Here is a 56504-nt window from a genome sequence, read left to right on the forward strand (position 1 = left end):
GCGGGCAGGGGCGGCGGGCGGTTGGCCGGGCTCATCGGAAAAAGACAACCCGTGAGCGCACTCGGGCGAGCAGCGACGAATGAAAGGTCGGGGCCGGACACACAGTCCGGCAAGCACCAGCGAGACCCGCCATGTCTTCATTGAGTTGCCGTGTCGCCACAGCGCAGCGAGAACTGGATGACGCGCTCCGCGTCCGTTACCGGGTGTTTGGCGAGGAGATGCGGATGCTGGGGCCCAAGCGGCCCCGGGCTCCGCGCGAAGCGGACTGCTTCGACACGCTGCGCACCACGGCGCACGTCGTCGTCTACGCGGACGCGGAGCCCGTGGCGACCGCGCGGCTCCTGATGCCCAACGCGGAGGTGGCCGCCTTCGCGGACACGGTGGTGGGGCTGGACATCGAGAAGAAGCTCGACCTGTCGGAGGTCGTCGCGCCGGGCCGCGTGCTCGCGGAGACCACGCGCTACTGCGTCACCCGGAGCTACCGCAACTCGGCGGTGCTGCGGCTCCAGGCGGGCCTGTACCGCGAGAGCCGCCGGCGCGGTGTCACCCATTGGATCGCCGCGGCCAACATGGAGACGGACAGCCAGGAGGAGGCGGACCTCTACTTCCAGGCCGCCGAGCGCCGGGGCTGGGTGAGCGACCGCTTCCGCGTGCGGACCCGGGAGTTTCCCTCGCCGCCCGAAAAGCCCCTGGCGCCCCGCCTCAGCGAGGAGCAGCGCGCCCGGGCCCGCCAGGGCCACCTGGATGACCTGCGCCTGCCGCCCGTGCTGTCGCTGTTCGCGGACAAGATGGGCGCGCGCTTCATCGCGCCGCCGCACTTCGATCCCGCCTTCAACCGCTTCACCGTGCCGCTCGTCGCCGCGCTGGATGCCATTCCCGAGCGGACGCTGAACCTCTTCGACTCGCTGGACGCCGACGCCGCCTGAGTCCAGGCCGGCGCGCTCCTTCCTTCCCCCTTCACCCTCAACGCAGCACCCACCGGGCCTCTCCAAGGGCCCCTGTCAGGAGACGTGTATGTGCAAGCAGCCCAAGCATGAGCAGACGAAGACGGACTGGCTGGAGTCCCTGCGGCACGAGGCGCGGATGCTCGTGCACGAACTGGACGTGACGCCGGGCGTGCGGCGCCTCTTCGAGGGGCGCATCCGCCAGGACGACTACGTCTACTACCTCATCCAGACGTACCAGTACGTGCGCTGGAGCGAGGGGTTCTTCACCGGGTCCGGCGAGCGCACGAAGCGCGAGGGCGGCGACCCGGTGCTCGCGGACCTGCTGTTCCAGAAGGCGCGCGAGGAGAAGGGCCATGAGCAGTGGTTGCTCAAGGACCTGAAGGCCCTGGGCTGGACGCAGGAGCGCGTGGAGCGCGCGCCCATCTGCCCCGCCGTGCGCGCCTACGTGGAGTGGAACCGCTTCACGACGCAGTCAGGCGTGCCCACCGCGTTCCTGGGCACGGCCTACGTGCTGGAGTACCTCTCCGTGAACCGTGCGCCGGGCTCCGTGGACCGGCTCGTCGCGGAGAGCGGCATCCCGAACATCGACAAGGCGGTCCTCTTCCTGCGTGGCCATGGCGCCGCCGACGGCGACCACGTGGCGGACCTGGAGTCGGAGCTGCGCAAGGTCACGTCGGCGGAGGAGCAGGCCGCGCTGTTGCTCTCCGCCCGCACCACGCGCACCCTGTTCCCGAAGTTCTTCCGGGAGCCCTAACCCGGCTTCTGCCTCCAGGCGGCCTGGTAGAGGAGGTCCGTGCGGCTCTCGATGCCCAGCTTGGGGAAGATGTTGCGCAGGTGCGTCTTCACCGTGTTGAGCGTCAGGCCCAGGTCCTCGGCGATGGTCTCGTTCGTCCAGTTGCTGAGGACCCCCTGGACCACCTCCGCTTCCCGTGCGGAGAGCTTCTTGCGCCAGGGCTCCGGCATGGGGATGGCCCGCGAGCACTCCTGCAGCACCAGCACCCAGGGGCGGCTGCCGCGCTGTCCGGGCAGCTGCACGAACGTGACCTTCAGGTCCTGTTTCCCGCCGGAGCGCGTCCACGTGTCCATGCCCACGGCCTGCTTCGTCCCCAGCGCCTGGAGGCGTTCCAGGTGGTCGCGCAGCTCCTGGGGCAGGGACTTCTGCTCCTCCGGGTACCAGCGCCGCAGGAGCTCCGTCGCTCCTGGCGTGCGCAGCCGCTCGTGCTCCGGGGGATCCATCACGATGCACTCGGCGCCCTGGTGGTGGAAGAGGGCGTCCAGCAGGTCGCCCCGCGTGGCCTCGTGCGCGAACAGCCGGCAGTTGCGCACCGTGTTCGCCAGGTAGGGCGTCAGGTCCTCCAGCAGCGCCTGCTCCCGTTCGGTGAAGGGCAGGGCGTGCTCGCGGTACAGCGTGAAGCCGCCGTGCCAGTCCTGCCGCAGGTCCAGCAGCACCGCCAGCACCTGCTCCAGCGGAAGCCCCATCTCGCGGCAGCGGAGGTACAGCAGGCTGCGCTTCAATTCCTTGCGCGAACGCGGGTCCGGAGCGCGCGGCGCCTGTGGCTCGGGGCCGAACTCCACCGCGGCCAGTTCTGGATAATGGGTCAGGAGGATGCCCGGCGCCCCCAATCCCAGCCACTCGTAGTCTCCGGGACGCTCCGGCCTGGAGACGCACAGCGCCGCGTAGTCACAGGGCAGGAGCTGCGTGAGGATTCCCTGGGAGCGCGCCAGGACCTCCGTCAGGTCCAGGGAGCTGGAGAGCGCCTGGGTCAGTTCCAGCAAGAGCGCCTGTTCGCGCGAGGTGAGGTTCATCCGCCAGGCCTCCGTCCAACCGGTCCATGCAAGGACTTACCGGTTGTGTGGCCAGGAGATCTCTCACCCAGAGTGGGTATGGACGGGCCCCGCGCATCCGGAGCCCGTCCACGTCAATGATTGCTATGTCTGCCCAAACCGGGCGGAGGCGCTAGTTGCCCGCGCTGCCTTCCACCGGCGGGGTGCCCGTGGTGGGGCTCGCGGAGCTGCCCATCTTCTTGTTCTGATCCCAGGCCGGAGGCGTCACCTCCATCTGCGCGCCCTTGTTGCCCGGGGTGCCCGAGTTCGGCGCGCCCGGCTCCGCAGAGGACGAGTGGTCGCTCGTGCTGTTGCTCCCCTGCTCGGTCGAGCCGGAGCCGCCCACGCCCTCGTCGATGCTGCTGGGGGCCACGGCGTTGTCGTCGGCCTCATCCGCCGGCTTGAGGTCCTCGGAGTCAGTGTCGGAGACCGAGCCCGAGCCGCCCGTGCCCGTGGCCTTGTCCCAGCGCTCCGCGCTGTCCTGGGGCGCGTCCGTGGACGGGTCCTGCATGGGGGGTGTCTCGTGGTCGGTGTGGCTCTGCGCGAACGCCTGACCGGAGAAGGTGAGTGCCGCCAGTGCTGCCATCAGGGGGAGCTTCATCGGTGTCTCTCCTTCGAAGAACGTGTGTGCTTCGAAGGTGGAGACCGTTGGGTGGGAAACAAGCGCTTGACGCACACCCGGCCCCAAGCCGCGTCCCAGCCCGCAGGGCAGCCAGGCGGACGTCAGCCCGCCAGCGCGCGCGGCGGCACCGTGCCCACGGCCCAGGCGGTGAGCTTGCGCAGCAGCTCCGCGCGGTCCGCCGGCACGGAGAAGAGATGGTCCGCGCGGGGATAGAAGGCGTACGTGACGCGGCCCTCCAGCTTCAGCGGGGAGAGCATCTCGAAGAACTGGCCCTCGTGGTTGAAGGACAGCCCCATGCCTCCGGAGAACACGAAGCACAGGCTGACGCCGCGCTCCAGCAGCTGCTTGTAGTCCTGCGTCAGCTGCTCTCGCTCCGGGTACTCGCGCGTGTAGACCTCGTCGGCCTCGCCGGCCTCGCGCAGTTGGGCGGGCAGCTTGCGCTTGCGCAGGAAGCGCGTCCACCGGCGGGGGCTCAGGTAGCGCAGGTGGAAGCGCAGGTGGTAGCCCAGCGTGCGGTACGTGTACCCGTCAATGAAGGCCGCGCCCACCACGCGCGGATCCGCCACCGTCACCGCGTGCGCGCTGTCCACGCCGGAGCACAGGCCGATGAGCACGAAGCGCTTCTGGCCCTTCTTCTGCTCCAGGTAGTCCAGCGCCGCGCGCGTCTCCTCGCGAGCGCGCTGGAACTCGTCGGCGCCACCCTCGCGGCGGGGACGGCTGTCTCCCAGGCCGGACAAATCGAAGCGCAGCGTGGTGAAGCCTCGCCCCGCCAGCTGCCGCGCCAGCTCCACCCACAACCGGTACGGGCCCACGTGGTGGTTGAGGCCCACGTTGGACAGCACCACCACGGGGGCCTCCGGCAGGGCCTTCGCCGGATCGGGCTCCGTGAGGATGCCCACGAGGCTCTGCTCGGGGCCGAAGGTACAGATGCGCTCGCGCATCACGCGGCCTCCTTCAGGAGCGTGGTGATGGTCTGCAGGATGCGGTTGGACAGGAGCGCGGACTCCTGGCCTCCCGCGCCCTCCTCGGGCACCAGGTGGTGCTGGAAGGGCAGGCCCGTCGTCTCCAGGTGCGCCTGGAGGCGCTGGTACTCGGGCTTGGCGGCGGCGGCCACCAGGTGGGTGCGCGTCGAGGGCCACGACGGCTGCGCGGCCAGGTTCAACGCGAGGATGTCGTCGCGCAGGGCGCGGGGGAACGCGAAGCCCAGCAGCTCCTCGCGCACCTCCAGCGGGCTCTCGGGCCGAGGGAAGAGGGTGCGTGTGTCCCGGCGCTGCTGGAGCAGCTCCAGCTCCTGGAGCCAGGCCTCTCCCTCCACCAGCGGCTCCCAGAGCACGAGCGAGGCGGTGGACAGCCCCTCCAGGGCCGCGCGCACCGCGAGCGCCGCGCCCAGCCGGAAGCCCACGAGCGCCACGCGCTGCACGCCCGTGACGTCCTGCAACTCATTGGCGGCCTGGCGGATGTCCTGGACCCACGTGGCCACTCGGCCCTCGTGGACCTCTCCGGCCGAGTCCCCCGTGCCGTAGTAGTCGAAGCGGAAGACGTGGAAGCCCTCGCGCGCGAGCATCCCGGCCAGCTTGCGGAAGGCCCAGTGCGTCAGCATGTACTCCTGGGCGGCGGGGTAGCAGAGCACCACCCCGGTGGCGCGCTCGGCGCCCTGCGCGGGGTGGTGGATGCCGAAGAGCTGGCGTTCGGCGGAGCCGAAGAAGCAGGGCGTCACGGTCTGACCATTCTCCTCAGGGGGACGCTCAGTCCGAGCGCCCCGGCAGTTTCCCCTTCAGCTTATTGAACAAGCGTTGCGCCAGGGGAACAGAAGTCTCCTGAGCGGCAGGCCTCGGGGGTGTGACGGGCTGCGTCCTGGCGGCTGTTTGCGCCGGAGCCTGCGCCGCGGGCGCGAGCTGCGAGGCCACCTGCTCCAGCGTGTTGAGCAAGAGCGTGCGCGGGTGCAACTCCTGGTGGAGCTCCTTCTTCACGCGCATCACCACCTGGAAGGACAGGAGCGAGTGCCCGCCGATGTTGAAGAAGTTGTCGTGCACGCCCACCTGCGCGATGCCCAGCACCTCCCGCCAGATACGCGCCAGGTGCTGCTCCGTCGGAGTGCGCGGCGCGACGAAGGCATCCTCGACGGGGCGCGCGGTGCCGGCCGGAGGCGGCAGGGCCTTGCGGTCCACCTTGCCGTTCGGCGTGAGCGGCAGCGCCTCCAGCTCCACGAAGTGCTGCGGCACCATGTACTGCGGCAGCTGCGAGCGCAGGTGCTTGCGCAGCTCCGTGTCCGTGTACGCCTGCCCCGGCTTCGTCACGAGGTACGCGACGAGGCGGCGGTCCCCAGGACGATCCTCGCGAACGAGGGCCACGGCCTGGGCCAGCGACGGGTGCGAGGCGAGCGCCGCTTCGACTTCACCCAGCTCGATGCGGAAGCCACGCAGCTTCACCTGCGAGTCGTTGCGACCCAGGTACTCGACGGTGCCGTCGGCGAGCCACCGGGCGAGGTCGCCCGTGCGGTACATGCGCTCGCCGGTGCGGAAGGGATTGGGCAGGAAGCGCTCCTGCGTCAGCTCCGGGCGGTGCAGGTAGCCCAGCGTCACGCCGTCGCCGCCGATGTACAGCTCGCCCGCGACGCCCACCGGCACGGGGGCCAGGTGCGCGTCCAGGAGGTAGAGCTGCGTATTGGCAATGGGCCGGCCGATGCGGATGGAGGAGAGCGGCGGCTGCACGCGCCACGTGGTGGACCAGACGGTGGTCTCCGTGGGGCCGTACATGTTCCAGAGGCTGCCAACGCGGGCGAGCAGGGCTTCGGCCAGCTCGCGGGGAAGGGCCTCGCCACCAACGAGGGCCTTGAAACCCGGGCGCGGCTGCCAGCCGGCCTCCAGCAAGAGGCGCCAGGTGGAGGGCGTCGCCTGCATGGTGGTGACGGCGTTGGCCTCCAGCGCCGCCTTGAGCAGCGCACCGTCGGAGGCGGTGTCGCGCGAGGCGAGCACCACCTGGGCACCGGTGGTGAGCGGCAGCAGCAGCTCAAGCACGGCGATGTCGAACGAGAGCGTCGTGACGGCCAGCAGGACATCCTGAGGAGAAAGGCTGGGGGCCTCCTGCATGGTGCCCAGGAAGTTCACCACCGCGCGGTGCGGTACGCGCACGCCCTTGGGCTTGCCCGTCGAACCCGACGTGTAGATGACGTACGCCACGGCTTCGGGCGTGACTCCGGGAGCCTCGGGAGCCGTGTCCGCCTGCGACGTGGTGTCCTCGACGAAGAGGGCCTTCGCCGTGGTGGAGGGCAGGGTGCTCTGGAGCGCGCGCTGGGTGAGCACGAGCGAGAGCTTCGCGTCCTCGACCATGAAGGCCAGACGCTCCGGCGGGAACCCGGGGTCGAGCGGGACGTAACCCGCGCCGGCCTCCAGGATGCCCAGCAGGCCCACCACCATGTCCGGGCCACGCTCGGTGAAGAGGCCCACGAGGCCTCCCGGCGTGACGCCCTCGTGCTTGAGCGCGTTCGCCACCTGGTGGCTGCGCTGCAGGAGCTGACGGTAGGTGAGCGTCACGGCACCCGAGCGCAGCGCGACCGCATCCGGCGTGGCCTGGGCCTGCGCGGCGACGAGCGTGTGGACGAAGGCGCTCCGGTCGAACGGCTTCCCGGTCGCGTTCCAGTCCACCAGCACGCGCTGCTTCTCCGACTCGGGGAGCAGCGGCAGGCGCGACACCGGCACCTCCGCGTCGGACACCGCGGCGCGCAGCAACGTGCGGATCTGCTCCAGCATGCGGACGACGGTGTCCCGCTCGAACAGGTCGGTGTTGTAGTCCATGCCGCCGACGATGCCGTTCGCCGTCTCCTTCACCCAGAAGCTCAGGTCCAGCGGCGTCGCGTGCGCGTGCACGTGCACCTGGCCGTAGGTGAGGTCTCCCAGCTTGGAGCCGCGGTTGCGCACGTCCTGGAAGGTGAAGAACGTCTGGAACAGCGGCGTGCGGCTCAAGTCACGCTGCACGCCCAGTTGCTGCATCAGCAGCTCGATGGGCATGTCCTGGTGGCCGAACGCCTCCATGCACGTGGTGCGCACGCGCTCCAGCAGCTGCCGGAACGTCAGCTCCGGCGACAGCTGCGTGCGCAGGACGAGCGTGTTGACGAAGAAGCCCAGCAGGTCCTCGACCTCCGGATGCGAGCGGCCCCGGATGGGCGTGCCCACGACCAGGTCCTCCTGGCCGCTGTAGCGGTGCAGCAGCGTCTTGAACGCCGTGAGCAGCACCATGTACAGCGTGGCGTTGGACTCGCGCCCCAGCTTCGTGAGGGCGTCCACCTCCGCGCCGGTGAGGACGAACGGCTCCGTGCCGCCCTGGAGGCTCATCTGCGCGGGGCGCGGCTTGTCCGTGGGCAGCTCCAGCGCGGGCAGGTTCCCGGAGAGCTTGCCCTTCCAGTAGCGCGCCTGCCGCTCCAGCTCCTCGCCCTGGAGCCAGTCGCGGTGCCACTCGGTGAAGTCCGCGTACTGGATGGGCAGGGCGGGGAGCTTGGGCTCCTGGCCCCGGGTGAGCGCGGAGTAGATGACGTCCAGCTCGCGCAGGAACACGTCGAACGACCACCCATCCCAGATGAGGTGATGGGGCATGAAGAAGAGGACGTGCTCGTGGGCGCCCAGCCGGAACAGCGTCAGGCGGAACAGCGGCGCGGCGGTGATGGGGATGGACGCGTCCGCCAGCGCCTGGAGGCGGCGCAGCAGGTCCTCCTCGCGCGTGTTCGCGGGGACGGACTCCAGGTCCACCGGGTCCAGCTCCACCGTCAGGGACGGGGCCACGTGCTGCACCGGCGTGCCATCATCCCACCGCACGAAGGTGCGCAGGGACGACTGGCGCTCCAGCAGCTTGTTGAAGCTGAAGCGCAGCGCGCCCACGTCCAGCGCGCCGTGCAGGCGGAACGCGGAGGGCAGGTTGTAGACGGCGGTGCCCGGGTTGAGCTGCTCCAGGAACCACAGCCGCTGCTGCATGAGCGACAGCGGCGCGGGCGCGGTGCCCGCACGGGGCGAGATGCGCTGCGCGGGGCTCGCGGCCCCGTCGTCGCCGCGCACCAGCCGGGCCAGCTTCTCCACGGTGGGCGCTTCGAACATGCGGCGCAGCGTGAGGCTCACGTCCAGGTCACGGCTCGCGCGCGTGAGGGCCTGCGACGCCAGCAGTGAGTGGCCGCCCAGCCGGAAGAAGTCCGCCGTGACGCTCACCCGGCGCAGCCCCAGCACGTCCGCGAAGATGGCGGCGAGCTTCTGCTCCGTCTCGTCGCGAGGCGCGACGTAGGCGTCCTCCTGCGACTCCACCTGCGGCGACGGCAGGGCCTTGCGGTCCACCTTGCCGTTCGGCGTGAGCGGCAGCGCGGGCAGGGCCACGAAGTGCTGCGGGACCATGTACTCGGGGAGCCCCTGCTTGAGGTGCGCGCGCAGGGCTTCATCCGCCGGAATCGTCTGGCCGGGCCGGGCGATGAGGTACGCGACAAGGCGCCTGTCGCCAGGACGATCCTCGCGAACAAGGGCGACGGCCTGGGCCAGCGACGGGTGCAAGGCGAGCGCCGCTTCGACTTCGCCCAGCTCGATGCGGAAGCCACGCAGCTTCACCTGCGAGTCGTTGCGACCCAGGTACTCGACGGTGCCGTCGGCGAGCCACCGGGCGAGGTCGCCCGTGCGGTACATGCGCTCGCCGGTGCGGAAGGGATTGGGCAGGAAGCGCTCCTGCGTCAGCTCCGGGCGGTGCAGGTAGCCCAGCGTCACGCCGTCGCCGCCGATGTACAGCTCGCCCGCGACGCCCACCGGCACGGGGGCCAGGTGCGCGTCCAGGAGGTAGAGCTGCGTATTGGCAATGGGCCGGCCGATGCGGATGGAGGAGAGCGGCGGCTGCACGCGCCACGTGGTGGACCAGACGGTGGTCTCCGTGGGGCCGTACATGTTCCAGAGGCTGCCAACGCGGGCGAGCAGGGCTTCGGCCAGCTCGCGGGGAAGGGCCTCGCCACCAACGAGGGCCTTGAAACCCGGGCGCGGCTGCCAGCCGGCCTCCAGCAGGAGGCGCCAGGTGGACGGCGTGGCCTGCATGGTGGTGACGGCGTTGGACTCCAGCGCTGCCTTGAGCAGCGAACCGTCGGAGGCGGTGTCACGCGAGGCGAGCACCACCTGGGCACCGGTGGTGAGCGGCAGCAGCAGCTCCAGCACGGCGATGTCGAAGGAGAGCGTGGTGACGGCCAGCAGCACGTCCTGCGCCCCCAGGCCCGGAGCCTCCTGCATGGTGCTCAGGAAGTTCACCACCGCGCGGTGCGGCACGCGCACGCCCTTGGGCTTGCCCGTCGAACCCGACGTGTAGATGACGTACGCCACCGCCTCCGGAGAGACGTCCTGCGCCGGGAGCGCGGACTCGGGCTGCGAGGCCGTGTCCTCGATGAGCAGGGGCTTCACGCTGGTGGACGGCAGCGACGCCACCAGGGCCTGCTGCGTGAGGATGGTGGAGAGCTTCGCGTCCTCGACCATGAAGGCCAGACGCTCCGGCGGGAACCCGGGGTCGAGCGGCACGTAGCCCGCTCCCGCCTCCAGGATGCCCAGCAGGCCCACGACCATGTCCGCGCCGCGGTTCGTGAAGAGACCCACGAGGCTGCCGGCCGTGACACCCTGCTGCTTCAATCCATGCGCCACCTGATGGGCGCGCTGGAGCAGTTGCTGGTACGTGAGCGTCACGTCGCCCGAGCGCAACGCGACCGCATCCGGCGTGGCCTGGGCCTGCGCGGCCACGAGCGTGTGGACGAAGGCCTGACGGTCGAACGGCTTCTGGGTCGCGTTCCAGTCCACCAGGACGCGCTGCTTCTCCGCCTCGGGCAGCAGCGGCAGCCGCGACACGGGCGTCTCCGCGTTGGCGACCACGCCCCGCAGCAGTTCTTCGTAACACGCCATCCAGCGGCGGACCGTGGAGCCGTCGAAGAGGTCGGTGTTGTACTGGCACTCCAGCACCACGCGGCCATGGGCCTCGGCCGCGTTGATGAAGAGGTCGAAGTTCTCGAAGTGGCGCGGGTTGCTCGCCAGGGTGCAGGTGAGGCCCTGGAATCCCAGCTGCTCACCCGTGACGGCCTGGTCCACGTTGAACAGCACGTTGACCAGCGGCAGGCGGCTGGGGTCGCGCGGCAGCGCCAGCTGCTTGAGCAGCGTGCCGAACGTGTACTCCTGGTGCTCGTACGCATCGAGCATCGTGGTGCGCAGCTGCTTGAGCACCTGCGTGAAGGGCGCCTCCGCCGCGACGTTGCTGCGCAGGGGCAGCGCGTTCACGCAGTGGCCCACCAGGTCCTTCAAGCCCGCCACGGACTGGCCCGCGGCGGGGATGGCCACCACCACGTCCTCCAGGCCCGTCAGCCGGTGCAAGAGCGCCTTGAAGCCCGCCAGCAGCGTGGTGAAGAAGCTGCCGCCATGGCGCGCGCCCACGCGCTTGAGCTGCTCCACGAGCGCGGGCTCCAGGACACAGTCCTCACGCCGCGAGCTGTACGTCTTGGACGGCGGACGGCGCCGGTCCAGCGGCAGCTCCAGCACCGGCAGCGTGCCGGAGAACTGCTTGAGCCAGTAGCGCTCGTGCTCGGCGTACTCCGGCGTCGTGGCCAGCTGGGCCTGCGCGCGGGCGTAGTCGCTGAACGTGGGCGCCGGCGGCAGCGTGTACGGCGTGCGCCGCGCGTGCGCCGAATAGAACGTCGCCAGGTCGCGCAGCATCACCGCCATGGACCAGCCGTCACACACGATGTGGTGCGCGGTCATCGTCAGCAGGTGCTCCTGCGCGGAGAGGCGGGCCAGGCGCGGACGCAAGAGCGGCCCTGACTCCAGGGACAGCGGCGTCTCCACCTCGTGGGCCACGAGCTCCCGGACGCGGGCGTCGCGCTCGGAGGGCGGCAGCGCGTCCAGCGCCAGCACCTCCAGCGGGAAGGGCGTGGCGGCGGCCACGCACAGCGTGAGGCCATCCGCGCTGAACGTGGTGCGCAGCGCTTCGTGCCGCTCGCTCAGGTCCTGGAGCGCGGCGCGCAGGCACTCGACGTCCAGCGGGCCGTGCAGCCGCACGGACATGGACTCGTTGAAGGCGCACGACGCGTCCGGGCCCATCTGCACGCCGGTCCACACCTCGCGCTGGGGCTCGGTGGACGGCGCGGTGAGCAGCAGCGCGGGCCCGGCGAACGGATCGAAGTCGTCGGGGATGTCCTGCATGGGGGTCGCGGAGGTCTTCATCGGGTCTCGCTCAGCTTGACGAACTTGCCGGGCACCGTGGGGTGCGGGACGAACCAGGCGGGGTTGCCCTGCGGATCACGCCCCAGGCGCGCGCCGGGGACGGGGGGCTGGTTGGAATCGAAGGCGGCGGGGGCCTGCGGCTGGGGACGGGCCGTGCCGGGCAGGAAGCCCGCGTCCTGCAGCTCCGTGACGCTGTCCTGGAACGCGGTGATGAGGCGCTGCACGTCCGCGTCCGAGTGCGCCGTGGTGAAGAAGCACGGGAAGCCATCCCAGATGTGGATGCCCTTGTCGCGCAGCAGGCAGAACAGCAGGTCCGCGTTCGCGACGTCCGACGTGACGAACGTCTTCCACAGCGACCCGAAGTGCTTGATGCGCAGCGGGGCGCCCACCTCGTCGAAGAACGCGTTGAGCGTGGTGGCAAGCCGGTCCGCCTTGGCGCTCACGCCGCGCTGCAGCTCCGGGCCCGCGGCCTTCATGTGCTCCAGCGCGGCCTTCGCGGCGGCGAGCGCCAGCGGGTGGCGCACGAACGTGCCGGCGAAGTACGTCACGCCCACCGTGGGCACGGAGTCGTCGCCGAACTGCCAGTGGCCGCCGTCCAGCGCGTCCATGAACGGGCGCTTGCCCGCGATGACGCCAATGGGCATGCCGCCGCCCACGACCTTGCCGTAGGTGGCCACGTCCGCCTGCACGCCGAAGAGGGCCTGGGCGCCGCCCGGGTGCATGCGGAAGCCGGTGATGACCTCGTCGAAGATGTAGACGGAGCCGGACTTCTGGGTGAGGTCGCGCAGCTGGTGCAGGAACTCGCGCGGCTGGAAGTCCGGGCGGCGGCTCTGCACGGGCTCCACCATGATGGCGGCCAGCGAGTCCGCGCGGGCGCGGAGGATTTCGAGCGACTCCGGCGTGCCGTAGTCCAGCACCAGCACGTCCTGCACCGCGCCCGCCATGATGCCCGGGGCGGCCGGCACGGTGCGCAGGCTCTTGGTGCCGCGCACCAGCACCTCGTCGAAGATGCCGTGGTAGCTGCCGGAGAAGATGGCGATGGTGCTGCGGCCGGTGACGGTGCGGGCGATGCGCATCGCGCCCATCACCGCCTCGGAGCCGGTGTTGCAGAGCGCCGCGCGGTCCGCGCCGGTGAACTCACAGACGAGCTTCGCGACCTCGCCGGCCAGCGGGTGCATGGGCCCCAGCTCGTAGCCGTCGTCCACCTGCTGGTGCACGGCCTGGGTGATGAAGTCCGGCGCGTGGCCGAACATCACGGAGCCGAAGCCGTTGAGCGCGTCCAGGTACTCGTTGCCGTCCACGTCCCAGAGCTTGGAGCCCTTGGAGCGGTTCACGTTGAGCGGGTAGATGAGCTCCTTGAGCAGCGGGCGGAAGCCCGTCACCACGCGCGGATCCGACAGCTGGCTGCGGTGCTCCTGGGCGTAGCGCTTGGAGCCCTGCGTCTTCGTGTTGTAGCGGCGGGTGAAGTCCTCCAGGAACGTCTGCTGGCGGGGCGTGAGCGCGTCCTTCGGCGCCAGGCTGATGCGCGCGATGGCGCCGAAGGCCTTCTTCACGTCGTACTTCACCGGGCCCTTGAGTTCGGCCTCATCGGGGGCCGCGGCCGGAGCCGGGGCGGCCTGCGGCCGCGGGGCGGGGACCTGCTCGGCCTGAGGCTGGGCCTGCACGGCGGGAGCCTGCGGGGCCATGGCCTGCGCGGGCTGGCCGGACAGGAGCGCGAGCTGCTGGGTCATCAACCAGAGCTGCTGCGCGACCACCGCCTGGAGGCTCCCAGCGGGCGCGGCCATCGCCTGGGCCTGGAACGCGGCACCGGCGGCGGCGAACGGCGCGGCCTGGACCGGGACGGCAGGCACCTGCGGCTGTCCGAGGATGTTCGCGGTGAGCTGCGCGGTGGGCGCGGCGGCCACGGGGGCGGGCGCGGCCTCCGCGGGCATGCGGCCATCGAGGTACGCGGCGAGCTGCCCCAGCGACGGGACCTCCTCCAGGAGCTGCCGGAACGTCACCTTCACGCCGAACTGCTTCTGCACCGCGAGCGCCGCCTGCGTGAGCACCAGCGAATCCAGCCCCAGCTCCAGGAAGCTCGCGCCCGGATCCGCGCCGGCCAGCTCCAGGCCGCTCAGCTCCTCGAACAGGGTGCGCAGGGAGGGGACGAGACGCTCGGCACGGGGAACAGGGGCGGGACTCACGACGACTCCGGTGGATGGGGTGGGGGCGGGCACGGACGCCCGCTCGAGGTCGATCCAGTGGCGCTGCCGCTGGAAGGGATACGTGGGAAGGGTGACGCGCTGGCGCTGCTCGTCGGCGTGGAAGGCCCGCCAGTCCAGGGCCACGCCCCGGCGCCACAGCTGGCCCGCGGCGCTCAAGAGGGCGGTCCAGTCCGAGGCATCGCCGGTGGACTCGCCCAGGGAGGCGAACACCCGCGAGCGCTGATCAGCGGTGGCCTGCTGCCGCGCCAGCGTGGCCAGCGTCACGCGCGGGCCCACTTCCAGGAGCAGGTGCTCGCCCTGGTCCCAGAGCGTGCGCAGCGCGGGGGAGAAGCGGACCGTGTCGCGCAGGTGCCGCGCCCAGTACTCGGGCGAAGTCGCCTCGGAGGCCTTCAGCCACGTGCCCGTCGCGGTGGAGACAATGGGGATGCGCGGCTCGGACAGTCGCACGCCCTTCAGCGTCTCCAGGAAGGGCGCCACCGCGGCGTCCATCATCGGCGAGTGGAACGCGTGCGACGTCTGGAGCAGCCGGCACGCGGTGCCCTCCGCCTCCAGCGCGGCCTGGAGCCGCTGCACGGCCTCCGTGGGCCCGGACACCACGCACAGGCGCGGACCGTTGTCCGACGCGATGGCCAGCCCGTCCGTCAGCCGGGGCGCCATGGCCTCCGCGGGCAGGCGCACCGACAGCATGCTGCCCGGCGCCTGCGCCTGCATCAGCTGGCCGCGCTTCGCCACCAGGTGCAGCGCGTCCTCCAGCGTGAAGACGCCCGCGAGGCACGCGGCGACGAACTCGCCCACGCTGTGGCCCACGAGCGCGCCCGGCCGCACGCCCCAGCTCCACCAGAGCTGCGCGAGCGCGTACTCCACCGTGAACAGCGCGGCTTGCGCGAACGACGTCTGGCGCAGCGCCTCCGCGGCCTCGGGAGACTCCGGGTCCTTCGGGAAGAGCACCTCGCGCAGGTCGCGCCCGAGCAGCGGCTTGAGCACCTCCGCGCACGCATCCACCGTGGCGCGGAACGCCGGCGCGTGGCGGTACAGCCCGTGCGCCATGTCCGGATGCTGCGAGCCCTGGCCCGGGAAGAGGAACGCGACGGGCGGCGTGGACTCCAGGCCGGACGCCTCCGGTTCGGCCGCCGTCAGCGCCCGCACGGCCTCTTCATGCGAGCCCGCCACCACGGCGCGGCGGAACGGGAACGCCTTGCGCCCCGTGGCCAGCGTGTGCGCCACGTCCGCGAGCGAGTCCTCCGGATGCGCCTGGAGGTGCGCGGCCAGCCGCAGCGCCGCCTGCGACAGGGCCGCGGGCGTCTTCGCCGACAGCGTCAACAGTTGGCGCGGCTTCGACGGACCGGACGCCGGACGCTCCGGCGCCTCCTCCACCACCACGTGCGCGTTGGTGCCGCCCACGCCAAACGAGCTCACTCCCGCGCGCAGCGGACCCGTGCCCTCCGGCCACGCGGAGCGCCGGGTCTGCACGAAGAAGGGGCTGCGCGGGAAGTCGATTTTGGGGTTCGGCGTCTGGAAGTGCAGCGTCGGCGGCAATTCGCGGTGCTTCAGCGAGAGCACCGTCTTCAACAGGCCCGCCACGCCCGCCGCGGCGGTGAGGTGGCCGAAGTTGCTCTTCACCGAGCCGATGGCGCAGAAGCCCGTGTCGGACGTGTGCGCGCGGAAGGCCTGCGACAGCGCCTCCACCTCGATGGGGTCGCCCAGCGGCGTCGCCGTGCCGTGCGCCTCCACGTAGCGGATGGTGCGCGGGTCGATGCCCGCGTTCGCGTGCGCCGTGGCGATGGCGGTGGCCTGGCCCTCCACGCCCGGCGCCGCGAAGCTCACCTTGGCCGCGCCGTCGTTGTTGATGCCCACGCCGCGCAGCACCGCGTGGATGACGTCGCCGTCCGCCTGTGCGTCCGACAGGCGCTTGAGCACCACCGCGCCCAGGCCGTCGCTGAAGAGGGTGCCGGTGGCCTTCGCGTCGAACGGGCGGCAGTGCCCGTCCTGGGAGAGCATGCCGCCCTCCAGGTACAGGTGGCCGGACTTCTGCGGCACCGTCACGGACGCGCCGCCCGCCAGGGCCACGTCGCACTGGTGCGTCTGGAGCGCCCAGAACGCCTGCGCGACCGCGACCAGCGACGTGGAGCATGCCGTATTGAGCGACAGCGCGGGCCCGCGCAGGTCCAGCTTGTGCGCGACGCGGGTGGCCACGTAGTCCTTCTCGTTGGCCACCATCGCCTGGAAGGCGCCCACCCGGCCCACGATGTCCTGCCGGGGCATCACGTGCAGCGGCCCGTAGCTGTTGTTGTGCGTGCCCGCGAAGACGCCGATGAGGCCGGGGTACGCCTCCGGCACCACGCCCGCGGACTCCAGCGCCTCCCAGGCCGTCTCCAGGAACAGGCGCTGCTGCGGATCCATCACCTGCGCCTCCTTCGGCGTGATGCCGAAGAAGGCCGCGTCGAACAGCTCCACGCCGTCCAGGATGCCGCGCGACCGCACGTACTCGGGGGCGTCGCGCTCGGCGGCGGGCACGGACGCGTCCACCTCCTCGCGCGTGAAGGTGGTGACGGACTCCACGCCGCCCACCAGGTTCTTCCAGAAGGATTCGATGTCGGGAGCGCCCGGGAAGCGGCCCGCCATGCCGATGATGGCCACCGGCTCCGCGCCGCCGCCCGGCTGCTGCCGCTTCGCCTGCCGCGCCTCCACCTGCTGCCGCAGCGACGGGCGGGACGCATCCCCCGTCAGCACCGCCGCCAGCTGCGCCACCGTGGGGGACTGGAACAGCTGGACGATGGGGATCTCCAGCCCGTGCGCCTGCCGCAGCCGCGCCACGCACTGGAGCGCGAGCAGCGAGTTGCCGCCCAGCTCGAAGAAGCTGTCGTGCACGCCCACCCGGTCGATGCGGAGCAACTGCGCCCACGCGTCCGCGAGCGTGCGCTCCAGCGGCGAGCGCGGCGCCACGAACGCCTGCTGCAGCTCCGGCCGCGTGGGCAGCGGGGCGGGCAGGCCGCGGCGGTCAATCTTCCCGCTGGGCGTGCGGGGCAGGGCGTCCATCACCACGAACGCGGAGGGCACCATGTAGTCCGGCACCCGCGTGGACAGGTGGCGCCGCAGCGCCCCGGCCGCGTGCTCCAGCTTTCCGTCCGGGACGACGTAGGCGACCAGCCGCTTGTCGCCGGGCACGTCCTCGCGCGCCACCACCGCCACCTGCTTCACCGCCGGGTGGCTGCCCAGCGCGACCTCAATCTCGCCCAATTCGATGCGGTAGCCGCGCACCTTCACCTGGCCGTCGATGCGGCCCAGGAACTCCACGTTGCCGTCCGGCAGCACGCGCGCCAGGTCGCCCGTCTTGTACGCGCGCTCGCCGGTGCCGGGCTTGAGCGGGTGCGGCACGAAGCGCTCCGCCGTCAGCGCTTCACGGTGCAGGTATCCACGCGCCAGACACACACCCGCGAGGAACAGCTCGCCGGACTCGCCCTGGGGCACGGGCTTCTTCTGCTCGTCCAGCACCAGCAGCTCGCAGCCGTCCACCGCCTTGCCAATGGGCGGCAGCGCGGGCCATGCGTCGGGTGAGCCCGTGAGCACGTAGCTGGAGACGACGTGCGTCTCCGACGGGCCGTAGTGGTTGTGCAGCGCGCAGCCCGGCAGCGCGGAGAAGAACGCGCGCAGGTGGTGCGTCACCTGGAGTTGCTCGCCCGCGGTGACGACTTCGCGAAGACCGGGCGGCACCTTCTGGTGCGAGGTGGCGATCTCGGAAAGGTTCTGCAGCGCGATGAAGGGCAGGAACAGCCGCTCCACGCGCTCGTCCGCCAGGAGCTGCAACAGCAGCACGGCATCCAGCCGCAGCGCGTCCCGCACCAGCACCAGCGTCCCGCCGGAGCACCAGGTGCCGAACAGCTCCTGGAACGACACGTCGAAGGACAGCGGAGAGAACTGGAGCGTGCGCGTGCCCGGCCCCGCGATGGACTGCCCCAGCTGCCACGCGATGAGGTTGGCGAGCGGCCGGTGCCCCATGGCCACGCCCTTGGGCGTGCCCGTGGAGCCGGACGTGTAGATGGCGTAGGCCAGCCCCTCCAGGCTCGACGCGTCCACCGGCGAGGCCGGGGCGTCCGAGGCGAAGAGGGCAGGGGACTCATCCAGGCACAGCACCGGCCCCGCGAAGGCGGGCAGGCCCGCGCGCAGCTTCGCCTGGGTGAGCAGCACCGGCGCCTTCGCGTCCTCCAGCATGAACGCCAGGCGCGGCGCGGGATAGGCCGGGTCCAATGGCAGATACGCGCCGCCGGCCTTGAGCACGGCCAGCACCGCCACCACCATCTCCACCGAGCGCTCCAGGCACACGCCGACGAGCACGTCCGTGGTGACGCCCAGCCCCCGCAGGTGGTGCGCCAGCTGGTTGGAGCGGCGGTCCAGCGCCGCGTACGTCAGCCCCGCGCCCTCGAAGCGGACCGCCTCGGCGTCGGGCGTCCGGGACGCTTGCGCGGTGAAACGCGCCACCACTGTCTGCATGAGCGCTGCGTCCACGGAGCTATCCCCCAGAGGCATCAGACCGTCAGGTTCCGAGCGTTTGAGATTGAAGAGGCTGGAAAAGACGGCGAACCCGGCCGCGCAGCATGCCATGCCTGGATTGGAATGATCGCGTCTGGGTAGATTCCTTACATCTGGCCGACCCCTCGGCCGCTCCCCAACCGCCACATTCAGAGAAAGCGCGAGAAGAACGCCACCACCCTGCGTGGATATTCTTCCGGGGACGCCTGGAGGTAGCTCTCGTGCCCCGCCCCCGGCACGCGCCACTTCTCCCAGGGGCCCTGTCCCTGGCGCAGCAGGTCCTCCAGCGCGGCGTCCGGCACCCACGGATCCGACTCGCCCGCCACCAGGAGGACGGGGCGGCCCGCGAGCGCGGCCATGTGCCGCGCGGGCTGCACGGCGTTCACGTCCACCCCCGCGCGCTTCATCACCCCCAGCGCCGGCCACAGCCCCAGCGGACCCCAGTGGCCCAGCTCGTCCTGGAGCGCCTGCGCGGGCGCCACGGCCGCGGCCTCCACCACCACGGCCTTGAGGCGCGGATCCTCGGCCGCCGCCTTCAGGACCGAATAGCCGCCCAGCGAGAAGCCAAGCGCGCCGATGCGCTTCGCGTCCACCTCCGGCTGGCGCGAGGCGAAGTCCACCGCCGCCCGCACCTGGCCGGCCTCGCGGTCGCCATAGGTGGACACCGTCCCGCCGCTCTCTCCGTGCGCGCCCAGGTCGAAGAGCACCAGCCCGTACCCGGCCTTCGCCAGGAACCGCGCCTCGGGCAGGAGCTGGGTGCGGTTGCCCGACAGCCCATGGACCAGGACGACGAGCGCCCCATCGCGCGGCGGCAGGTACCAGCCCTTGAGCTGCAAGCCCTCCGCGTCCTGGAACGCCACGTCCCGCAGGCCGGTGAGCTCCGCGTCCGCCGGAGGACTGCCCACCGGCTGCCGGGGCGGGTGCACCTCCTGGGAGATGTAGCGCGCGCTGCGCACCGCGACCCAGGCGGCCATCGCCAGCAGGGCCACGCCTCCCAGGAGCAGCCCCGCGACGAGCGGACGCTTCACGCGGACTCCCGCGCCACCCACGCGTCCACCTGGGCCTCCAGCACGTCCAGCGGCAGCGAGCCCGTCAGCAGCACCACGTCGTGGAAGGCCTTCACGTCGAAGCGTGCGCCCAGCGCGGCCTCGGCACGGTCACGCAGCGCGCGGATGCGCAGCTGGCCGACCTTGTACGCCAGCGCCTGGCCCGGCCACGCGATGTAGCGGTCCACCTCGTTGGTGATGTCCAGCTCCTGGCGCGGCGCGTTCTCCATGAAGAAGTCCAGCGCCTGCTTCCGCGTCCACCGCTTCGCGTGCAGGCCGGTGTCCACCACCAGCCGCACCGCGCGCCACATCTCGTAGGCCAGCTGCCCGAACTTGTCGTACGGGTCGTCGTACAGGCCCAGCTCATCGCCCAGCGACTCGGCGTAGAGGGCCCAGCCTTCGTCGAAGGCTGCGTAGGACGTGAAGCGGCGGAAGTCCGGCACGTCGGTCTGCTCGGAGGCCAGGGCCAGCGCGAGGTGGTGGCCGGGCATGGCCTCGTGCAGCGTCAGGGGGACCATCTCCCAGACGGGCCGCGTCTCCGGCCGGTAGAGGTTCACCTGGAAGGTGCCCGGGCGCGAGCCGTCCGCGGAGGCCGGGAAGTAGATGGCCGTCGTCACGTCCGGGGCCATGGCCTCCGGGATGGGTTCGACGACGTAGGGCTTCCTGGGCATCGTCCGGAACAGACGCGGCAGCAGCGGATCAATGCGCCGGGCCAGCGTCCGGTAGCGCGCGAGCAGCGCCTCACCCGTGGGCTCGTAGAAGCGCGGCTCCGTGCGCAGCATCTCGAAGAAGGCGGTACGCGTGCCGGTGAAGCCCGTGCGCGCCATCACTCCATCCAGCTCCGCGCGCAGCCGCTGCACCTCCGCGAGCCCCATCGCGTGGATCTCATCCGGCGTCAGCCGCGTCGTCGTGTGCCGGCGCGCGAGCACCGTGTACATCTCCTCGCCGTCCGGGAACTGCCACACGCCCACGGTCTCCGGGGCGGCGGGCAGGTACTCCGTGACGACGAAGTCCAGGGCGCGCTTGAGCGCGGGCACCACGGTGTTCGCGATGGCGTCCCGGCCCGCCTGCGTAAGCCGCCGTACATCCTCCGGCGCGAAGTCCTCCGGCATGCGCTTGAAGGGGCTGTAGAAGCCGCTCTCCGCCGGGTCCTTCACCACCTGCCGCTCCAGCTGCGGCGGGATGCGCTGGAGCACGATGCGCGGGTGGATGCGGTGCTGGCGCATGCCCTCGCGCATCAGCGCCACGATTTGATCCGCGTAGGTGCCGAAGCGCTCCAGCCGCTTCACCCAGTCCTCGTAGTCCCGCACCGTCTCGAAGCGCAGGGTGTCCGCCAGCTGGTACGCCGTCTGGAGCCCCGGAGGCATCTTCAGGCCCTCCGGCAGGCACCCCATCTGGTTGAGGGGCAGCAGGTGGGCCTTCACCCCGTACTCTTCAATCCAGGTCTCGTGCATCCGGCGGAAGAGGTCCAGGTGCAGCCGGTCCGCTTCGCTGTCCAGCGCGGCGCGGTCCACGTCCTGGAGCTGGCGCAGCACCGCGTGGCTGTGCTGGTGGTCCGCCTCCAGCCCCGCGAGGCTCAGGTCATCCCATTGATCATTCCAGCGCCTGTCCCCCAGGAGCGACGCGTAGGTGGGGTACTGCTGGAGCGAGTACTGCCACTCCGCGGCCAGCAGGGCATGCAGTGAGGCGGACGCGGCGCCGCGCTGGGGGACGGACTGGGATGACATGACGGACTCCGGGAAGGGAAACCGCGGCTAGACGAACAGCGAAGGATCGAACTCGTCCACGTTGACCGGCAGCAGCCGGGGCAGGGGGCGCTGGAAGACCCGGGCGTTGAGCTCCAGGTCGACGACCTTCAGGCCCATGGGGGTGAGCTCGCGGAACTTCTGGCTCACGTACTCACGCAGGCCCAGCACCGCGACCTGGCGCTTCTCTTCAAGCAGGGGCTTGAGGGCCTCCGCGAAGTCCGCGCCGTCGTGGCTGGCCAGGCCCACCGCCGCCTGCGGGCGCTGGGTGCGGATGTTCTCCAGCAGCTTGAGGATGCCCAGGTCCACGACCTTCTGATCCGGACGGCCGTGCAGGAGCGCGACCTCACAGCCCGCGGACTTCAGCGCGCGCACGAAGCCAATCATCGCGTCCGGCAGCTGCTCGCCGCGCGAGTTGAGCACCACCACGCAGCGTACGGGCTTGGGGAAGTACGTGTCGCAGAAGGCCACGAGCCGGTCGAACTGCACCCGGTCCTGGGGCTCGGGCTTGCGCCCGACGATGTTGGAGACGGCCCAATCGACGTTCTCGGCGTCAATGAGGACGTAGGATGCGGCGGCGGGACGGACGGATTGCATGGCGGGGACAATACGCGGGCTGGCACCCGTTGTGGGTTTTCATCGACCCAGGCGAATTCGTTGGAACTCCTCCTGCAACAGCTCGGACACGCGCCGGACGCGGGGGATGTCCAGGGCGGACTTCGCGCACACCAGGTGCGTCTGGCTCCGGGAGAAGGGGCCCAGGTCCAGGTCCAGGGGCACCAGCTGCGTGGGGCGCGTGAAGCGGTGGTTCAGGCGCGCCATCACCATGGCCCCCAGCCCGGCCTCCGCCGCCGCGAGCATCACCAGGTAGTTGTCCGCCGTGAAGGACGGGGCGAAGCCGGGGATCATCGACTCCAGCTGGGGGTTGGGTGGGACGGCCTCGAAGGGAGGCGCCCAGGCCACCCAGGGCAGCTGCTGGAGGGTGGCCTTCTTCGGCAGGCGGGCCTTGAGGGCCTTGGAGACGAAGACGGCGTTGGGGACCTCCAGCGTGTCCACGAGCTTCAGGTCCGCGCCCGTGGGAGGCCGGCCGCGAAGCGCGAGGTCCGCTTCGCCGCGCGCCAGGTCGAGGTATTGAATCTGTGACTGCACCTCCAGGCGCAGGCCCGGGTGCTTCTGGGCGACGAAGGCGGCGAAGGGGGCCACGAAGTCGAAGCTCATGAAGGGCGTGGCTGTCACGCGCACGATGCCCCGGGGTGAGCTGTCCGCGGACTCGGCCGCGCGGTGCAACTCGCCGGCCCACTCCGCCATCTTCTTCGCGGGGACGAGCAATCGCTCACCGGCCACCGTGAGCGCCGCGCCATCCACGCTGCGGCGGAACAGCGCCGCGCCCACCGCGTACTCCAGCGCGGCCAGCCGCCTGCTCACCGTGGGTTGTCCGATGCGCAGCCGCCGCGCGGCCCCGCTGAAGCTGCCCGTCTCCGCGATGGCGAGGAACAGCCGGGCGTCATCCCAGGAGATATCCATGAGTGGATGGCATCATGCCGTTTTCGCGGATTTCCATCCACGGGCGCATCCCTCATCTTGCCGCCTGTCCCGAACGCCCGGTGCCTCGCGCCGGAAGGAGTCCGCCATGAAGTCCGCCCTGCTAGCGCTCAGCCTCGCCGTCGCCGGTGTCACCACCGGCTGCGCCACGTCGTCCCATGCCGTGCAGAAGTCCGCGCTGGGGGTGACGCGACCGGCGGACGCGCTGCTCGCGGAGCTGGACGTGCCCGGGCCGGTGGAGCTGGAGACCGTCACCTCGTGCGACTGGGCGGTGGACCGCGGCGGCCTCATCAACCTGGACCACCCCACGGCGAAGGCGGCGCATCTGGAGGACGGGGATGAGCCGGTGCAGGTCTTCTTCCACGCGCTGCGCCACCCGGCGAAGGGGCTGTTCATCGTGGACACGGGCGTGGAGACGGCGCTGCGGGACGCGCCGGACCGCTCGGCGCTGGGCGGCATCATCACGAGCGCGATGCACATGGAGAAGATGAAGGTGCTGGCGCCGCTGGGCGAGTGGCTGGCGAAGCAGCCGCAGCCGCTGTCCGGCGTCTTCCTCACGCACCTGCATCCGGACCACATCAGCGGCATGGCGGACGCACCGGCGGGGACTCCCGTGTACACGGGCCCGGGTGAGACGGGCAGCCGCGCCTTCGTGAACCTGGTGGTGCAGGGCGCCACGGACCGCGCGCTGGCGGGCAAGCCGCCGCTGTCGGAGTGGAACTACACGGCGGATCCGAAGGGCCTCTTCGACGGCGCGGTGGACGTCTTCGGGGACGGCTCCGTGTGGGCGCTCTGGGTGCCGGGGCACACGCCGGGCAGCACGGCGTACCTGGTGCGCTCCACGAAGGGACCGGTGCTGCTGTTGGGGGACGCCAGCCACACGCGCTGGGGCTGGGAGCACGACGTGGAGCCGGGCTCCTTCACGCAGGACGGGCCGCGCGGCGTGGAGAGCTTCAAGAAGCTGCGCGCGTTCGTCGCGGCGCACCCGGAGGTGGAGGTGCGCTTCGGCCACCAGCACTGAGGCGCTGGCCTCCCCGGAACGCGCGGCGGTAGGCGAGGGGACTGGTGGTGACGAAGCGCTGGAAGTGTTCGCGGAAGGTGGTGGGCGAGCCGAACCCCACGGCCTCCGCGACGGCCTCCACGGACCGGCCGGTGGTCTCCAGCAGGTGCTGGGCGCGGCGCACGCGGGCGCGCAGGAGCCACTGGAGGGGCGTGGTGCCGGTCTGTTCGCGGAAGCGGCGGCTCAGGGTGCGCTCACTCATCGCCGCCTTCCGGGCCAGGGCCTGGAGCGTGAGTGGACGGTGCAGGTGGTCCTCCATCCAGCGCAGGAGCGGCTCCAGCGAAGCGCCCTCCGGTGAAGGAGGAGCGTGGGCGATGAACTGGGACTGGCCGCCGTCGCGCTCCAGGGGCATCACGGCCATCCGCGCCGCGTCCGCCGCCACCGAGGCGCCGTGATCCCTCCGCACCAGGTGCAGGCACAGGTCGAGCCCCGCCGCCGCGCCCGCGGAGGTGAGCAGCTGGCCGTTGTCGACGTAGAGCACGTCCGGGTCCACGTGGATGGCGGGGTGGCGCCGGGCCAGCTCCTCGGCGGCCAGCCAGTGCGTGGTGGCGCGCTGTCCGTCGAGCAGTCCGGTCGCGGCCAGGATGAAGGCGCCGGAGCAGATGGACGCGATGCGCGTGCCCCGGCGGGCCGCCGCTCGGAGCGCCTTGAGGAGCCGGGGAGGCACGGGCACGGAGACGTCCGAGGTGCCCGGCAGGACGATGGTGTCCGCGCGAGCCAGCGCGCCCAGGCCGTGGTGGGTCTTCACGCGGAAGGCGCCCGCGTGGACCTCCGGCGTCACGCCGCAGACGCGGACCTCGTAGCCCGCGCTGCCGTCCGGCAGACGCACGCGGCCGAAGACCTCGGTGGGGATGGACAGGTCGAAGGGCACCACTCCATCCAGCGCGACGATGGCCACGGTGTGCATGGCGGGAAGATGCCAGGACCGGGGTGTTCCCGCCAGATGGGCCCGTTGGCGGGAAGTCGTCGAAAGATGGCGTTTCCGCCACTCACGGAGAGGCAAGGGGCGTGGCATACGGGCGGGGTGTTGATCTACCGCTTGCTGCTCCTGCTGAAGTTCGTGGGCGTGGTTCTCTTCGGGGGAGGGCTGATTGCGGCGCTGGTCGCCACGACGTCGCGCGAACGCAAGCGCGCGGTGCACGGCGTCGCGTCATTGGGGCTGGTGGTGACGTGGACGGCGGGCTACCTGCTGACGCTCCAGCTCAACGTCGCGCTGACGGAGCCGTGGATTCTGGGTGGACTGTCGCTGTCGCTGGTGTCGCAGCTGACGCTGGTGGCCATGGCGACGCACGAGCGGCGCACGGTGGCGGGAGTGCTGCTGGCGGCCGTGCCGTTCTTCTGCGTCCTGGTGTTGATGATCTTCCGGCCGCGCTGGCCCGGGGTGGACCCATGAGTGCGTTGAGGCAGCTGAGGTGGGTGGCCTTCCTGGAGGGGATGTCCTTCCTGGGGCTGCTCTTCATCGCGATGCCGGTGAAGTACCTGCTGGACCAGCCCCTGGCGGTGCGAATCACCGGCGCGGTCCACGGACTGCTGTTCCTGCTCTTCGTGTCGTCGCTGTTCCGCGCGGCTTCGGAGCACGACTGGCCGGTGCGCCGTTCGCTCGCGGCGTTCGGAGCGTCCCTGGTCCCATTCGGGACCTTCGTGCTGGACCGCGCGCTGCGGCGGGAGGAGCAGGAACTCACTTCGGAGTGAGCTTCAGTCGCATGTCGACAGCGCCCTGCCGCGCTTTCTGCACGGCGATCAACCAGTCTGCCCAGACAGCAGGGTCCGCGGGGGTGCCGTCATCGAGCAGGGACATGCTGCCCAGCAGGCCACCCAGCTCGTCCGAAGGGGACACGCTGTGTAGCGCCTGGAGGTACTCGTACATCGCCGCATAGGCCTCTTGAATCGTGAGCACGTCTTTCATCGTGGCCTCAGGAACAGCGCAGGCATCCTGTCACCGAGCCACTCTGTCCCACGTCTCATTGACTCAAGCATCGCCTGCTCTCGAATCAATCGAAATAGACCAATGTGTCTCGGCTGCTGGTTTGCTTGCGGCGAGACGGGGCGGAATTGGTCTCGGAATTGCGCTAGTCTCTGTTCATACAGTGGTAGGCGATTGAGCTGGCGGTTTTAGGCTCCCCGGGGGAAATCCAATAGGGGCTTCGTTCTGTCTCTCGAATGCACCTCGTGATGCGCTGCTTCTCACTGTGGTCTAGGTAGCAAGATGTTGCGTAGAGGAGGGCAACAACCAGTGCGGCTCCAGTCATCGTGTGCCTTTCTTTGCGCCACCATCCCGCTTCTTGTGAAGGGTTGGGATCGCCAGCGAGACGCTTGGAGTAATAGATGGCTGTGATAAGCGCGAGGTAGATAAGGGCTTGAAATCCGAGGCCGCCAAACCCAGCAACCAAGATGCGTGCGAACCAGTTCTTCTCAGTTGATGTGGCAATGACTGTGATGGAGCCCACGATGCCAGGGAGGGCATAGACTAGGTTTTCTCGCCATGTGTCAGGTATGGCTTCTTGTGTGAACTCTGCGGGATCGGTTGGGCCGGGTGATGAGTTCATTGGGTTGGAATTGTGGCGCTGGTCGCAGTCATCTGGAATCTGAACGAGACTTTCCTGCTCCCGGAATGCACTACCGAAGCCGGAACGAACCCTCGGCGATGATCAGCAGCTCCACGCCGGGGGTGGCCTTGGCTCCGAAGGCCGTCAGGGTGGCCGTGGCGCCGCCTCGCACTGTGGCGTCATACGTGGTGAAGGCGCTGACCACCGCGTCCGCGAGCACCGTGGCGGAGGCCTTTCCGGACTGCTCCAGCACCGAGCCCAGCGTGGACTCCAGCGCCGCGCCCGCCTGCGCGCCCGCGTGCACCGCGGAGTCGAAGGCGAGCTGGTTGCTGCTCGTCAAGCCCAGTTGCGCGCCCATCACGGACGCGTTGCCGCTGGTGGCGAGCTGGGCGTTGTAGGACGTCCAGGCGCTCGCGGCGGCGCTGGCCGACGTGGCTCCGGACAGGCTCGCTCGCAGCGACGTGGCGGCGGTGTTCGCCTGGGCCACCACCGTGTCCGCGGCGCCGGCACCCTGGAGCAGGGCCTTCACGGCGGCCTCGGTGGCTCGGGCCTCCAGTGACGCAGCGGCCCGGACGGACGCGTCCGCGACCGCCATCCCCGCTCCGCCGGACAGCCGTGCCTCCACCGCCATGCGGTAGGACACGCTGGCCTCGCGCTCCGCCTGCTGGTCCTGCGTGTCGCTCACGTCGGGCGTGGCCGCGCGCACCGCCGCGAAGAACGTGTCGTAGGCGCTCGCCGCGGACGCACCGCCGGCATCCAGCGCCGCGTCCAACTGCGCGGATGCGTCCAGCGACGCGCTGAAGAGCTGCTCCTGCGTGACGACCACGCCGGACCTGGCGTACGCCTTGATCCGCGTGGCCTGCGCCGCCCTCACCGCCGCGGCGAGCGCCTCCACGGACTCCGTCGCCGTCTCCTTGAGCTGACCGCGCACCGCCACCGCCTGCTCCGCGTTCAACCGCGCGCGCAGGTCCACCGTGTCCACGCCGCCCGGCACCTCCCCGTCCCGCACCATCTGGACGAAGACCTCCGCCTCCAGCGAGGACTCACTGGTGATGGGCGGCGCCGTACGCGCGTCCTGTCCGGACCGGGGCTCCGTGGAGTCCAGCAGCGCGGAGCCCACCGTGGCGCCGTTCTTGTTCACCGCCTCGATGATCAGCCGCTGCCCCGCGTCGTCCAGCTCCAGCGTGTAGCTGCCATCCGCCGCGACGTCCGCCTCCGCCAGCGTCGTCAGGTCACCGGACGTCACCACGCGGCTGATCCGCACCGTGGTCGCAGCGGAGGCCGTTCCATCCCCGGCCAGCGCGGGCGCTCCGTCCGTCAGCCCCTGCGACTGCTGCCCGCTTCCATTGGTGACGTGCCCCTGGACCTTCACCTTGTCGCCACCGCCGCACGCGGCCAGCAGCCAGCACACCAGTGCACCCAGAACCACTTCACCCGCGCGACGCGTCTGCATTGATGGGGGACCCCCGGGCCGGGCAGGAACGCCTCGGCGTCATGCCCGGAATCAAGCACCAGGGAATCAGCCGGATTCAAGCCACTGTCAGCTCATCTTCTCCAGCAGGCTCCGCAGCTCCGCCTGCTCGGCGGCGCTCAGGCGGCCGAGCCGCGCGCCGAACGCCTCCGACAGCAGCGCCAGGCCCCGCGCCGTCACCTTGCGCCCGGCCGGAGTCACCTGCAGCCGGTGCCTGCGCAGGTCCTCCGCGTCGATCTCCCGGCGCAGGAAGCCCGCCGCCTCCAGCCGCTTCACGTACACCGTGATGGTCGGCTTCGGCATGCTCAGCGTCACCGCCAGCTCGGCCGGGTAGGGGTGCTCCTCTACCTGCGACAGGACGAACAGCTCCTTCGTGTCCAGCCCCAGCTCCGAGATGTCGGGCGAGACCCCCGCGATGACCGACATCAGCAGGTTGTAGTTCAGCGACCAGATCTTCGCCGGGTCGATCTTCGACATGAGCACTTGCGCGGAAAATGGTACAAAATTAAATCAGTTCAAGGCTGAACCAACTCGGCCTCCCGAAAACCGTAACACATCCCCTGGAGACCCCATGCCTCTGGACCACTACGTGACACTCGGCCGCTCCGGCCTTCGCGTGAGCCCGCTGTGCCTCGGTGCGATGACGTTCGGCGAAGACCTCGGCTGGGGCACCAGCGTGGAGGAGTCCGAGCGGATCATCGACCGGTTCATCGAACTGGGCGGCAACTTCATCGACACCGCGAATTTCTACACGAAGAGCCATTCCGAGAAGATCATCGGCGACCACGTCGGCCGGCATGCGGCCAGGCGCGACCGCCTGGTCATCGCGACGAAGTTCAGCGGGAATCTCTACCCGGGGGACCCGAACGGTGGCGGCTCCGGGCGCAAGTCCATCATCTCGGCGTGCGAGAACTCGCTCCGCCGCCTGCAGACGGACTACATCGACCTGTACTGGCTGCATAACTGGGACAAGCACACGCCCATCGACGAGACGATGGCCGCGCTCGAGGACCTGGTCCGGGCCGGCAAGGTCCGCTACCTGGGCGTCTCCGACACGCCGGCGTGGAAGGTCGTCGAGGCCAACGTCACCGCGCGCTTCCGGGGCTGGTCCGCCTTCATCGGGTTGCAGATTGAGTACTCGCTGCTGGAGCGCAGCGTGGAGCAGGAGCTGGTCCCCATGGCCCTGGAGCACGGGCTGGGCATCACCCCCTGGTCCCCGCTCAAGAGCGGCGCCCTCAGCGGCAAGTACACCCGCAAGAACGCGGGCCAGGTGAAGGGGGACCGGGGCGCCTTCATCGACTCCTTCCTGAACGAGAAGACCTACACCGTCGTCGACGCGCTGGAGGTCATCGCCCGAGCGCATGAGAGCACCCCGGCGCGCGTGGCGCTGGCGTGGGTCATGGCGAAGCCGGGCGTGGGCTCCACCATCATCGGCGCGCGTCGCATCGCGCAGCTCGAGGACAACGTGAAGGCCGCCGACGTGAAGCTCACCGCCGAGGAGATGGGCCGCCTGGATGAACTCACCAAGCCCACGTTCGGCTTCCCTCAGAGCATGGAGCCGATGTTCCCCTCCATCCACAACGGCGGGACGACGGTGAACGGCACCGGGATGCCGGCCTCCGCCTTCGGTGTGCAGAAGGGCGACAAGGTCTACTGACCGGCGTCAGCGACGGGGCCGGGGCTTTGTGCCCGGCCTCGCCTCCTCGCGAGCGAACGCCTCCGCCACGAAGTCCACGAACACGCGGACGCGGGGCGACAGGTGCCGGCGCTCCGGGTAGACGACGAACACGTCGGGCCCCGGAGAGCGCGGGATTCACCCAGCCGCCGCCGGACGAGCCGCGCGTCCGAGCTCTCCCCCATGCGCAGCCCCACGTCCACGCGCTCCTCCACCAGGTCGATGAAGCGGTCCGTGAGCCCCAGCGCGCACTGGATCCGCGGGTACGCGGAGAGGAACGCCGGCAGCTTCGGCACCAGCCAGTGCCGGCCCAAGTCCATGGGCGCGGTTGATGGCGGCGGGGCACCAGGTGGTGGGCACCGCGCGGACGCAGGACAAGGCGCGGGCGCTGGAGGCGCGCGGCATCCAGGCCACGGTCGCGTCGTTCGACGACCTGGACGTGCTCGCGCGGCTGGCGAAGGAGTCCGACGCCGTCATCAACGGGGCGTCCGCGGACGAGCGCAAGGTGGTGGAGGCGCTGCTCGCCGCGCTGAAGGGCTCCGGCAAGCACTTCATCCACACCAGCGGCTCCAGCATCGTCGCCACCGGCGCGGGCGGAGAGCTGACCCAGGGCGTGCACGACGAGGACACCCCCATCGAGCCCGTCCCGGAGAAGGTGGCGCGCATCTCCCTGGACAAGGCGGTGCTGGACGCCGCGAAGGACGGCATCCACACGAACGTCATCTGCCCCTGCCTCATCTACGGCAAGGGGCTGGGGCTGAACCCGGACAGCGTGCAGCTGCCGCCGCTCATCCAGTACGCGCGGGAGACGGGCACGGCGCGCTACATCGGCAAGGGGGAGAACGTCTGGTCCAACGTGCACATCGAGGACCTGGCGGACCTGTACCTTTTGGTACTGGAGCGCGCGCCGGCCGGGACGTTCTATTTCGCGGAGAACGGCGAGGCGAACTTCCGTGACGCCGTGACGGCCATTGGCAAGAGCCTCCACCTGCCCGTGGGCAGCATGCCGCTGGCGGAAGGGGAGAAGCGCTGGGGCGTGGAGCTGGGGCGCCTGGCGCTCGCGTCCAACAGCCGTATCCGCGCGAAGCGGGCCCGTGCGCTGGGCTGGAAGCCCCACCGGGCTTCGGTGTTCGACGTGCTCGCGGAGTTGAAGTAGCCGCACGGCCGCGAGCCAGTACGGGCTCGCGGCCTGCTCCAATCACGCGGGCATCAGTCCGCCAGCATGAAGCCGACCTTGTACTTGCGTGCCTGCGCCGGGAAGCCGCGCGCCACCGCGTCCGCCACGTAGCCGGCGAGGTTGGGGAACACGTAGTCGCGCTCGGCGGCGGTGTTCAGCCCCAGCCACGAGGCCAGCGTCCAGCCGTACTGCTCCACCGTGAGCGTGGGAATCCAGCGGCCGCGCTCGTCCGTGGAGCCGTCCAGCGAGCCCGCCAGGTCCAGGCTGGGGAAGGTGCCGTAGAGCGCCTTGCCCGCCACGCGGTTGCCCAGGACGATGGCGTGGCCTCCCCACGCGTGGTCCGTGCCGCTGTCGCCGTTCTCCAGGAGCGTCCGGTTGAAGTCGCTCATGGTGAAGAGCGTCGCCTGCGGCGCGTTGGAGCCGAAGGCGGTCTGCGTCTCCAGCAGCGTCACCGACTTCTGGAAGGCGTCCAGGGCGAAGTCCAGCTGCTCCAGGAGCTTCGGCTGGTCCACGTCCTCGTTCTGGTGCGTGTCGAAGGAGCCGAAGCCCACGGAGAACACCTGCCGCTTGAGGCCCAGGCCCGCCTTGCTCACCGGCATGGCGCCCGCCACCAGGTCGCGCACCACCTGGTAGAGCTGCGTGTGCAGCGTCCACTTCGCGGTGTCCTCCGGCGGCAGCGTGGGCACGAAGTAGCCCTCGATGGTGTCTCGCGTGGCCTGGGGCAGCTGGGCCCAGGCGGCGTCGCGTGCTGCGGCGCGAGCGGCGGAGAAGGTCTGCGCCGTGGTGAACACGCCCGCGTAGGCCGTCTCCAGCACGTTGCCGTCCTGCTCCGCCATCACGTCCGCCAGCGCCGCCTGCTGGAGCAGGTCGAAGTCCGACGGCGGGGTGCCGACGGTGCGGAACGCGAGCGTGCCGTCCGGGGCCACCATCATGGGCTTGCGCTCCACGCCCGCGCAGAAGCGCGCCTTGCCGCCGAACGAAGTCACCTCCGGGTAGTCCGGGGGCGTGCTCGTGTTGAGCACGTGGAGCCTGTCCGCCGCGCGGCCACCCCAGCCCGTCACCTTGATGTCGGACGTGACGGTGCTGGAGCCGGGATTGGCCAGCGCGCTCGACCAGGCGTCCTGCTGGTCGCTGTGGGAGAAGAGGTTCTCCGGCACGGAGGTGCCGCCGGCCAGGTAGTCCGCCTTGGTCAGCGGAAGCACCAGCGGGCCCACGTTGCACACGAACGCGGCGCGGCCCGCCTCGAAGTGCGCGCGCAGCCTCGACAGCGTCTTGGGCATGGCGAACGAACCCGCGGGCAGGTCCGTGGGGTTGATCAAATCCAGCTGGTCCGCCTTCAGGCCCACGGTGGGCCGCGCGGCCAGGTACTGCGCGTAGGCGTTGGTGTCCCGGGGGACGAGGATGTTGTTGCTGTCATTGCCTCCCAGGAGGAAGACGCAGACGGCGACGCGGCTGCCGGAGTAGCCGTTGAGCGTGGCGGCGTGGGCGTTGCCCACCCAGCGGGGGAGGGCGGCCGCGGCGGCCAGGAAGCCCAGGCCCTGCGTGGCGCGCCGGAGGAACTGGCGACGGGTCGTGGTCATGGGGCTCACCGCTGGATCTGGAAGGAGGGAGAGAGGAACGTCAGGTAGAGCGCCAGCTTCTTCTTGCGGATGGCCGTGTTCGCGCGGCTGTCACCCATGGCCATCAGCAGCTTCTGCTCCAGCCCCGGCGCCAGCGTGCCGTGCAGCCAGTAGCGGCCCAGGTACGCGACCAGGTCCGCGTTCGCGGAAGGCAGCAGGTCGTAGTCCACGGTGATGCCCGCGTTGGTGGCGGCGCTGGTGTAGAGGAACTCGTGGAGGAAGTTGGCGCGGGCCGTGATGGTGGCCGTGTCCAGGATGCCGAACTCCGGCCCCACCAGTCCGTCCACGCCCGGCAGCGGCGCGTTGGGCGGGTAGTAGCTGAACACGGAGGGCGCGCGCGGCACCCACTGGTTCATCGACTTGCTCCAGTTGCTGAGCTTCAGCCCCGGGTCCTTCGTCGCAGTGTCCAGCGTGGGATCCAACCAGCGGACGACGTTCGTGACGAACAGCGCCGGCGAGCGCAGGTGACCGAAGCCGGAACGCAGCGACAGGGGCGGCTGGGCGCCGCGCGCCTCCGAGTCCTCCAGGATGGCGCGCACCACGGCCTGCAGGTTGCCTCTCGCCCCGGTGCCGTCGTTCTTGAAGACGTTGGCCACACGCCGGACGTAGCCGGGCGTCGGGTTGCTGGTGACCAGGTGCTGGATGAGCTGCTTGCTGATGAAAGGCGGGACGTTGGGGTCGTTGAAGACGTTGTTCAGCGCCTGCGTCAGGTGCGTGTTGATGTTCCCGCCCGCCGCGGTGAAGACGCCCCGCAGCAGCTCCTGCCGGGTGGTGTCGTGGTTGTCGTTGCAGGCCATCAGCGGGTTCTTGTAGTCGGGCGTGTTGATGGCGGCGCCCCTGGCCGGGCACGCGGCGGCGTTCCACGTCCAGCCGGACAGGGCGTGCGCGAAGGCCTTCACCTGCTCCTCGCTGTACGCGCGCTGCCGGTGGCCGTCCGCGTCCAGCAGCGGGGTGCCGTCGATGTTCAGCTTGTCCGTGCCCAGCGTGAAGAGCTGGAGCATCTCCCGCGCGTAGTTCTCGTTCGGGTCAATGGGGTTGCCCTTCGAGTCGAAGGCGCGGTTGTTCGCCATGTCCAGGTAGCGGCCCATGGCGGGGTTCTTCGTCACGGCCTCCAGCAGCTCGCGGAAGTCGCCGAAGGCGTACTGCGACAGCAGGTTCATGTACCCCGCGAGCGCCACCTTCGAGTCCACGTACGGCGTCCTCGCGGAGTCCGGGATGCCGTTCATGGAGACGACGAAGATCTGGCTGAGCGCGAACGCCACCCGCTGGCGCAGCTGATCCTCGCCCGTCACCGCGCGCAGGAAGAACTGCGAGCCCAGGTCCTGCGCGCTCTCGCCGTCGTACGGCGTGGCGGGCTGGAGCGCGAACTGCTCCGTGAGCGACTGGGGGATGCCCACCGCCATCACGTGCTCCACCGTCCCCACCGGCGCGGGGGCGACGCCGCGCGCCAGCCTGGGACCGAAGGAGGACTGCTCCAGGAAGCGGATGCTGTTCGCTTCGCCCGGCGTCTCCGGGGTGTCGGCGGCCTGTTCGGCCCGGCCCAGGACTTCCTGTTGGTCGGGAGGAGGGGACTCTGTTGCGGAAAGCCCTTCGGCCTGTGTGCAGGACGTAGCGCACAGGACGAGGGCCAGGGTGGTGCGACGAAGCATCCGGTACCTCATGGTGACTGCGGGGGTGGTCGGCCCCGGAACGCCAGGGCCGCGACGTCGCAAAAGATTCTAGGTGATAGGTAATTCGATTAAACGGGCTTTGCCGGTAGTGCAGGAATCATGGGACGCCGGAGGTTTTTCGCGCGACGCCGGGGCCCTGGAGTCCAGGTGGTGTAGAGAGGACCGGGTGAGTCGTCCCCCGGTCCCCTCGCGCCCCGTCGCCACGGCCGCCTTCCAGGGCGTGACGCTGCTCTTCTTCACGGGCTGCGCCGCGTGGCTCGTGCGCGAGTCGCGCGAGCTGGGCGGCCGTCCCGGGATGATGGCGCTGGGCGTGGCGGTGGCCTCGGGCGGGCTGGCGCTGGTGGCGCTGGGCGCGCTCGTGGGGCTCTTGCGAAGCGGGCGGCTGCTGGCGCTGCGCTCGCGCGCGGAGATGGGCACCTACGCGCTGGTGCTCGCGACCATGGGCGTGCTGGCGCTGGTGGGGCTGCGGCTGTTGTCCTCGGAGGGCCGGCCCGCGCTCGCCACGTTCTGCCTGGGCGTCGCCGGGTGGCTCGCCGGGGTGGGCCTGCACGCCGTGCCCGCGCTGTTCCTGGGGCCCACGGGCTTCATGGATTCACTGGGGCGGCGCACGCCGTTCTCCCGGCTGGAGTGGTTCTCCTTCCAGCGGGAGCAGGGAGAGCTGCCCCGCGTGCGGCTTCAAGCAGGGCAGGGGACGCGGCTGCTGTTGGCCGCGCGGCTCGCCAGCGCGGACGAGGACGTGGTGCGCGCGGCGCTCGCCGGCGCGGGCGTCAGCGTCCGGAGGCGGTAGCGGCCTTCCACGGGTCGCCGCCCACGCCGAAGGCCTCCAGTTCGAAGGACTGGGCGCCGGAGACGCTCACCAGGCCCAGCACCGGGACGCTGGGGGACCACTGGGCGGTGATGCCTCCCGCGTACGAGTACTCCTTCACCTCCAGCTTCCTGCCGGCGACCGTCTCCGTGCTCTCGCGCAGGGGATGGGGCTGGCGGTCCGCGCCGGGCTTGTTGAAGGGCGCGGGCGTGTCGGTGGGCGGCCGGCCCGGCACGCGCAGGCGCATGAGCAGCACGCTCTTCGCGCTGAAGCGCTCGCCCTCCACCAGGAAGTCGAAGCCCACGCGTCCGGTGGCGGGCACGTCCAGCTCCACGATGACCCAGCGGCCCCGCTTGCCTTCATGGCGTCCCGCACCACCCTGCTTGATGACGAACTGCGGGGGCCCGTCCGGCGACGTGTTCACGTAGCGCGCCCAGCCGCCCTCGCGAATGACGAGGGGCAGTCCGAACAGCGCATCCGGCGCGCTGCCCTGCGCCCACGAAGGCAGGGCGCCCAGGCCCGCCAGCAACACCGTGAGCAACACCAGGCTCCGCGCCGCCCGGTCCGTCATGCGCTTCCGTCCCCCGGACTTGTCCGGCGCGGAGCCCCGGTCCCATAGTGCTGTTCCCATGCGCCGTCTCCTGTGTCCCGTGTGCACCGCCGTGCTGCTCTCCGCCACGCCGGCCATGTCCTCCGCGCCCGACGCGGGCACTCCCTCTTCACGTCCCGCGACGGCGGCCTCCACCGACGCGGGAGTGCCCGCTTCCAACGATCCGCCCATCGCCTCCGAGCGCCTCGCCGAAGCGCGCGCCCTGGTGCCGCCCCTGCTGCTCTACGGCCAGCTCCAACCCGTCGTGGGCACGTGGGTGGAATACACCGTCCAATCGACGCCGAAGAACACCCACCCCGTGCGAGCCGCCGTCGTGGGTGAGACGCCGCGTGAGCGCGACACGCTCTATCAAGTCGAGCTGGACTACCAGACGACGCCCCGCGCCCTCATCATCGTCTGGGTGGCCCGCGCCGGCACCGCCCGCGCCGTGGTGGAGCGGCTGGCCATCTCCGTGCCGCCCAACACCCCCATCTCCGTCCCGGTGGACCTCCTCGCGGACCACGCCGCGCTCCAGGGCCAGCTCGTCCGCCAGCGCGACACCGACGTGCGCGCCGGCCCCTTCGCCGGCAAGGGCCGGGAGCTCACCTTCCGCCGGGAGTCCGGCGAGCGGGTGACGGTGGTGACGGCGGCGCAGGTGCCCGTGTTCGGCGTGGAGTCCCTGCGCGACGGGGAGGTCACCTGGACGGCGCGGAAGAGCGGCACCGGTGCCCGGCCCGCGCTGGACGTCGTGCCGCTCACGCTGCCCCGGCTGCCCGCGCCCTGAGCTTCAGCCGAACGGGTAGCCCAGCACGCAGTAGAAGCCGCGGATGTAGATGGTGAGCGCCGCGAACATCTCCGGCGCGAACGTGGTGATGGCGCCGACGCCGAACATGAACGCCATCAGCAACACCGTGAACTCCGCCATGGCCTGGCCCCGGGAGCGGGGACGCTTGAGCCACCGGTAGCCTCGCGACAACACGCCGTTCATCGATTCGACTCCTGGGGAAGAGGGGCACGCTCGAGCACGAACGTGATGAGGGATTCCGGAGGCCCGTCCTTGTCGAGCGGCGACAGCGTCAACGCCAGCCGCTCACCGCGGCGCTCGAACTCGAGCACCTCCACGCCCCGCGCGAGCCGCCGCCCCGAAGGCGCGTACCCCCGCGAGGGCAGCTGCGCCCGGTAGAACTCCGCGAGCATCTGGGGCGTGCCGTGCGCCACCTGCGTGAGCGTGGTGCTGCCCGCGCCGGGGCCGCCGCTGCCTTCGTCCACGCGCAGCACCGTCACCACGCCCGGAGGCTGCGGCAGCGACTCGGGCGCCGTGCCTCCCAGGTGGATGCCCTCCGGCGCCTCCACCAGCGAGGGGAACACCAGCGTGCGCGTCGCGGCGCCGCCCACGCGGATGGTGGTGACGGCCACCAGCGCGCCCAGCCGGTCGTCGTAGTAGTTCACGGAGCCGCCGCCCGCGCCGTCGTCCTGCGTGACGATGTGCCGGCCGCGCAGGCGGAACTGGCGCGCGTAGAACTCCAGCACCTCACCGGGCGGGTGGTCCGTTTCGAAGTAGCCCATCTCCATGGGGCTGCCGTTGGTCACCAGCCGGCCCAGGGGAATCAGCGTCTCGCCGGGGAAGGGCGGGATGACGCGCTGGACCCGGCCCACGCCGGCATCCGGAAACGGCGGCGCCGGGGGCAGGGCGATCTCCGGCGTGGAGGGCGGCCTCGCCGGAAGCTCCGGCGCCGGAGGCGGAGGGTCCTTCAGCAGCGCGGCGGTGGCCACGAGCGCGAGCAGCCCGCCCAGCCCCAGCCAGCGCGTGAGCGCGCCCGTGCGATCCGACAGTCCACTCATGGGATGCAGGCGTCGCTGTTGTAGCGGAAGTACGCCGCGGCCGCCGTGGTGGACTGCGTGTACTCGGACTCCGGCTCGTTGGAGATGATGGCGCCCTGGAAGAAGTTCCCACGGCACCGGTACGAGCGCATGGGCCAGTTGTCGTCCCGGCCTCCGGAGTTGGAGAGCCCGCGCTTCGTCTTGATGGCGTTGGGCTCGCAGCTGCCGTAGCAGTAGCTGGTGTCGTTGCGCCAGTACGCGGCCTGGAGCACGTCGCCCGGCACCGTGCGCGTGGGCCGGACCGCGTTGAAGTTGCCCGCGGCCGTCACCTCGCGGATGACCACGGACTGGCGCACGTACTCGTCGGAGAAGGGGAAGTCGAGCCCCAGCACGCCCAGCACCGACCCGATGGAGTTCAGCGCCCCGCCGGTCCCCACGCCCGCGTAGACGATCTTGCTGGAGCGGTCATGCGTGAGCTCTTCCACGCGCGGATACGTCTGGGACTGGTTGTCGCCCGGCCCCCACGCCCGCCACGTGTCGTGGAAGAGGTAGAAGTGCTCCTGGAAGTTCAGGTCCAGCTGGTTGCCGTCCGGGCCCGTCGTGTAGAGGGCGATCTCCTTGGGGATGATGCGGTTCACCAGCCGGACCTGCACGTCCGCCTGGACCGCGCCGACGCTGGGGTCGAACCCCATGTTCTCCACCAGCTGCTCCGGTGACCCGCCCAGCGCGCCAATGGCCGCGGCCGCAAGGCCCCCCACGCCCGACTGCGCGCCCATCTTGGACATCTCCACGCCTTCGAGCGGCGCGTCCGCGTTCTGGGCCTGGACCTGGATGGTGATGCCGTTGCGGTACGCCGTGCCCAGCGTGCCCGTCTTGGTGGAGCCGTCCAGGTCCTGGTAGCGCTGGCGCGCCTCCGCCGCGATGGCGGAGACGTCCTGGCGCACCGTGCGCTCGAAGGCCACGAAGCGCGCCATCTCCGCCATCTTCAGGCGCGCGCGCTGCACCTCCCAGAAGTAGTTCGCCCAGAGGACCAGCACGACGAGCAGCGGCGCCAGCAGCGCCAGCTCCACCGTGGCCGAACCCCGCGCCGCGCGGCGAGAGCGGCGCATCAGTAGTTGATGCCGTTGATCAGCCATTCGCTGTCCTCCCAGGCGGGCACCAGCCACTTGAGGTGATCCGCGTCCCAGTGGGTCTGGATGGGCGCCAGGCGCGCGGTCCAGAGCGGATTGAAGAAGTTGGGCTCTTCCTTCCACACGCCGGGGCGGTGGTAGATGGCGCGGCCCACCGCCATGGCCATCATGCCGCCCGTGCGCTTGCGGAAGTCCGCCGCGTACTGGTCCTGCTTGCCGCCCACGTAGCGCCAGGTCATGTCCAGGTACGACTCGCGGATCTCCTCCGCGTTGTTCTCCGCGGTGTCGTACTTGCCGTTGCCGCTGCCCTCCATGAACGCGTTCTGGGACAGGTTCTCCAGCTCGTAGACGGGCTTCTTGCCGCTCTTCTCCGCGCCCATGTCCTTGCCCAGGACGATGAGGTTGCACGGGTAGCCGAAGTGGTTCTGCCGGGGGCTGACGAAGCTGGTGTCGGACGTGACGAACGGCGTGATGCCCATCCACGGGTGGTGGTCATCCGTCTTGCTGGCGCCGTATTCCTGGTGGAAGCCGCCCCGGTTGTCCGCCGCCGCCCGGAAGCGCAGGCGGAAGACGTCGCTCCAGCCGAAGAGGAAGCACGTGGGGCGCACCTCGATGCGGATGTCGTCCGACGCGAAGAGCTGATCCTTGCGGTTGTTCTCGAAGCCCTCGTCGAAGCTCTTGATCTGGCTGTCCGCCGTCTTGCGGATGCGCAATTCGCCAATGCCCACGCACAGCCGGAACTCCCACCGCCGCCCGATGAGGATGGGGCCCTCGCCCTCGGCCGTCCACCGCCGGCGCACGCCGTTGGCCAGGTTGCCCATGAGCAGGCGGTACTTGGCCATGTTCGGATCCGACAGCTTGTTGCCCGTCACCAGCTTCCCGCGCGTCAGCATGCCGGTGGGGTCCACGCCCATGGTGGGGCTGCTGCTGAAGGGACCGTCATCCAGGATGTGCAGGAAGTTCTTGGCGTTGGAGTAGTTGATGTCGCCCGGGTTGCCGAACAGCGAGGACACGGAGGAGTTGGTGAACGACTGCCCGGAGTCCATGTCCTCGGTGACCTCCGCCCGGGGGTCGGTCTGTTCGATGACGTCGCCCCGCCCCTTCGTGGTGTAGAGGTCGAAGAGGGTCCCCGTGAGCATGGCCTCCTGGGCCAGCCAGAGCGCGATGTTGAGCGCTGTTATTACCGGGATGAGTAATCGTGTGACGGTCTCCACCGTCACCTTCCACGCTTTTATCGCCGCGGAGACCGCGGCGAAGACAGCGCCGATGCCGGGGATGTATTGCAGGTACTTGGCCGCCACGCCGATGGTGCGGTCCAGGTACACCGCGTGGCTCACGTAGGACATCAGCGTGAGCATCGCGGAGTAGTGCACGATCATCGCGCGGTTGGTGTACGCGAGGAAGTTGTAGGCCCGCGCCTCCTTCACCGCCAGCGAGTACGCCTGCGCATCCGCGGCGTCCTGCAGCTTGATCTTCTCGTACACGCCCTGGCCAATGCCCACCGACGTCATGACGGTGACGGCCAGCACGAGCATCACCACCACCCCGAGCACCATGGCCTGCCCGCGCTCGTCGCGCCGCAGTCTTCGCAGTATCCGGAACATCCTTGAGGGGGTCCTTCTGGCGAGCGCCGGGGGAGGCGCTAGCCGTCCACGGCGCACGAGGTGGGACCATGCGCGCCGCTGTTGAGGAGGTTGGACTGCATGCGCATCGAGTAGGTCGCGATGACCGGGATGGCGAAGACGTTGCTGTTGGCCAGCGTGCGGATCTTCTGGTGGTCGTCGTCCTGGCTCGCGCCCTGGTCCTCCAGGTGCTTCGTGAGGCTGCCGCCGTTCACCTTCTGGGTGGTGAAGTTGACGCCCCGCATGGCCAGGCCGTTGAGCGCCTCGCGGCCCATGTAGAAGGCGTGCAGCTGCCAGTTCGCGAACGGGATGCGCATCTCGTAGAAGTACGTGATGCGCACCGTGAGGAGGTTGGCCTCGATGACCTGCGCGTTGCGGATGTCGTCGTAGTCCAGCTCGCGGCCCTGCATGTGCGAGCCATAGGAGGCGAAGAGGGTGCCCAGCTGGCTGCGCCGGGGGTTGAGCACCTCCACCCGCACGCGCTCCAGGTCCACCTGCTGGTAGCGCTGGTTCTGCTCCGCGTTGGTGCCCAGCGTGTACGCGTCGTGGACCTTGGCCACGTTGATCAGCGTGTCCACGCGGCCCTTGACCTCGCCGGAGGCGGGCGGTCCCAGCGTGGGCAGCACCGCCACGTAGGCGGCGTCCTTCATGGTCTCGCAGTCACCGCCGTTGACGATGCCCGCGCGCACCGCCCGGTACGCCGCGTACTCCGTCATCAGCCGCGCGTGGTGGAGCGTCCCCAGCTGGAGGATGCCCAGGATGAGGAACACCATCACCGGGATGACCAGCGCGGACTCCACGACCGCCTGACCCGACTCACCGGGATGGGTTGAGGGGGACCTTTTCATGGGACGTCCAATCTTCACACGGCGTGTCATCGGGATGCCAGCGGGCGGGCCCAGGGGTGCACGCCAGCCTTTCCCATGACACGGAGCGGATCCAATACGGGACGCAAAAAGACGGTATCGGGCACGTGGACGCGCCACGCCGAAACAGGCGCCCCGCCCGGCGAAGAGCGGACTTCAAATCCTGAAAGGCCCGCGCCCAAAGCGCGAAAGACCGGGGTCCCCCGCGCCAAGCGCTCAGGCCGTCCGGGGTGACGGAGGACGCGCGGTGCCCAGGCCGCGCTCGCGCGTGCGGGCGTTCGCCAGTCGCTGCCGGTGGCCCGCGAGCAGGTCGCTGCGGGTGAGGATGCCCAGGACCAGTCCCGGCCTCGCGCGGGAGACGACGGGCAGGCGGCCCACGCCTTCGTCCATCATCAGGTCCGCCGCCTCGCGCAGGGAGCTGTCGTCGAAGACGACCGCGGGCGGCCGCTTCACCACGTCGCGCAGCTTTCGGCCTTCGCTCGCGTGGCCGTCCAGCAGGTCCCGGCGCGTGACGACGCCCATCAGCGTCCCTTCGGGGGTGACGACGGGGAAGCCCTGGTGGCGGGAGCCCGCGGCGTCCGAGGCAAGCCACGTGCGCACCTCTTCCAGGAGCGCGTCCGCCTGCAGCGTCACCACGGGCTTGAGGCCATGGTCGCGCACGAGCGCCGTGCCCAGCGCGTCCGCGCCCAGCTCCGTGGGGATGCGCGCGCCGCGGCGGGCCAGCTTCTCCGTCATGATGGAGTGCCGCATCATCAGCGCGGACACCAGGTAGGACGCCGCGCAGCCGGCGAGCAGCGGCAGGAGTCCCAGCGGCTGGCGCGTCGTCTCAAAGGCGAACACCACCGACGCGAGCAGCGCGCGGGACGCCCCGGCGAAGAGCGCGGCCATGCCCACCAGCGCCGCGACGCGCACGTCCACGCCCAGCTGGGGGAACAGCTGCGTGGCCAGCAGCCCCAGGCCGGAGCCCAGGCCGCCGCCCAGCGTGAAGAGGGGCGCCAGCGTGCCGCCGGACGTCCCGCTGCCCAGCGCGACGGACCAGGAGATGAACTTGAGCGCGCAGAAGATGAGCATCGCCGTGCCCACGAAGCGGCCGGAGAGGATGTCCTCGATGTTGGTGTAGCCCACGCCCAGCGTGCGCGGGGAGAAGTAGCCCACCACGCCCACCACGATGCCGCCCAGCGCGGGCCACCACATCCAGTGGATGGGCAGCTTCTCGAACAGGTCCTCCAGCCAGTACACCGCGCGCGTGCACGCCACGGAGGCGGCGCCGATGATGAGCCCCAGCACGCCGTAGAACGCGAGCGCGCTGCCCGACGGCGTGGTCAGGTCCGGGATGGCGAACGCGGGCGCGCCGCCCATGAACGCGATGCGCACGCCGGTGGCGGTGGCGGTGGCCAGGGCCACGGGGATGACGGAGCGGGGCTTGAACTCGAAGAGCAGCAGCTCCACGGCGAGGAGCACCGCGGACACCGGCGCGCCGAACGTGGCGGCCATGCCCGCGGCGGCGCCCGCGGCGAGCAGCGCCTTGCGCTCATCCGCCGTGACGTGGAGCCCCTGACCCAGCAGCGACCCCAGCGCGCCACCGGTGGCGATGATGGGGCCCTCCGCGCCAAACGGGCCACCGGTGCCGATGGCGATCGCCGACGACAGCGGCTTGAGCAGCGTCATGCGGGGCGGGATGCGGCTCTGGTTGAACAGCACCTGCTCCATGGCCTCCGGGATGCCGTGGCCCCGGATGGCCCGCGAGCCATAGCGCGCCATCAAGCCCACGATGATGGCGCCCGCCACGGGCACCAGCACCACCCAGCCGCCCAGCGCGTGGTCTCCCGGAGACACCGGCTGCATGGACAGCCGCCCGTAGAAGGCCAGGTTCGTGACGAAGTGGATGAGCGCGCCCAGCCCCTGCGCCACCAGGCCCGCGGCGATCGCGAGCACCACGGCCAGGGCGCTGATGAACACGGTGCGCGAGTCCACCGAAACGCTGGAGGAAGGGGTGCGCAGGCTGGCGAGCGCGGGGCCCATGGACGGGGCCACGGGGAGGCTGGACCGCGCCTCCGAGCCCTCGCCCAGGCCCTCCTCGATGCGTTCCACGTCAGGTTTCTTCATCGGTGTGCTCCTGTGTCTTGCGGCGCCGCGAAGGGCGCGAGGCTTCGTCTTCGAAAAAGAGCGGGGCCACGTCCCCGTCGAGCCCCAGGGCGCGCATCCAGGCGTCCAGTCCCTGGACCAATCCCGCGCGCACGTCGGGGGGCATCCCGCGCAGCCCGGAGATGAGCCGGGCCTGGGCCATGGGCGGCGCCTTGCGCACCAGCGCGCGGCCCTTGGGCTCCAGCGCCACCTCCACGCGGCGGCCGTCCTCGTCCGAGCGGCGGCGGCTCACCAGCCCCTGTTCAATCAGCCTGGTGACGACGACGGAGACGCTGCTCTGGTGCGTGAGCGTCCGCTCCGCGAGCGTGTTGATGGAGCACGGCCCGGACTCCGCCAGCTCCTGGAGGATGAAGAGCTGGGCGCCGCTGATGCCCACCAGCCGTTCGGAGGCGCGAGCCGAGACCCGCAGCAGGCGCACCAACCGCCGCACGCCGTCCATGGCCGCGCGCACCTCACCGGACACGTCCGGAGGCGGCGGCCCATTTGTATGGGAGCCCATATATCTGCCCGCAAACTACGGGGCAGGGGAGGCGGGCACAAGCAAAAGTGAGGGGGCTGCCTGGCTGCCTGGGTGACGGTGTCCGGGAGCCAGGGGCTGGACCGGTTCACCGCACGGCGAGACCCGGGCCGGTGATTGTCATTGGGAAACCTTCCGCTGGGTCAGGAGCCAGTCCACGAAGAGGCGCGCGGCCGGGCGCAGGCGCCGGTGGGAGGGGTACACCACGAAGTAGCTGGCGCGGGTGGGGACCATGGGCCCGGGCAGCCGGATGAGGCGGCCGTCCGCGAAGTAGGGCGTGGCGATCTTCTCGCGCGCCAGCGCCGCGCCCAGGCCCTGCACCGCGGCCATCAGCGCGCCGGTGGTGTCGCTGAAGCTGTAGCGCTCCTCGAACCGGGCCCCGCGCACGCCCGCGGAGCGGAACCAGTCCTGCCATCCCTGCCGGCTCAGGTCCCCGATGAGCGGAAGCTTCGCCACGTCCTCCGCGTCGCGCACCTGCTCCAGTCCCGCGAGCTTCGGGGACGCCACCGGGAACAGGGCGTCGTCCATGAGCGGCTGCGCGCTCAATCCCGGCCACGGGGGCTGGCCGTAGCGGATGCCCAGGTCCGGCCCGCCCTCGTCGAAGCGGGTGAGCGCCATCTCCGTGTCCACGTGGATCCGGATGCGCGGATGCCGCGAGGTGAAGCCCGGCATGCGCGGCAGGAGCCACGCGTAGGTCAGCGAGTGCACGGTGGTGACGCGCACCACGGCGTCCTCGTCCCGTGCGTGCTTGAGGCCCGCGAGCACGTGGTCCATGTCCGACAGCGCGCTGCTCGCGGCGTCCGCGAGCTGGCGCCCCTCGGCTGTCAGGGCCACGCCCCGGGCGTGCCGCTGGAACAGGGTGACCCCCAGCCGGTCCTCCAGCTTGCGCACGTGGTGGCTGACGGCGCTCGCGGTCAGGTGCAGCTCCTCCGCGGCGCGGGCGAAGTTCTGGTGGCGGGCGGCGGACTCGAACGCCGCCAGGGCGGGGAGCAGGTCGGTGCGCAGGGTCATGGGGACGAGCCTCAAATCTGGCTCATGTCTGACACGGAAACGATGCGCTTGTGAAGTCAGGGCCACGGCGTGAAGAGAAGGGCCAGACAGCAGTCTGATTTCTTCCTCGCACGAGGTGGCCGTCATGAGCGCATCCGGTCTCACCCATCCCCAGGCCGTGACTCCCACCTTCAACCGGGCCTGGATCACGCCCCTGGAGCTGGGAGGGTTGGCCGCCGTCTGGGGCGCGTCCTTCCTGTTCCTGCGCATCGCGGCGCCGGCCTTCGGTCCCATCCCCCTGGTGGAGCTGCGCCTGGTGCTGGGGGCCGCCGTGCTGATGCCCTTCCTGTGGCGTGCGCGCGCGTCCATCCCTCGCGCGCTGTGGCCCCGGCTGGCGCTGGTGGGCGTCATCAACGCGGCGGTGCCCTTCTCGCTGTTCGCCTGGGCCGCGCGGCAGGCCCCCGCGGGCGTCGGGGCCATCACCAACAGCATGGCGGTGCTCTTCACCGCCCTGGTGGCGTTCCTCTTCTACGGCGAGCGCATCGGAGCGCGGCGCGCGGTGGCGCTGCTCACGGGCTTCGCGGGCGTGGTGGTGCTGGCCAGCGGCAGGTCCGCGGGCGCGAGCGTCGCCTGGGCCGTGGCGGCGGGGACCACGGGCGCGTTCCTCTACGGCATTGGCGGGAACCTGGTGCGCCGCCACTTCTCCGGACTGCCGGCCGCCGCGGTCGCCTCCGCCACCCTGGGCTGCGGCGCGGTGCTGCTGTTGCCCTTCGCGGTGGCCACGTGGCCCACGGAGTCCATCGGCCTGCGCCCCTGGCTGGCGGGAGCGGCCCTGGGCATCGTCTGCACCGGCTTCGGGTACGCGGTGTTCTACCGCCTCATCCAGCGCATCGGCGCGCCGCGCGCCGCCGTCGTCACCTACCTGGTGCCGCTGTTCGCGCTGACCTGGGCCTGGCTGCTGCTGGGCGAGCAGCTGACGCCCACCATGGGCGTGGCGGGCGCGCTCATCCTGGGCAGCGTGGCGCTGGGGCAGGTCCCCTCGGCGCCGAAGGCGAAGTGAGGCGTCAGCGCCGCTCGAACTTCCAGATGCGGTAGCCGTCGCGGACCGGCTGCATGAACCGCCGGACGATGAAGGCCGGGACGCGCTTGCCGGCCAGCTCCAGCGCGCGCAGGGGCACGGAGGTGGAGGACACGGCCGAGTAGCCCGTCTCCAGGAAGACGGACTCCGGCGTGTCCGACATGTCCTGGAAGGACGCGCCCATGCTGGCGAGCACCGCGTGCAGGTCGCGGCTGTATTCGCGCTGGAAGCTCTCGCGCATCAGGTCGCAGTACACGGCGTGGTGGGGGAACACGTCCCGGAGCACCGCGAGCATGTCCCGGCGCTGCGCGGTGGACAGGTACATGAGCACGCCCTCGATGATGACGTGCGTGCGCCGGGCGTCCCTGTAGGGCTCCAGCTTCTGGGCCAGCGACTCCGACGCGAAGTCGATGGGAAGCCGCTCGAGCGGGTTCTTCGCCTCCGTCACCGGCAGCTTCGCGTCCTTGTGCGTGAGGATGGCGGGCTCGTCCACCTCCAGCCACCGGCCTCCGTGAAGGCGGTAGGCGCGCGTGTCGAAGCCCGCGCCCAGCACCACCACGCGCGCGTTGGGCTCGCGGTCCAGCTCCTCCTGCACCAGCGCGTCGATGATTTGATGCCTCGCGGCGTTGCTGGCGTTGGGCCGGTCAAAGGACTGGAAGCGGGCCCAGACCTGCCGCGCCTCGTCATCCATGAAGCGGAAGGCGAAGGTGTCATTGCAAAGCGGCCGGGGTTTGCGCGCGTCCTCCGCCCGGCACGCCAGGGTGTAGTACGCGGTCTTCGAGATGGCATTGGCCATGGCTTGGCGCTCCTTGAAACCTGCGCGCAGCTTGCATGAGATACGTGCTTTCTCGAAAGGTTGGTCCAGATGCGATTCGTGATGGCGCTGGGCGTGGTCGCGTTGGGAGCGGGCTGTGCGCATGCGCCGAAGCCGGCGGACCCGGACGAGGAGGCCCAGCAGCTTTCGGCGGAGGCGGAGCAGGCCTATGACGCGCTGGACTTCAACCGGTGCGAGGAGCGCTTCCGCGCCTCCGGCGAGGCGAGCATGGTGGGGCCGGACCGGGTGGCGTCCTTCTACCGCGCGGCGGGGTGCGCCTCGCTCGCGGGCCACGCGGACGCGGCGATGGAGGTGCTCAAGCGCGCGGTCCAGGGCGGCTACTCCGACGCGGTCCACCTGGAATACAACCCGGAGCTGGCGGCGCTGCGCCCGCTGCCCGAGTGGAGCGGCATCGTCGCGAAGGCCCGCGCCAACCTGGAGCAGGCCTCCGAGCCTCCGTTCCCGACGTTCATCCTGACGGGAATCGATGCGTTCGGTTCGCGAAGGGTGGACCGGGAGACGGTTCGTCAGGTGCTGGGGCTGGAGGTGGGCAAGCCCATCATCCACAGCGCCGCGGTCTTCCGGCAGAAGGAACAGCTCCTGCGCGAGCAGTACAACCTCGTCTTCGCCCGGACGGGGATGACCCTGTTCTTCGCCGAGGAGTTCAAGGGCTCCGCCTTCGTGGTGGTGGACATGGTGGACGCGCAAGATGCCGCGGCCCGGCTCCGCTTCCTCGCCCCACCCAAGGGCCATCCCCCGGATCCGGAGGGATTGATTGCCCGGTGGCGTGAGTATCAGCCGCGCCTGAACCGTCTCCAGTTGCAGGGCATGCTCGCGGAGGACTCCAGCTGCAAGGTCGCGCATTGCATTGGTGGGTTTGGCCATCCGGACCTGGCGGCCTACGAGCCCGAGTTCATCGAGAAGGTGCCCGAGCACCTGGACGCGCTGACCACGGTCCTGCGCGAGGACGCGGACGCGCCGAAGCGAGCCGCCGCCGCCTACCTGCTCGCGTATGCGCCCACGGCCCTGGAGACCGTCGAGCGGGTGCGGCCCTTCATCCGGGATCCCGATGAGCAGGTGCGCAACAACGTGCTGCGCGTGCTGACGGCCACGCAGCAGGCCGCGACGCAGCCCTTGCTGCACACGTCCGTGGTGGCGGACGCGGTGCTCCTGCCCACGTCGACGGACCGCAACAAGGCGACCTACCTGCTCACGTACCTGCTGGACGACCTGCCGCCGCAGGAGCTGAAGGCGCAGCGGGCGGAGCTCATCCAGAAGCTGGGAGAGACGCTGGTCGCGATGTCCGCGCTCCAGTTGCCCATCAACCGCGACCCGGCGGTCCTGGTGCTCAAGCAGCTCTCCGGAGAGAAGTACGAAACGGCCGGGGAGTGGCGCGCGTGGCTCGCGCGTCAGCTCAATCCCTGACGATGACGGAGACGGGCGTGGAGAACTGCCGCACCACGCAGTCCTCCGCGCTCCCGTCCTCCCACGCCAGCATCGCGAACTCGGCTGGCGTATCGAGCGCGATGATGGGGTGGTGCCACACGCCCCGGTGGTAGTTCACGCCCTGGCCGGGGCCGCAGACGAAGGCGACAAGCCCCTCCAGGTCGGGCCCGCCGGAGGGCGCGGCCGGCGCGACGCACACCAGGAAGCGCGAGCAGCGCATGGGCAGGAACGCCTGGCTGGACTGGGGATGGTGCTCCAGCAGCTTCACGGTGAACGGCAGCGGCTGCGGCACGGAGCGGAACACCGCGAGGTTGGGCTTCGCCCCCGTCCGGCCATTCTCCAGTCTGGCGGACCAGTCGAAGCGCACCGCGGTGCCCTGGTTCGCCGAAGCGCCGCTCTTGAGTCCGGCGGACACGACGTCTCCAAACGGAGCGAAGCCCTCCGGCGTCAGGGGCGAAGCGACGATGGAGCGGAGCGGGGCGGGAGCGTCCTTCATGGGAGGACTATATGGGACGCGGTCCGAATGGGGGCGGAGGGAGCGAGCCCCAGGCTCCCGGCAGGGGAAGGGCCGGAAGAACGCGGCGCGCCCCGCCTCCTTCCTGACATCCCGAGCACGAGTCTCCACCGTGGATGGAGGAGGCAAGGACTGTCATGGCGCAGGGATATTCCATCAACATCGGTTTGAACGCGGTGGATCCGCATCACTACGCGGGCTGGGACGGCCAGCTGCAGGCGTGCGAAGCGGACGCCGAGGACATGATCGCCATCGCGAAGGCGCAGAACTTCAGCCGCATCCGCCCCTTCCTGACGAAGGACGCCACGCGAGCGGCGGTGCTCGCGGAGCTGGGCGAGGCGGCGTCGGTGCTCCAGGCCGGGGACCTGCTGCTCTTCACCTATTCCGGGCACGGCGGCCAGCTCCCCGACCTGAACGGCGACGAGGACGACGGCCTGGACGAGACGTGGTGTCTGTATGACGGGGAGCTGGTCGACGACGAAATCTACCAGGCGATGGGGAAGCTCAAGGCGGGCGTGCGGGTCTTCATGCTCTCCGACAGCTGCCACAGCGGCTCGGTGAGCAGCGTGGCCTACGCGGCCCTGCGCAACAGCGGCAGCCTGCAGCTGCTGGCGGATTCCATGCGCAGCACGGAGGCCTCGGAGCGGCAGTTCAAGGAGATGCCCCAGGGCATCGAGCACCGGACGTACCGCCAGAACAAGGCGATGTACGACGCCATCCTGAAGGGGTTGCCCAAGGACGACCCGAGGCTGACGCTCAAGGCCACGGTGCTGCTCATCTCCGGCTGCCAGGACAACCAGCTCTCCAGCGACGGCGTGCACAACGGCCTCTTCACGGCCAACCTGCTGCGCGTGTGGAACGAGGGGAAGTTCAAGGCCACCTACCCGACGTTCCACCGCCGCATCCTGCGCACCATGCCGCCCATCCAGTCCCCGGCGTACTCCGTCATCGGAGTCCCCAGCCGCGAATTCGAACGGCAGATTCCCTTCCACGTCAGCTGATCATCGCAACGCGTACCGGCTCTTGAGCTCGGCTTCCACGGAGGCAAGGTCCGCGGCGGGGAAGGCCTGGCTGTAGATGCGCACCTCCGCCAGGTCCGCCTCGGCGTAGTGCTGGCTGAAATACGCCCCGACCTGGGACAGGACCCACGGGCCCTGCGCCTTGACGGGGTGGCTCCCGGCGAGGCGGCCGTTCATGTGAACGGTGAGGGTGGCGCCGTCATAGCGGGCCGTCAGCAGATGGTAGGCCCGCGTGTCGCCCACGGCCGTCGTCACGGCGGGAAGTCCGTTCCCGGTGCCCACGGCCAGCACCTCACCGCCGTTCTCCCAGCGCAGCTGGTTGTTGGGGAAGTTGCCGCCGGGCCCGAGGATCATGCTGAAGGTGTCTTCGGGGTTGTTGTTCTTCCCGACCACGAGAATGGTGAACGCCTCCGGCGAGACGGGCTCCTTCAGGTAGAGCGATTGAGCGCCCTCGAAGCGCACCACCGGGAGGCCATTCAACGTGGAGGCGACGAGCGCGGGCTGCCTCGGCGCGTTGGCCATGACGCCATCGCGGCCATGGCCACTCTGGTCCTGCCACCGTGAGATGCGGCCCCCTTCCGCGACGACGCCCGTGTCCGCGCGGAGCCAGAGCTCCAGTCCGTTCGTTGGCACGGGCGCTGGGGCGTTTCGCTTCGCGCATCCGCCCATCCAGACAGCGAACACAGCCAGGACCACGAGCTTCTTCGTCATGGAGGCATCCTTTCGGAGTCGCCTCCAGAACGTACCGTGAGCCTGGCCGGCGGACCAAACGTCAGCGCGGATTCGCGGCGAGGACGAACGGGCGGAGGCGGTGGCCATCCGGGTCCTCGACGACGAAGGTGAAGCCGAAGTCCATGTCGGTGGGCTCCTGCAGCACCTTGAGCCCCAGCTTCGTCCATTCCGTATAGGTCTGGAGCACGGCCTCGCGGCTCTCCTCGGTGAACGCGGGTTCGAGCCCTCCCGGAGCCTTGGGCCTGGGCTCCATCTCACTGGCGACCCAGAGGCCCACCTTCAGGCCCGTGGGCAGCACGTAGAGGACGAAGGTCTCCGAGTTCTCGACCGGCTCCCGGCCGAGCAGCCGGGTGTAGAGCTTCGCGCTCTCGCGCGGGGACCGGACGGGCAACAGCAGGTAGTTCAGCGTTCGCATCAGACGCTCCTTGTGGGGACGGAGCATTCATGCGCCCGCGAGGTGTCAGTTTCTGGCAGCAGTGAGCGGCGGCTGCCGGGCGCGCCACTCCTTGACCATTTCAGCGCGGCGGCGCGGATAGCGCGCCCCGGTGGCCTCCACCGCGAGGATGCGGTCGACCCGGAACGCCCGGTAGTCCTTCCGCAGCTCACACCACGCGGGGACGACCATCACCCGTTCGAAGAAGCCGATGAGCAGCGGCCAGATGGTGCGCTGCGTGTGGGCCCCCGAGGTGTCGCGGTAGGAGATGGACAGCGTCTCCTCCTTCCGGATGGCGGCGCGGATGACGGACACGTCGACTTTGGCAGGCTCCGCTGTCGTGAAGGCCGGGACCGTCAGCGTCGCCGCGTCGACGCTCTCACGAAGTTCAGCGGGCAGCACGGCGCGGATCTTCGCCACGGCGTTGCCGGCGGCCGCTCCCAGGCGCGCATCGCCTCGCACCGCGACCCAGCGCGAGCCGAGCACCAGGGCTTCGAGCTCATCCACGGAGAAGTTCAGCGGCGGCAGCGTGAAGCCGGGGCGCAGGACATAGCCCACGCCGGCTTCACCGCGGATGTCCGCGCCCTGCTCCTGCAAGGTCGCGATGTCGCGGTAGAGCGTGCGGAGGGAGATGCCCAGCTCCCGCGCCAGGTCCACGCCGGACACGGGCGCGCGGTGCCGTCGCAGCGCCTGCATGAGCTCCAGAAGCCGGGCCGCGCGAGCCATGGAAGGTCCCCCCGCGAGGCGATGCCGCTCGACACGGCATCGCCTCCCGTCAGCCGCTAGTCCTTCGTGCAGACGACGTCGTCGACCTGGAGGTGGTCGCGGTCGGCGACGCTGCGGCTGGGATAGAAGAACAGGCGCCAGTCGCGCACGTTGCCGGTGAACTTGAAGAACACCGGCTGCCACTCGTCGCTGTCGACGGTGATGAAGTCCGTCTGCGGGCTCCAGCCGCCGCTCGAATAGCTGCGGTGGCGGATGCTGCCGTGGCCACGCACGCGGTACGAGCAGGAGTAGTTGCCCGCCGCCACGTTGAACTTCTCGGTCGTGAAGCGCTCCGCGGTCTGGATGGGGACCACGAACTGGAGCGCCGCCGAGCCGCCGTGCACCGCGTTCGTGTAGCGCGCGAGCCGCGAGGGCTTGATCTCCGAGCCCGGGTCCGTGACGCCGTTGTCCAGGCCGTACCAGTAATCCGGGACGAAGTTGTTCCCGTAGTAGGGGATGGCCCGGGTGCTCCAGCTCTCGAAGCCGCCGTTGCGGAGGATGTTCGCGGAGTGCTCGGCGGCGACGCAGCGGCGGGTGGCCGGGTCGCAGGCGGGCAGGGCGCCCTTGCAGTCATACGTCGTGAAGCAGGCCCCTTCGGCCAGCTCGCACACGCCCGTGGACGGGTTGCAGCTCGTCGCCGGGTTGTTGCACGTGACACCGGCGCAGGGGTCGCCCTCGATGCAGAGGTGCGAGGCGGTGTCACAGAGCGGCGTCTCCGGGGTCCCCGCGCAATCCGCGTGGCGGGTGCAGCGGTCCGCTGCCGTCACGCAGGTGTGGGTGGCATCGCAGGCCTGCCACTCGCGGCAGTCCGACGCGTCGTCGCAGCGGCCGGAGAGCGGCTGGCAGGTCGCGGTGGCGTTGTCACAGCGCGCCCACTCCTCGCAGCTGATCTGATCGCACGCCTCGGGGGCCCGCACGCAGCGGACGTTGTCGATGACCACATGCTCGCCGGTGGTGTTCCGGACGCTGAAGATGAGCTCGAAGGTGTCGAAGACGGGGCTGGCCAGGTTGAAGTTGTAGGTCACCTGGGTCCACGTCTGGCCGCTGATGGACTTGTACGCCGAGTAGCTGGAGTAGTCCGTGTCGAAGAAGGCGTTGCGGACGTCGCCGGTCCCCCGGGCCTGGTAGGTGCAGGAGTACTTGCCCGCGGGCATGGACTTCGCCGCGGTGCTGAAGCGCCTGTGGGTGTCCGAGGTGTTGATCAGCCGCGCCGCGTTCACGCCCTCGAACGCCTGCGTCGTGACCTTCTGCACCTCTTCGATGTTCGACGTGCTGCCGGACCACAGCGCCGGAAGCGCGTTGGGCCACGCCTCGAAGCCGCCGTTGTCGATGACGTTCCCGTCGTTGGGCTCGGTGCCCGCGTCCGTCCCGGAGCCCGCGTCGGTGGGCTCGGTGCCCGCATCGGTGGGCTCGGTGCCGGAGTCAGGCGTCTCGGTGCCGGAGTCAGGCGTCTCGGTGCCGGAGTCCGGGCTCTCCGAGCCCGCGTCGTCCGGCTCGGTGCCGGCATCGTCCTGCTCGGAGCCGGAGTCCGGCACTCCGACGCCCGCGTCCGGCCGGGACTGCCCGGCGTCGGGCGTCTCCGGAGAAGTCGAATCGCCACACGCGACGGCCAACACCAGCAACGAAGTCAGACACACTCGAAACAACTTCAACGCGACCTCCGGTTCCAGAACTGGATCTTTCGTACCACACTGTACCGGAGAGCCATCCCCCGCAGGGGCTTCAGCGACCTCCAGTGCGGCCCTGCTCCACTCGGGAGAGGGCCCTGGGGGCACCTCCTCGCGAACCGGGGCCTGGTAGGTCACGAACAGGGCGGCGACGAGCGCGGCCAGGGCGCCTCCCAGCGCGAGGGGCCGCTCCCACCGGCTCCAGGTGCGGGTGACGGCCCGGGGACGCAGCTCACGCGCCACGGCCAGCCACAGGCGGTCCCCTGACGGGGAGGAAGGAACCGGTCAGCGAAAATGGTTCGCGGGAATGGCGTTATTGACCCTCGTCAATGCGGGGGAGGGCGGGGGCTCTCTACTCTCCAGGCCACAACGTCACCGAACGTTCTGGAGTCCTCGCGATGCGCATCACCCGCCGTCACTCCCGCGCCCTGGGAGCCCTCTTCCTCCTTCCGTTCTTCGCCTACGGCCTGGGCACCGCGCTCGTCACCTCCGTCCTGAAGCAGCCGGAGCAGCTGGCCGGACAGCGGGCGCTGTTCGTCGGGGGGGCGGTGCTGCTCGTGTTGAACTCCCTCATGGTCGTGGGGATTGGCGTGCTGTTCTTCCCCATCCTCCGCGAGCGGAGCCCAGGCATCGCCATCGCGTATGTCTGCACGCGGGTGATGGAAGCGCTGACCTTCGTCATCGGGGTGGTGTTCCTGCTGTGCATCCTTCAGCTCGGAGACTCCACCACGCCGGAGGGAGGAACCCTGTTAAAGCTCTTCTCTCAGGCGAATGTCTGGGCGTACCAGCTGGCGATGACCATCCTGGGAGTCGGCAGCGCGGCGGCCTTCCTGTCGCTGCACCGCTCCCAGTGGCTTCCCGCGTTCCTCCCGCGGGTGGGCGCGGTGGGCTACGGACTCCTGTCGGTGGGGGCCGTGCTCGAAATCTTCGGCCTGCCGTACGGCATGATCTTCTCCGGACCTGGAGGCCTGTTCGAGCTGTTCCTTGGAAGCTGGCTCATCATCCGGGGCTTCCGGACGGTCACGTAGCCGGCTTGCCACGCGTGGCGAGCCGCTTGCGGATCCGGCTCAGCGACTCGGGCTTCACGCCGATGTAGCTGGCCAGCTGGTACTGCGGAATCCGCTGGAGGATGTCCGGCCGCATCTTCGACAGCTTGAGGTAGCGCTGCTCCGGAGTGTCCGTGAGGTAGGACGCGAACCACTCCTGCTGCTCGGCCAGGACCTTCTGCATCACCAGCCGGGAGATGCTCTCGAAGCGAGGGAAGCGCCGATACAGGTCCCCCTCGCGCTGAGCGGTGCCCACCACCACCGTGGTGTCCTCCGCGCACACCCAGAAGTGTTCCGCCGGGGTCTGGTTCATCATGCTGTGAATCGAGAGGACCCAGTCGTCCTCGGTGAAGAACCCGTTGCTGCGCTCCTCACCGTCGACGACCGAGTACTGGCGGACGCAGCCCTGGAGGACGAAGTAGGCCTCGGTGCAGACCTGTCCCGCCATGAGCAGGTGCGTGCCCTTGGGGCAGCGCTTCACCACCATGCTGTCCAGGATGGCCTGGGCCTCCTCGTCCGACAGAGGGGCGATGCGGCGGAAGTAGTCGACGAGCCTGGTCTTCATCCCTCAGGGCCTGCCCAGCAGCTCCAGCGCGGCGGTGGTCAGCACGGTGACGCCGGTGCGCAGCGCGCGCTCGCGGTCCGGCGCGTAGAGGGGTGAGTGCGGGGAGGGCAGCGCCTCCTCCGAGCCCTTGGCCTCGGCGAAGCGTTGGGGCTCCGTGATGCCCAGCCACAGCATCACCGCGGGCACGCCCGCGCGGCCATATTCGGAGAAGTCCTCGCCGCCCATGACGGGCGGTGTCTCGCTGAGGTTCTTCTCGCCCAGCACCTTGCCCACCGAGTCCACCAGCCGCTTCGTGAGCGCGGGGTCATTGAAGGTCGCGGGCGTGCCCTCGGTGACCTTGACGTCGGGGGGCCGGGGCGCTCCGGAGACCATCGCCTCTGCCTTGGCGACGCGCTCGATGCCGGCCAGCAGCGCCTTGCGCACCTCCGGCTTGTACGTGCGCACCGTGAGCTGCAGGCGCACCTCGTCCGGGATGATGTTGTGCTTGGTGCCACCGTGGATGGAGCCCACCGTGATGACCGCCGGCTCCAGCGGGCTCTTCTCCCGGCTGACGAGCGTCTGCAGCGCGAGGATGGTTCGCGCCGCCATCACCACCGGATCCACGGTGGTGTGCGGGTACGCACCGTGTCCGCCCTTGCCGTGGAGGGTGACGTCCACCGAGTCCACACTCGCCAGCGCATAACCCGAGGTGAACCGCACCGTCCCCGCCGGGGCGGTGGCCGCGGTGTGCAGGGCCACGGCGAAGTCCGGCTTGGGGAAGCGCTTGAACAGGCCATCCGCCAGCATCTGCCGGGCCCCGGCGCCAATCTCCTCGGCCGGCTGCCCCACCAGCATCAGCGTGCCACGCCACCGGTCCTTCGTCCGCGCCAGCAGCGTCGCCGTGCCAATCCAAGACGTCATGTGCACGTCGTGCCCGCACGCGTGCATCACCGCGACCTCCGCTCCAGCCGCATCCTTCGCCTTCGCCTTGCTGGCGTAGGGCAGCCCCGTCTTCTCCTCCACCGGCAGCCCGTCCAGGTCCGTGCGGAGCATCACCGTGGGCCCCTTGCCGTTGCGCAGCAGGGCCACCACGCCGTGTCCGCCCACCTCCGGTGTCACCTCGAAGCCGAGCTTGCGCAGGCGCTCGGCCAGCTTCGCCGCCGTCTTCTCCTCCTGGAGTGACAGCTCCGGCGTCTGGTGCAGGTCGCGGTAGAGCGCGTCCAGGTCCGGGTACAGCGCGTCCAGGCCCGCGAGGACCGGGGCAGGGGGCGCGGCCGCGAGCACGGGGCCGGCGGGCGCCGCCACACAGGCGAAGAGCAGGGGAAGCAGGGGAAGCGTTTTCACCAGGGAGCCTCCGGTCCGTCGGGGAGCGCGAACCAAAGCACGGACCGTGGGCCTGGCGCTGCGTTCCAGGACGCGACTCGTCAGGCAGGCCGGGTGGGGACGAGTCCGTAGAGGGTGGTGACCTCCCGGGAGCGCGCGGCGTGCAAGGGGTCTGCCTTGTCCTTCGCCTTGGAGTGCCGCGCCGGGATGGACTTCCGCCAGGCCACCTTCAGGCCGCAACGCTCGAACTGCTCCTCGAGCCACCCGGACGGACGCAGGCCCAGCAGCACCGCCAGGTCCGACAGGATGAGCAATCCCTCTCCTCCCGGCGTGAGGGCCGCGGGGAGTCCTTCAAGGAAGCGCCGCAGGAACTGGCTGTCCTCGTCGAACACCGCGCGGTCCACCCGGTTCTTGGGCGGCTCGGGGATCCACGGCGGGTTGCAGACGACGAGGTCCGCCTTTCCCTCCGGGAACAGGTCCGCCTCCGTCACCTGGAAGCGCTGCGAGAGGCCCAGCCGCTCCGCGTTCTCGCGAGCGCAGGCCACCGCGCGGGAGTCGCAGTCCGTGGCCTGCGCGGACGCCGCTCCGCGCTGCAGGAGGAGGAAGGACAGCACGCCGGTGCCGGTGCCTACGTCGAAGACGCGCTTGCCCTTCACGTCCGGCCCCGCCGCCAGCAGTTCCACGTAGTCCGTGCGTGTGGGCAGGTAGACGCCGTAGTGCGGATGGAGCAGTCCCTTCAGGCCCGGGACCTCCAATCCC

48 protein-coding genes (1 of these 48 running past the window's edge) are annotated in these 56504 nt (G+C 70.4%); 13 read left to right on the plus strand and 35 right to left on the minus strand.

The window, feature by feature from the left end; translation table 11 throughout:
- Positions 1–131: 131 nt before the first annotated feature.
- Together D7X96_RS00005 and D7X96_RS00010 are read left to right on the plus strand one after the other, a co-directional pair.
- Positions 132–926 (plus strand): GNAT family N-acetyltransferase, encoded by a 795-nt coding sequence (locus D7X96_RS00005; RefSeq protein ID WP_121768683.1) that lies wholly within the window; start codon positions 132–134, stop codon positions 924–926.
- Positions 927–1014: 88 nt separating this feature from the next.
- Positions 1015–1701 (plus strand): iron-containing redox enzyme family protein, encoded by a 687-nt coding sequence (locus D7X96_RS00010; protein WP_120547121.1) that lies wholly within the window; start codon positions 1015–1017, stop codon positions 1699–1701.
- On the opposite strand, the gene D7X96_RS00015 is transcribed toward D7X96_RS00010, so the two are convergent.
- The 10 genes from D7X96_RS00015 to D7X96_RS00060 all read right to left on the minus strand — a co-directional run bounded on the left by D7X96_RS00015 (position 1698) and on the right by D7X96_RS00060 (position 22643).
- On the minus strand, positions 1698–2753 hold the full coding sequence (locus tag D7X96_RS00015; RefSeq protein WP_121768684.1) for a LuxR C-terminal-related transcriptional regulator: 1056 nt from the start codon (positions 2751–2753) through the stop codon (positions 1698–1700). The genes D7X96_RS00010 and D7X96_RS00015 overlap by 4 nt on opposite strands.
- Before the next feature lie 151 nt (positions 2754–2904).
- Positions 2905–3372, minus strand: coding sequence for a hypothetical protein (locus D7X96_RS00020; RefSeq protein WP_121768685.1), 468 nt, complete (start codon positions 3370–3372; stop codon positions 2905–2907).
- A 122-nt stretch (positions 3373–3494) separates the two neighbouring features.
- The gene (locus tag D7X96_RS00025; RefSeq protein ID WP_121723662.1) at positions 3495–4334 is read right to left on the minus strand and encodes an alpha/beta fold hydrolase; all 840 of its coding nucleotides are present in this window, start codon (positions 4332–4334) and stop codon (positions 3495–3497) included.
- Positions 4334–5110, minus strand: coding sequence for an alpha/beta fold hydrolase (locus D7X96_RS00030; protein ID WP_121768686.1), 777 nt, complete (start codon positions 5108–5110; stop codon positions 4334–4336). Before D7X96_RS00030 ends, D7X96_RS00025 begins: the two co-directional genes overlap by 1 nt.
- Before the next feature lie 28 nt (positions 5111–5138).
- Positions 5139–11597: a non-ribosomal peptide synthetase gene (locus D7X96_RS00035; protein ID WP_121768687.1), complete on the minus strand. Its 6459-nt coding sequence runs from the start codon at positions 11595–11597 to the stop codon at positions 5139–5141.
- The gene (locus D7X96_RS00040) at positions 11594–18304 is read right to left on the minus strand and encodes a polyketide synthase (protein ID WP_208647245.1); all 6711 of its coding nucleotides are present in this window, start codon (positions 18302–18304) and stop codon (positions 11594–11596) included. Before D7X96_RS00040 ends, D7X96_RS00035 begins: the two co-directional genes overlap by 4 nt.
- A gap of 173 nt (positions 18305–18477) precedes the next feature.
- Positions 18478–19356: an alpha/beta hydrolase gene (locus D7X96_RS00045; RefSeq protein ID WP_244219394.1), complete on the minus strand. Its 879-nt coding sequence runs from the start codon at positions 19354–19356 to the stop codon at positions 18478–18480.
- Positions 19353–21101 (minus strand): DUF885 domain-containing protein, encoded by a 1749-nt coding sequence (locus D7X96_RS00050; protein ID WP_120547128.1) that lies wholly within the window; start codon positions 21099–21101, stop codon positions 19353–19355. The genes D7X96_RS00045 and D7X96_RS00050 overlap by 4 nt, the downstream gene beginning before the upstream one ends.
- 27 nt (positions 21102–21128) lie before the next feature.
- Positions 21129–21716 carry an NYN domain-containing protein gene (locus tag D7X96_RS00055; RefSeq protein ID WP_120547129.1) on the minus strand — a complete coding sequence of 196 codons (588 nt, stop codon included), beginning with the start codon at positions 21714–21716 and terminating at the stop codon, positions 21129–21131.
- A gap of 39 nt (positions 21717–21755) precedes the next feature.
- Complete coding sequence (locus D7X96_RS00060; RefSeq protein ID WP_120547130.1) at positions 21756–22643, minus strand: LysR family transcriptional regulator; 888 nt, start codon at positions 22641–22643, stop codon at positions 21756–21758.
- 106 nt (positions 22644–22749) lie between these two features.
- On the opposite strand from D7X96_RS00060, the gene D7X96_RS00065 reads away from it, so the two are divergent.
- Entirely contained in the window at positions 22750–23682 is a 933-nt protein-coding gene (locus tag D7X96_RS00065) for an MBL fold metallo-hydrolase (RefSeq protein ID WP_120547131.1), read from the plus strand.
- On the opposite strand, the gene D7X96_RS00070 is transcribed toward D7X96_RS00065, so the two are convergent.
- Positions 23615–24628 (minus strand): GlxA family transcriptional regulator, encoded by a 1014-nt coding sequence (locus D7X96_RS00070; protein ID WP_121768689.1) that lies wholly within the window; start codon positions 24626–24628, stop codon positions 23615–23617. The genes D7X96_RS00065 and D7X96_RS00070 overlap by 68 nt on opposite strands.
- 117 nt (positions 24629–24745) lie before the next feature.
- Here D7X96_RS00070 and D7X96_RS00075 point away from each other — a divergent pair, with 117 nt between their 5' ends.
- Both D7X96_RS00075 and D7X96_RS00080 read left to right on the plus strand, forming a co-directional pair.
- Entirely contained in the window at positions 24746–25114 is a 369-nt protein-coding gene (locus D7X96_RS00075; RefSeq protein ID WP_121723496.1) for a hypothetical protein, read from the plus strand.
- Complete coding sequence (locus D7X96_RS00080) at positions 25111–25413, plus strand: DUF3817 domain-containing protein (RefSeq protein ID WP_120547134.1); 303 nt, start codon at positions 25111–25113, stop codon at positions 25411–25413. The genes D7X96_RS00075 and D7X96_RS00080 overlap by 4 nt, the downstream gene beginning before the upstream one ends.
- Here D7X96_RS00080 and D7X96_RS00085 read toward each other — a convergent pair.
- The 3 genes from D7X96_RS00085 to D7X96_RS00095 form a co-directional block, all read right to left on the minus strand.
- Positions 25400–25627: a hypothetical protein gene (locus tag D7X96_RS00085; RefSeq protein WP_121723495.1), complete on the minus strand. Its 228-nt coding sequence runs from the start codon at positions 25625–25627 to the stop codon at positions 25400–25402. The genes D7X96_RS00080 and D7X96_RS00085 overlap by 14 nt on opposite strands.
- A 710-nt stretch (positions 25628–26337) precedes the next feature.
- The gene (locus D7X96_RS00090) at positions 26338–27720 is read right to left on the minus strand and encodes a hypothetical protein (RefSeq protein WP_147468191.1); all 1383 of its coding nucleotides are present in this window, start codon (positions 27718–27720) and stop codon (positions 26338–26340) included.
- Between the two features lie 87 nt (positions 27721–27807).
- Complete coding sequence (locus D7X96_RS00095; protein WP_120547184.1) at positions 27808–28215, minus strand: MarR family winged helix-turn-helix transcriptional regulator; 408 nt, start codon at positions 28213–28215, stop codon at positions 27808–27810.
- A 94-nt stretch (positions 28216–28309) separates the two neighbouring features.
- Between D7X96_RS00095 and D7X96_RS00100 the strand changes: the two genes are divergently transcribed.
- Positions 28310–29395, plus strand: coding sequence for an aldo/keto reductase (locus D7X96_RS00100; protein ID WP_120547137.1), 1086 nt, complete (start codon positions 28310–28312; stop codon positions 29393–29395).
- On the opposite strand, the gene D7X96_RS00105 is transcribed toward D7X96_RS00100, so the two are convergent.
- Positions 29389–29733 carry a LysR substrate-binding domain-containing protein gene (locus D7X96_RS00105; RefSeq protein ID WP_121723492.1) on the minus strand — a complete coding sequence of 115 codons (345 nt, stop codon included), beginning with the start codon at positions 29731–29733 and terminating at the stop codon, positions 29389–29391. The genes D7X96_RS00100 and D7X96_RS00105 overlap by 7 nt on opposite strands.
- An 11-nt stretch (positions 29734–29744) precedes the next feature.
- Here D7X96_RS00105 and D7X96_RS00110 point away from each other — a divergent pair, with 11 nt between their 5' ends.
- Positions 29745–30569 (plus strand): NAD-dependent epimerase/dehydratase family protein, encoded by an 825-nt coding sequence (locus D7X96_RS00110; RefSeq protein ID WP_121768691.1) that lies wholly within the window; start codon positions 29745–29747, stop codon positions 30567–30569.
- A 53-nt stretch (positions 30570–30622) separates the two neighbouring features.
- Here D7X96_RS00110 and D7X96_RS00115 read toward each other — a convergent pair whose 3' ends face one another.
- On the minus strand, positions 30623–32170 hold the full coding sequence (locus D7X96_RS00115; protein WP_121768736.1) for a DUF1501 domain-containing protein: 1548 nt from the start codon (positions 32168–32170) through the stop codon (positions 30623–30625).
- 5 nt (positions 32171–32175) lie between these two features.
- Positions 32176–33858 (minus strand): DUF1800 domain-containing protein, encoded by a 1683-nt coding sequence (locus D7X96_RS00120; protein ID WP_121768692.1) that lies wholly within the window; start codon positions 33856–33858, stop codon positions 32176–32178.
- A 187-nt stretch (positions 33859–34045) separates the two neighbouring features.
- On the opposite strand from D7X96_RS00120, the gene D7X96_RS00125 reads away from it, so the two are divergent.
- A complete protein-coding gene (locus tag D7X96_RS00125) occupies positions 34046–34666 on the plus strand; it encodes a hypothetical protein (protein ID WP_120547142.1) in 621 nt (206 codons plus the stop codon).
- Here the strand turns inward: D7X96_RS00125 and D7X96_RS00130 are convergent.
- The gene (locus D7X96_RS00130) at positions 34647–35315 is read right to left on the minus strand and encodes a hypothetical protein (RefSeq protein ID WP_233609766.1); all 669 of its coding nucleotides are present in this window, start codon (positions 35313–35315) and stop codon (positions 34647–34649) included. The two genes, D7X96_RS00125 and D7X96_RS00130, sit on opposite strands and share 20 nt — an antisense overlap.
- On the opposite strand from D7X96_RS00130, the gene D7X96_RS00135 reads away from it, so the two are divergent.
- Positions 35314–36057: a hypothetical protein gene (locus D7X96_RS00135; RefSeq protein ID WP_121768693.1), complete on the plus strand. Its 744-nt coding sequence runs from the start codon at positions 35314–35316 to the stop codon at positions 36055–36057. The two genes, D7X96_RS00130 and D7X96_RS00135, sit on opposite strands and share 2 nt — an antisense overlap.
- A gap of 3 nt (positions 36058–36060) precedes the next feature.
- Here the strand turns inward: D7X96_RS00135 and D7X96_RS00140 are convergent, their stop codons facing one another.
- The 8 genes from D7X96_RS00140 to D7X96_RS00175 all read right to left on the minus strand — a co-directional run bounded on the left by D7X96_RS00140 (position 36061) and on the right by D7X96_RS00175 (position 44385).
- Entirely contained in the window at positions 36061–36261 is a 201-nt protein-coding gene (locus D7X96_RS00140) for a hypothetical protein (RefSeq protein WP_120547144.1), read from the minus strand.
- Entirely contained in the window at positions 36258–37115 is an 858-nt protein-coding gene (locus D7X96_RS00145) for a hypothetical protein (RefSeq protein WP_121722917.1), read from the minus strand. The genes D7X96_RS00140 and D7X96_RS00145 overlap by 4 nt, the downstream gene beginning before the upstream one ends.
- On the minus strand, positions 37112–38203 hold the full coding sequence (locus D7X96_RS00150; RefSeq protein ID WP_244219395.1) for a pilus assembly protein: 1092 nt from the start codon (positions 38201–38203) through the stop codon (positions 37112–37114). The genes D7X96_RS00145 and D7X96_RS00150 overlap by 4 nt, the downstream gene beginning before the upstream one ends.
- Positions 38203–39828 carry a pilus assembly protein gene (locus D7X96_RS00155; protein ID WP_120547147.1) on the minus strand — a complete coding sequence of 542 codons (1626 nt, stop codon included), beginning with the start codon at positions 39826–39828 and terminating at the stop codon, positions 38203–38205. The genes D7X96_RS00150 and D7X96_RS00155 overlap by 1 nt, the downstream gene beginning before the upstream one ends.
- Before the next feature lie 38 nt (positions 39829–39866).
- Complete coding sequence (locus D7X96_RS00160; protein WP_120547148.1) at positions 39867–40694, minus strand: TadE/TadG family type IV pilus assembly protein; 828 nt, start codon at positions 40692–40694, stop codon at positions 39867–39869.
- Positions 40695–40928: 234 nt separating this feature from the next.
- The gene (locus D7X96_RS00165; protein WP_121768694.1) at positions 40929–42818 is read right to left on the minus strand and encodes a chloride channel protein; all 1890 of its coding nucleotides are present in this window, start codon (positions 42816–42818) and stop codon (positions 40929–40931) included.
- The gene (locus D7X96_RS00170) at positions 42805–43356 is read right to left on the minus strand and encodes a MarR family winged helix-turn-helix transcriptional regulator (RefSeq protein ID WP_120547150.1); all 552 of its coding nucleotides are present in this window, start codon (positions 43354–43356) and stop codon (positions 42805–42807) included. Before D7X96_RS00170 ends, D7X96_RS00165 begins: the two co-directional genes overlap by 14 nt.
- Positions 43357–43494: 138 nt before the next feature.
- A complete protein-coding gene (locus D7X96_RS00175) occupies positions 43495–44385 on the minus strand; it encodes a LysR substrate-binding domain-containing protein (protein WP_120547151.1) in 891 nt (296 codons plus the stop codon).
- Between the two features lie 124 nt (positions 44386–44509).
- On the opposite strand from D7X96_RS00175, the gene D7X96_RS00180 reads away from it, so the two are divergent.
- Positions 44510–45424, plus strand: a complete 915-nt coding sequence (locus D7X96_RS00180) for a DMT family transporter (RefSeq protein WP_121768695.1) — start codon at positions 44510–44512, stop codon at positions 45422–45424.
- Positions 45425–45428: 4 nt separating this feature from the next.
- On the opposite strand, the gene D7X96_RS00185 is transcribed toward D7X96_RS00180, so the two are convergent.
- A complete protein-coding gene (locus D7X96_RS00185; protein ID WP_158626527.1) occupies positions 45429–46238 on the minus strand; it encodes a class I SAM-dependent methyltransferase in 810 nt (269 codons plus the stop codon).
- Positions 46239–46307: 69 nt separating this feature from the next.
- Between D7X96_RS00185 and D7X96_RS00190 the strand changes: the two genes are divergently transcribed.
- Positions 46308–47681 (plus strand): hypothetical protein, encoded by a 1374-nt coding sequence (locus D7X96_RS00190; RefSeq protein WP_121768696.1) that lies wholly within the window; start codon positions 46308–46310, stop codon positions 47679–47681.
- Here D7X96_RS00190 and D7X96_RS00195 read toward each other — a convergent pair.
- Entirely contained in the window at positions 47671–48198 is a 528-nt protein-coding gene (locus D7X96_RS00195) for an ureidoglycolate lyase (protein ID WP_120547154.1), read from the minus strand. The genes D7X96_RS00190 and D7X96_RS00195 overlap by 11 nt on opposite strands.
- Before the next feature lie 155 nt (positions 48199–48353).
- Between D7X96_RS00195 and D7X96_RS00200 the strand changes: the two genes are divergently transcribed.
- Positions 48354–49217 carry a caspase family protein gene (locus D7X96_RS00200; protein ID WP_120547155.1) on the plus strand — a complete coding sequence of 288 codons (864 nt, stop codon included), beginning with the start codon at positions 48354–48356 and terminating at the stop codon, positions 49215–49217.
- Here D7X96_RS00200 and D7X96_RS00205 read toward each other — a convergent pair whose 3' ends face one another.
- The 4 genes from D7X96_RS00205 to D7X96_RS00220 all read right to left on the minus strand — a co-directional run bounded on the left by D7X96_RS00205 (position 49218) and on the right by D7X96_RS00220 (position 52817).
- Entirely contained in the window at positions 49218–49946 is a 729-nt protein-coding gene (locus tag D7X96_RS00205; RefSeq protein ID WP_158616161.1) for a LamG-like jellyroll fold domain-containing protein, read from the minus strand.
- A 61-nt stretch (positions 49947–50007) separates the two neighbouring features.
- The gene (locus D7X96_RS00210) at positions 50008–50382 is read right to left on the minus strand and encodes a VOC family protein (protein WP_121768738.1); all 375 of its coding nucleotides are present in this window, start codon (positions 50380–50382) and stop codon (positions 50008–50010) included.
- A gap of 45 nt (positions 50383–50427) precedes the next feature.
- A complete protein-coding gene (locus D7X96_RS00215; RefSeq protein ID WP_121722913.1) occupies positions 50428–51126 on the minus strand; it encodes a helix-turn-helix transcriptional regulator in 699 nt (232 codons plus the stop codon).
- A 56-nt stretch (positions 51127–51182) separates the two neighbouring features.
- A complete protein-coding gene (locus D7X96_RS00220) occupies positions 51183–52817 on the minus strand; it encodes an invertase recombinase-like protein (RefSeq protein WP_121768697.1) in 1635 nt (544 codons plus the stop codon).
- Between the two features lie 413 nt (positions 52818–53230).
- Between D7X96_RS00220 and D7X96_RS00225 the strand changes: the two genes are divergently transcribed.
- Positions 53231–53860 carry a DUF4386 domain-containing protein gene (locus tag D7X96_RS00225; protein ID WP_120547160.1) on the plus strand — a complete coding sequence of 210 codons (630 nt, stop codon included), beginning with the start codon at positions 53231–53233 and terminating at the stop codon, positions 53858–53860.
- Here the strand turns inward: D7X96_RS00225 and D7X96_RS00230 are convergent.
- The 3 genes from D7X96_RS00230 to D7X96_RS00240 all read right to left on the minus strand — a co-directional run.
- Positions 53853–54443 (minus strand): Crp/Fnr family transcriptional regulator, encoded by a 591-nt coding sequence (locus D7X96_RS00230; RefSeq protein WP_120547161.1) that lies wholly within the window; start codon positions 54441–54443, stop codon positions 53853–53855. The genes D7X96_RS00225 and D7X96_RS00230 overlap by 8 nt on opposite strands.
- Before the next feature lie 3 nt (positions 54444–54446).
- Positions 54447–55766: an amidohydrolase gene (locus tag D7X96_RS00235; RefSeq protein WP_121768698.1), complete on the minus strand. Its 1320-nt coding sequence runs from the start codon at positions 55764–55766 to the stop codon at positions 54447–54449.
- Positions 55767–55846: 80 nt separating this feature from the next.
- Positions 55847–56504, minus strand: the 3' portion of a protein-coding gene (locus D7X96_RS00240) for a 50S ribosomal protein L11 methyltransferase (RefSeq protein ID WP_244219396.1). 473 nt of this gene lie beyond the right edge of the window; only the last 658 of its 1131 coding nucleotides appear in the window; the start codon falls outside the window, past its right edge; the stop codon is at positions 55847–55849.

This window comes from Corallococcus interemptor, assembly GCF_003668875.1.
Lineage (GTDB): Bacteria > Myxococcota > Myxococcia > Myxococcales > Myxococcaceae > Corallococcus > Corallococcus interemptor.

Bases quoted from the DNA above. Each gene is read 5' to 3' on its own strand.
- D7X96_RS00195 (WP_120547154.1), bottom strand. From the start codon at position 48,198: ATGAAGGACGCTCCCGCCCCGCTCCGCTCCATCGTCGCTTCGCCCCTG.
- D7X96_RS00035 (WP_121768687.1), bottom strand. From the start codon at position 11,597: ATGAAGACCTCCGCGACCCCCATGCAGGACATCCCCGACGACTTCGAT.
- D7X96_RS00165 (WP_121768694.1), bottom strand. From the start codon at position 42,818: ATGAAGAAACCTGACGTGGAACGCATCGAGGAGGGCCTGGGCGAGGGC.
- D7X96_RS00010 (WP_120547121.1), top strand. From the start codon at position 1,015: ATGTGCAAGCAGCCCAAGCATGAGCAGACGAAGACGGACTGGCTGGAG.
- D7X96_RS00070 (WP_121768689.1), bottom strand. From the start codon at position 24,628: ATGCACACCGTGGCCATCGTCGCGCTGGATGGAGTGGTGCCCTTCGAC.
- D7X96_RS00185 (WP_158626527.1), bottom strand. From the start codon at position 46,238: ATGGCCAATGCCATCTCGAAGACCGCGTACTACACCCTGGCGTGCCGG.
- D7X96_RS00205 (WP_158616161.1), bottom strand. From the start codon at position 49,946: ATGACGAAGAAGCTCGTGGTCCTGGCTGTGTTCGCTGTCTGGATGGGC.
- D7X96_RS00025 (WP_121723662.1), bottom strand. From the start codon at position 4,334: ATGCGCGAGCGCATCTGTACCTTCGGCCCCGAGCAGAGCCTCGTGGGC.
- D7X96_RS00145 (WP_121722917.1), bottom strand. From the start codon at position 37,115: ATGAGTGGACTGTCGGATCGCACGGGCGCGCTCACGCGCTGGCTGGGG.
- D7X96_RS00020 (WP_121768685.1), bottom strand. From the start codon at position 3,372: ATGAAGCTCCCCCTGATGGCAGCACTGGCGGCACTCACCTTCTCCGGT.
- D7X96_RS00175 (WP_120547151.1), bottom strand. From the start codon at position 44,385: ATGACCCTGCGCACCGACCTGCTCCCCGCCCTGGCGGCGTTCGAGTCC.
- D7X96_RS00140 (WP_120547144.1), bottom strand. From the start codon at position 36,261: ATGAACGGCGTGTTGTCGCGAGGCTACCGGTGGCTCAAGCGTCCCCGC.
- D7X96_RS00115 (WP_121768736.1), bottom strand. From the start codon at position 32,170: ATGACCACGACCCGTCGCCAGTTCCTCCGGCGCGCCACGCAGGGCCTG.
- D7X96_RS00160 (WP_120547148.1), bottom strand. From the start codon at position 40,694: ATGAAAAGGTCCCCCTCAACCCATCCCGGTGAGTCGGGTCAGGCGGTC.
- D7X96_RS00200 (WP_120547155.1), top strand. From the start codon at position 48,354: ATGGCGCAGGGATATTCCATCAACATCGGTTTGAACGCGGTGGATCCG.
- D7X96_RS00135 (WP_121768693.1), top strand. From the start codon at position 35,314: ATGCGCCGTCTCCTGTGTCCCGTGTGCACCGCCGTGCTGCTCTCCGCC.
- D7X96_RS00230 (WP_120547161.1), bottom strand. From the start codon at position 54,443: ATGAAGACCAGGCTCGTCGACTACTTCCGCCGCATCGCCCCTCTGTCG.
- D7X96_RS00090 (WP_147468191.1), bottom strand. From the start codon at position 27,720: ATGCAGACGCGTCGCGCGGGTGAAGTGGTTCTGGGTGCACTGGTGTGC.
- D7X96_RS00065 (WP_120547131.1), top strand. From the start codon at position 22,750: ATGAAGTCCGCCCTGCTAGCGCTCAGCCTCGCCGTCGCCGGTGTCACC.
- D7X96_RS00190 (WP_121768696.1), top strand. From the start codon at position 46,308: ATGCGATTCGTGATGGCGCTGGGCGTGGTCGCGTTGGGAGCGGGCTGT.
- D7X96_RS00155 (WP_120547147.1), bottom strand. From the start codon at position 39,828: ATGTTCCGGATACTGCGAAGACTGCGGCGCGACGAGCGCGGGCAGGCC.
- D7X96_RS00215 (WP_121722913.1), bottom strand. From the start codon at position 51,126: ATGGCTCGCGCGGCCCGGCTTCTGGAGCTCATGCAGGCGCTGCGACGG.
- D7X96_RS00150 (WP_244219395.1), bottom strand. From the start codon at position 38,203: ATGCGCCGCTCTCGCCGCGCGGCGCGGGGTTCGGCCACGGTGGAGCTG.
- D7X96_RS00225 (WP_120547160.1), top strand. From the start codon at position 53,231: ATGCGCATCACCCGCCGTCACTCCCGCGCCCTGGGAGCCCTCTTCCTC.
- D7X96_RS00060 (WP_120547130.1), bottom strand. From the start codon at position 22,643: ATGGATATCTCCTGGGATGACGCCCGGCTGTTCCTCGCCATCGCGGAG.
- D7X96_RS00120 (WP_121768692.1), bottom strand. From the start codon at position 33,858: ATGCTTCGTCGCACCACCCTGGCCCTCGTCCTGTGCGCTACGTCCTGC.
- D7X96_RS00015 (WP_121768684.1), bottom strand. From the start codon at position 2,753: ATGAACCTCACCTCGCGCGAACAGGCGCTCTTGCTGGAACTGACCCAG.
- D7X96_RS00170 (WP_120547150.1), bottom strand. From the start codon at position 43,356: ATGGGCTCCCATACAAATGGGCCGCCGCCTCCGGACGTGTCCGGTGAG.
- D7X96_RS00210 (WP_121768738.1), bottom strand. From the start codon at position 50,382: ATGCGAACGCTGAACTACCTGCTGTTGCCCGTCCGGTCCCCGCGCGAG.
- D7X96_RS00180 (WP_121768695.1), top strand. From the start codon at position 44,510: ATGAGCGCATCCGGTCTCACCCATCCCCAGGCCGTGACTCCCACCTTC.
- D7X96_RS00095 (WP_120547184.1), bottom strand. From the start codon at position 28,215: ATGTCGAAGATCGACCCGGCGAAGATCTGGTCGCTGAACTACAACCTG.
- D7X96_RS00080 (WP_120547134.1), top strand. From the start codon at position 25,111: ATGAGTGCGTTGAGGCAGCTGAGGTGGGTGGCCTTCCTGGAGGGGATG.
- D7X96_RS00085 (WP_121723495.1), bottom strand. From the start codon at position 25,627: ATGAAAGACGTGCTCACGATTCAAGAGGCCTATGCGGCGATGTACGAG.
- D7X96_RS00050 (WP_120547128.1), bottom strand. From the start codon at position 21,101: ATGTCATCCCAGTCCGTCCCCCAGCGCGGCGCCGCGTCCGCCTCACTG.
- D7X96_RS00005 (WP_121768683.1), top strand. From the start codon at position 132: ATGTCTTCATTGAGTTGCCGTGTCGCCACAGCGCAGCGAGAACTGGAT.
- D7X96_RS00110 (WP_121768691.1), top strand. From the start codon at position 29,745: ATGGCGGCGGGGCACCAGGTGGTGGGCACCGCGCGGACGCAGGACAAG.
- D7X96_RS00055 (WP_120547129.1), bottom strand. From the start codon at position 21,716: ATGCAATCCGTCCGTCCCGCCGCCGCATCCTACGTCCTCATTGACGCC.
- D7X96_RS00105 (WP_121723492.1), bottom strand. From the start codon at position 29,733: ATGGACTTGGGCCGGCACTGGCTGGTGCCGAAGCTGCCGGCGTTCCTC.
- D7X96_RS00100 (WP_120547137.1), top strand. From the start codon at position 28,310: ATGCCTCTGGACCACTACGTGACACTCGGCCGCTCCGGCCTTCGCGTG.
- D7X96_RS00130 (WP_233609766.1), bottom strand. From the start codon at position 35,315: ATGGGAACAGCACTATGGGACCGGGGCTCCGCGCCGGACAAGTCCGGG.